This window comes from uncultured Ligilactobacillus sp. (genome assembly GCF_948826705.1).
Taxonomy (GTDB): domain Bacteria; phylum Bacillota; class Bacilli; order Lactobacillales; family Lactobacillaceae; genus Ligilactobacillus.
In genome coordinates this window covers 1-55292 of sequence record NZ_CAQLEL010000103.1, presented here as the reverse complement: position 1 = coordinate 55292, position 55292 = coordinate 1, and the positions used below count along the sequence as shown (strand labels likewise).

General features: G+C 39.8%; 48 protein-coding genes and 1 tRNA gene. 37 read left to right on the top strand and 12 right to left on the bottom strand.

Annotation, left to right across the window (positions count from 1 at the left end):
* The first annotated feature begins 164 nt into the window (after positions 1 to 164).
* Both Q9Q35_RS07110 and Q9Q35_RS07105 read left to right on the top strand, forming a co-directional pair.
* Positions 165 to 1085 carry a DMT family transporter gene (locus tag Q9Q35_RS07110; RefSeq protein ID WP_304652760.1) on the top strand — a complete coding sequence of 307 codons (921 nt, stop codon included), beginning with the start codon at positions 165 to 167 and terminating at the stop codon, positions 1083 to 1085.
* Positions 1086 to 1395: 310 nt separating this feature from the next.
* Positions 1396 to 1818: a hypothetical protein gene (locus Q9Q35_RS07105; protein WP_304652759.1), complete on the top strand. Its 423-nt coding sequence runs from the start codon at positions 1396 to 1398 to the stop codon at positions 1816 to 1818.
* 80 nt (positions 1819 to 1898) lie between these two features.
* Here the strand turns inward: Q9Q35_RS07105 and Q9Q35_RS07100 are convergent, their stop codons facing one another.
* Together Q9Q35_RS07100 and Q9Q35_RS07095 are read right to left on the bottom strand one after the other, a co-directional pair.
* Positions 1899 to 2516 (bottom strand): hypothetical protein, encoded by a 618-nt coding sequence (locus Q9Q35_RS07100; protein ID WP_304652758.1) that lies wholly within the window; start codon positions 2514 to 2516, stop codon positions 1899 to 1901.
* A gap of 32 nt (positions 2517 to 2548) precedes the next feature.
* On the bottom strand, positions 2549 to 3172 hold the full coding sequence (locus Q9Q35_RS07095) for a hypothetical protein (RefSeq protein ID WP_304652757.1): 624 nt from the start codon (positions 3170 to 3172) through the stop codon (positions 2549 to 2551).
* A gap of 174 nt (positions 3173 to 3346) precedes the next feature.
* Between Q9Q35_RS07095 and dnaB the strand changes: the two genes are divergently transcribed.
* Positions 3347 to 4735, top strand: a complete 1389-nt coding sequence (gene dnaB, locus Q9Q35_RS07090; RefSeq protein WP_304652756.1) for a replicative DNA helicase — start codon at positions 3347 to 3349, stop codon at positions 4733 to 4735.
* A 67-nt stretch (positions 4736 to 4802) separates the two neighbouring features.
* Positions 4803 to 6680 (top strand): asparagine synthase (glutamine-hydrolyzing), encoded by a 1878-nt coding sequence (gene asnB / locus Q9Q35_RS07085; protein ID WP_304652755.1) that lies wholly within the window; start codon positions 4803 to 4805, stop codon positions 6678 to 6680.
* A gap of 470 nt (positions 6681 to 7150) precedes the next feature.
* Here asnB and Q9Q35_RS07080 read toward each other — a convergent pair whose 3' ends face one another.
* The 3 genes from Q9Q35_RS07080 to thrC all read right to left on the bottom strand — a co-directional run bounded on the left by Q9Q35_RS07080 (position 7151) and on the right by thrC (position 11478).
* A complete protein-coding gene (locus Q9Q35_RS07080) occupies positions 7151 to 8005 on the bottom strand; it encodes an Rgg/GadR/MutR family transcriptional regulator (protein ID WP_304652754.1) in 855 nt (284 codons plus the stop codon).
* A 597-nt stretch (positions 8006 to 8602) separates the two neighbouring features.
* Positions 8603 to 9961 carry an aspartate kinase gene (locus Q9Q35_RS07075; RefSeq protein ID WP_304652753.1) on the bottom strand — a complete coding sequence of 453 codons (1359 nt, stop codon included), beginning with the start codon at positions 9959 to 9961 and terminating at the stop codon, positions 8603 to 8605.
* 23 nt (positions 9962 to 9984) lie between these two features.
* A complete protein-coding gene (gene thrC, locus Q9Q35_RS07070) occupies positions 9985 to 11478 on the bottom strand; it encodes a threonine synthase (RefSeq protein WP_304652752.1) in 1494 nt (497 codons plus the stop codon).
* Between the two features lie 171 nt (positions 11479 to 11649).
* Between thrC and Q9Q35_RS07065 the strand changes: the two genes are divergently transcribed.
* The 3 genes from Q9Q35_RS07065 (at position 11650) to Q9Q35_RS07055 (ending at position 15185) form a co-directional block, all read left to right on the top strand.
* Positions 11650 to 12933, top strand: a complete 1284-nt coding sequence (locus Q9Q35_RS07065; protein WP_304652751.1) for a homoserine dehydrogenase — start codon at positions 11650 to 11652, stop codon at positions 12931 to 12933.
* 3 nt (positions 12934 to 12936) lie between these two features.
* Positions 12937 to 13809 (top strand): homoserine kinase, encoded by an 873-nt coding sequence (gene thrB, locus Q9Q35_RS07060; protein ID WP_304652750.1) that lies wholly within the window; start codon positions 12937 to 12939, stop codon positions 13807 to 13809.
* Between the two features lie 161 nt (positions 13810 to 13970).
* A complete protein-coding gene (locus Q9Q35_RS07055; RefSeq protein WP_304652749.1) occupies positions 13971 to 15185 on the top strand; it encodes an MFS transporter in 1215 nt (404 codons plus the stop codon).
* A 130-nt stretch (positions 15186 to 15315) separates the two neighbouring features.
* Here Q9Q35_RS07055 and Q9Q35_RS07050 read toward each other — a convergent pair whose 3' ends face one another.
* Positions 15316 to 16410, bottom strand: coding sequence for an ATP-binding protein (locus Q9Q35_RS07050; protein ID WP_304652748.1), 1095 nt, complete (start codon positions 16408 to 16410; stop codon positions 15316 to 15318).
* A gap of 639 nt (positions 16411 to 17049) precedes the next feature.
* Between Q9Q35_RS07050 and Q9Q35_RS07045 the strand changes: the two genes are divergently transcribed.
* The 13 genes from Q9Q35_RS07045 to Q9Q35_RS06985 all read left to right on the top strand — a co-directional run bounded on the left by Q9Q35_RS07045 (position 17050) and on the right by Q9Q35_RS06985 (position 28709).
* Positions 17050 to 18597 (top strand): UDP-N-acetylmuramoyl-L-alanyl-D-glutamate--2,6-diaminopimelate ligase, encoded by a 1548-nt coding sequence (locus Q9Q35_RS07045; RefSeq protein ID WP_304652747.1) that lies wholly within the window; start codon positions 17050 to 17052, stop codon positions 18595 to 18597.
* On the top strand, positions 18597 to 19853 hold the full coding sequence (locus Q9Q35_RS07040) for a carboxylate--amine ligase (RefSeq protein ID WP_304652746.1): 1257 nt from the start codon (positions 18597 to 18599) through the stop codon (positions 19851 to 19853). The genes Q9Q35_RS07045 and Q9Q35_RS07040 overlap by 1 nt, the downstream gene beginning before the upstream one ends.
* 6 nt (positions 19854 to 19859) lie before the next feature.
* On the top strand, positions 19860 to 20573 hold the full coding sequence (locus Q9Q35_RS07035) for an aspartate/glutamate racemase family protein (protein ID WP_304652745.1): 714 nt from the start codon (positions 19860 to 19862) through the stop codon (positions 20571 to 20573).
* Positions 20574 to 20855: 282 nt separating this feature from the next.
* Positions 20856 to 21149 carry an uberolysin/carnocyclin family circular bacteriocin gene (locus tag Q9Q35_RS07030; protein ID WP_304652744.1) on the top strand — a complete coding sequence of 98 codons (294 nt, stop codon included), beginning with the start codon at positions 20856 to 20858 and terminating at the stop codon, positions 21147 to 21149.
* A 63-nt stretch (positions 21150 to 21212) separates the two neighbouring features.
* Complete coding sequence (locus Q9Q35_RS07025; RefSeq protein ID WP_304652743.1) at positions 21213 to 22331, top strand: hypothetical protein; 1119 nt, start codon at positions 21213 to 21215, stop codon at positions 22329 to 22331.
* A complete protein-coding gene (locus Q9Q35_RS07020) occupies positions 22328 to 22738 on the top strand; it encodes a hypothetical protein (RefSeq protein WP_304652742.1) in 411 nt (136 codons plus the stop codon). The genes Q9Q35_RS07025 and Q9Q35_RS07020 overlap by 4 nt, the downstream gene beginning before the upstream one ends.
* Before the next feature lie 82 nt (positions 22739 to 22820).
* Complete coding sequence (locus Q9Q35_RS07015) at positions 22821 to 23417, top strand: ATP-binding cassette domain-containing protein (RefSeq protein WP_304652741.1); 597 nt, start codon at positions 22821 to 22823, stop codon at positions 23415 to 23417.
* Entirely contained in the window at positions 23414 to 23902 is a 489-nt protein-coding gene (locus Q9Q35_RS07010) for a hypothetical protein (RefSeq protein WP_304652740.1), read from the top strand. The genes Q9Q35_RS07015 and Q9Q35_RS07010 overlap by 4 nt, the downstream gene beginning before the upstream one ends.
* Before the next feature lie 138 nt (positions 23903 to 24040).
* Positions 24041 to 25351, top strand: coding sequence for a GHKL domain-containing protein (locus Q9Q35_RS07005; RefSeq protein WP_304652739.1), 1311 nt, complete (start codon positions 24041 to 24043; stop codon positions 25349 to 25351).
* A 2-nt stretch (positions 25352 to 25353) separates the two neighbouring features.
* Positions 25354 to 26109: a LytTR family DNA-binding domain-containing protein gene (locus Q9Q35_RS07000; RefSeq protein WP_304652738.1), complete on the top strand. Its 756-nt coding sequence runs from the start codon at positions 25354 to 25356 to the stop codon at positions 26107 to 26109.
* A gap of 547 nt (positions 26110 to 26656) precedes the next feature.
* Positions 26657 to 26935 (top strand): hypothetical protein, encoded by a 279-nt coding sequence (locus Q9Q35_RS06995; RefSeq protein WP_304652737.1) that lies wholly within the window; start codon positions 26657 to 26659, stop codon positions 26933 to 26935.
* A 72-nt stretch (positions 26936 to 27007) separates the two neighbouring features.
* Positions 27008 to 27946 (top strand): ferrochelatase, encoded by a 939-nt coding sequence (hemH, locus tag Q9Q35_RS06990; RefSeq protein ID WP_304652736.1) that lies wholly within the window; start codon positions 27008 to 27010, stop codon positions 27944 to 27946.
* Between the two features lie 115 nt (positions 27947 to 28061).
* A complete protein-coding gene (locus Q9Q35_RS06985; protein WP_304652735.1) occupies positions 28062 to 28709 on the top strand; it encodes a hypothetical protein in 648 nt (215 codons plus the stop codon).
* Between the two features lie 195 nt (positions 28710 to 28904).
* Here the strand turns inward: Q9Q35_RS06985 and pepF are convergent, their stop codons facing one another.
* Positions 28905 to 30710 carry an oligoendopeptidase F gene (pepF, locus tag Q9Q35_RS06980; RefSeq protein ID WP_304652734.1) on the bottom strand — a complete coding sequence of 602 codons (1806 nt, stop codon included), beginning with the start codon at positions 30708 to 30710 and terminating at the stop codon, positions 28905 to 28907.
* A 162-nt stretch (positions 30711 to 30872) separates the two neighbouring features.
* Here pepF and Q9Q35_RS06975 point away from each other — a divergent pair, with 162 nt between their 5' ends.
* Positions 30873 to 31700: a homoserine O-succinyltransferase gene (locus Q9Q35_RS06975; protein WP_304652733.1), complete on the top strand. Its 828-nt coding sequence runs from the start codon at positions 30873 to 30875 to the stop codon at positions 31698 to 31700.
* A 13-nt stretch (positions 31701 to 31713) separates the two neighbouring features.
* Complete coding sequence (gene cysK, locus Q9Q35_RS06970; RefSeq protein ID WP_304652732.1) at positions 31714 to 32637, top strand: cysteine synthase A; 924 nt, start codon at positions 31714 to 31716, stop codon at positions 32635 to 32637.
* Positions 32638 to 32786: 149 nt separating this feature from the next.
* Here the strand turns inward: cysK and Q9Q35_RS06965 are convergent, their stop codons facing one another.
* Positions 32787 to 33674 carry a LysR family transcriptional regulator gene (locus Q9Q35_RS06965; RefSeq protein ID WP_304652731.1) on the bottom strand — a complete coding sequence of 296 codons (888 nt, stop codon included), beginning with the start codon at positions 33672 to 33674 and terminating at the stop codon, positions 32787 to 32789.
* Between the two features lie 170 nt (positions 33675 to 33844).
* On the opposite strand from Q9Q35_RS06965, the gene Q9Q35_RS06960 reads away from it, so the two are divergent.
* The 11 genes from Q9Q35_RS06960 to Q9Q35_RS06910 all read left to right on the top strand — a co-directional run bounded on the left by Q9Q35_RS06960 (position 33845) and on the right by Q9Q35_RS06910 (position 46944).
* Entirely contained in the window at positions 33845 to 34909 is a 1065-nt protein-coding gene (locus Q9Q35_RS06960) for a hypothetical protein (protein WP_304652730.1), read from the top strand.
* Between the two features lie 163 nt (positions 34910 to 35072).
* Positions 35073 to 36218: an ATP-binding protein gene (locus Q9Q35_RS06955; RefSeq protein ID WP_304652729.1), complete on the top strand. Its 1146-nt coding sequence runs from the start codon at positions 35073 to 35075 to the stop codon at positions 36216 to 36218.
* A 205-nt stretch (positions 36219 to 36423) separates the two neighbouring features.
* Complete coding sequence (locus Q9Q35_RS06950) at positions 36424 to 37773, top strand: NCS2 family permease (RefSeq protein WP_304652728.1); 1350 nt, start codon at positions 36424 to 36426, stop codon at positions 37771 to 37773.
* A gap of 178 nt (positions 37774 to 37951) precedes the next feature.
* Positions 37952 to 38671, top strand: coding sequence for a MerR family transcriptional regulator (locus Q9Q35_RS06945; protein ID WP_304652727.1), 720 nt, complete (start codon positions 37952 to 37954; stop codon positions 38669 to 38671).
* A 39-nt stretch (positions 38672 to 38710) separates the two neighbouring features.
* On the top strand, positions 38711 to 39010 hold the full coding sequence (locus Q9Q35_RS06940) for a hypothetical protein (RefSeq protein ID WP_304652726.1): 300 nt from the start codon (positions 38711 to 38713) through the stop codon (positions 39008 to 39010).
* Between the two features lie 192 nt (positions 39011 to 39202).
* On the top strand, positions 39203 to 40501 hold the full coding sequence (locus Q9Q35_RS06935; RefSeq protein WP_004049597.1) for an adenylosuccinate synthase: 1299 nt from the start codon (positions 39203 to 39205) through the stop codon (positions 40499 to 40501).
* Positions 40502 to 40658: 157 nt separating this feature from the next.
* Entirely contained in the window at positions 40659 to 41924 is a 1266-nt protein-coding gene (locus tag Q9Q35_RS06930) for a glycosyltransferase family 2 protein (protein ID WP_304652725.1), read from the top strand.
* A gap of 191 nt (positions 41925 to 42115) precedes the next feature.
* Positions 42116 to 44377, top strand: a complete 2262-nt coding sequence (pflB, locus tag Q9Q35_RS06925) for a formate C-acetyltransferase (RefSeq protein WP_076149682.1) — start codon at positions 42116 to 42118, stop codon at positions 44375 to 44377.
* A gap of 39 nt (positions 44378 to 44416) precedes the next feature.
* Positions 44417 to 45247 (top strand): pyruvate formate-lyase-activating protein, encoded by an 831-nt coding sequence (gene pflA / locus Q9Q35_RS06920; RefSeq protein ID WP_304652724.1) that lies wholly within the window; start codon positions 44417 to 44419, stop codon positions 45245 to 45247.
* A 162-nt stretch (positions 45248 to 45409) separates the two neighbouring features.
* Complete coding sequence (locus tag Q9Q35_RS06915; RefSeq protein WP_304652723.1) at positions 45410 to 45910, top strand: hypothetical protein; 501 nt, start codon at positions 45410 to 45412, stop codon at positions 45908 to 45910.
* A gap of 887 nt (positions 45911 to 46797) precedes the next feature.
* On the top strand, positions 46798 to 46944 hold the full coding sequence (locus Q9Q35_RS06910) for a hypothetical protein (protein ID WP_010690143.1): 147 nt from the start codon (positions 46798 to 46800) through the stop codon (positions 46942 to 46944).
* Between the two features lie 47 nt (positions 46945 to 46991).
* On the opposite strand, the gene Q9Q35_RS06905 is transcribed toward Q9Q35_RS06910, so the two are convergent.
* Positions 46992 to 47501 carry an acyl-CoA thioesterase gene (locus Q9Q35_RS06905; RefSeq protein WP_304652761.1) on the bottom strand — a complete coding sequence of 170 codons (510 nt, stop codon included), beginning with the start codon at positions 47499 to 47501 and terminating at the stop codon, positions 46992 to 46994.
* A gap of 102 nt (positions 47502 to 47603) precedes the next feature.
* A complete protein-coding gene (locus Q9Q35_RS06900) occupies positions 47604 to 50267 on the bottom strand; it encodes an HAD-IC family P-type ATPase (protein ID WP_304652722.1) in 2664 nt (887 codons plus the stop codon).
* A 990-nt stretch (positions 50268 to 51257) separates the two neighbouring features.
* Here Q9Q35_RS06900 and Q9Q35_RS06895 point away from each other — a divergent pair.
* Positions 51258 to 52499 carry a NupC/NupG family nucleoside CNT transporter gene (locus tag Q9Q35_RS06895; protein ID WP_076149674.1) on the top strand — a complete coding sequence of 414 codons (1242 nt, stop codon included), beginning with the start codon at positions 51258 to 51260 and terminating at the stop codon, positions 52497 to 52499.
* Positions 52500 to 52549: 50 nt separating this feature from the next.
* Here Q9Q35_RS06895 and Q9Q35_RS06890 read toward each other — a convergent pair whose 3' ends face one another.
* Positions 52550 to 52921, bottom strand: a complete 372-nt coding sequence (locus tag Q9Q35_RS06890; RefSeq protein ID WP_304652721.1) for a DUF1304 domain-containing protein — start codon at positions 52919 to 52921, stop codon at positions 52550 to 52552.
* A gap of 191 nt (positions 52922 to 53112) precedes the next feature.
* On the opposite strand from Q9Q35_RS06890, the gene Q9Q35_RS06885 reads away from it, so the two are divergent.
* From Q9Q35_RS06885 to Q9Q35_RS06875, 3 genes are all read left to right on the top strand, one after another.
* Positions 53113 to 53937 carry a pyridoxamine kinase gene (locus Q9Q35_RS06885; RefSeq protein ID WP_304652720.1) on the top strand — a complete coding sequence of 275 codons (825 nt, stop codon included), beginning with the start codon at positions 53113 to 53115 and terminating at the stop codon, positions 53935 to 53937.
* An 18-nt stretch (positions 53938 to 53955) separates the two neighbouring features.
* On the top strand, positions 53956 to 54522 hold the full coding sequence (locus tag Q9Q35_RS06880) for an ECF transporter S component (protein ID WP_304652719.1): 567 nt from the start codon (positions 53956 to 53958) through the stop codon (positions 54520 to 54522).
* A 133-nt stretch (positions 54523 to 54655) separates the two neighbouring features.
* Positions 54656 to 54728: transfer RNA gene (locus Q9Q35_RS06875), tRNA-Lys, on the top strand.
* Between the two features lie 34 nt (positions 54729 to 54762).
* On the opposite strand, the gene Q9Q35_RS06870 is transcribed toward Q9Q35_RS06875, so the two are convergent.
* On the bottom strand, positions 54763 to 55292 hold a 530-nt coding region (locus Q9Q35_RS06870; protein ID WP_304652718.1), incomplete at its 5' end, for a helix-turn-helix domain-containing protein.

Below are 55292 nucleotides of genomic sequence, written 5' to 3'. Positions count from 1 at the left end.
GGTAAAAACGTATAACAGATCAATATTTAGCGACTCATACATAAAAGATACCTCCCCATTATTTTTAGATATAACGAATAATCATAAGGGTATTATATATCGTTAATTCCACAGAGTAAAAGATAATGATACGCTGGGGGAGTAGAAAAATAAGGAGGAAAATCATGGGTAAAAATTATCTTTTAGGTGTATCACTTTGCCTGATCGCAGTTTTATCATGGGGTGCTATGTTTCCAATCATGGGACCAGCTTTAAAGATCATGGATCCCTTCAACTTTACTTTATTTAGATATGGGATCGTTGCTGTTATTTTTGCGATCATTTTATTTTTGAAAGAAGGACCACGGGCATTCTTACCAGAAAAACACTTTTTGAAATTATGGTTCCTAGGGACATCAGCCTTTGCTGGTTTTAGTTTTTTAGTCTTTTTAGGACAAAAATTAGCAGGTTCTTCAGGAGCATTGATCGCCTCGGTCATGATGGCAGTTCAGCCACTATTAGGTGTGATCGTTGGCTGGATCTATCGTGGGACTAAACCGGGAAAATTTGTTTTTATGTCAATGTTAGTTGCTGCGATAGGTGTTTTTTTAGTAGTAACTAAAGGTGATCCAGCTAATTTATTAGGTGGTCAAAATACGTTATTAGCAACGATTTTGATCCTACTAGGTGCACTATGTTGGGTGATCTATACGACTGGCGGGGCTGATTTCAAGGAATGGTCGATCTTACGCTATTCAACGCTAACAACAATTTATGGCGTGATCTCAGTCAGCATTATTTTGACATTAGCGATAAGTTTAGGTTGGCTAGAAGCACCAACTGTAACACAGGTTCAAGGTGTAAGTGGCGCACTTGTATATATGATCACTTTAGCTGGTGTGATCGCAGTCTTTGCGTGGAATTTAGGGAATCGATTGATCGGTGCTTTAAATGGGATCTTATTCATGAACCTAGTGCCTGTAACCGCCTTTGTGATAACTATCTTGCGTGGATACCAAATCACAAGTTATGAAGTAGTAGGTTGCTTATTGACGATCAGTGCCTTAGTTGCAAATAATTTGTACAATCGTTACAGACTGAAATGATATTTACTAAAACACCCATGAACCGCTCTATAATTGAGGTCCCTGGGTGTTTTTATGTATGTAATGTGATCAGTTATTTTTTATCTTTAGGAAATAGTTTAGTAATAATTAATTACAAAAAACAAAACATAAATTACAATACATATAATTTTTTATTTGAGCATTTCAATTCGAAGTGATAGGATCACTTTGGAGGTGAATGGAATAGGCTTACTAAGGCTACAGTAAGAAATATTAGCATTAATGATGAATCATTATACCTTTTTGAAGTCTCCCTATGTGGACAAAATGGCATTGGAGTTGGATCGATATGAAAAAATCTAGTATATCTTTATTAATAGTGTTTGCTATGGTTACTGTCACTAATGGATGCTCTAAAAACAATACTGTTCAGGTAACAAATGGTTCAAAAAGTGGAAAAATTTTTAAAAGTAGATCAGAAGATGAGGAGGGAAAGCGTGAAATAAAAGATTTTTATGCTAGACAAGGGCTAGAAGTTGATGTAAGTGGCTTTAATGACGGTTATCAAGTAACTCTTAGTAATAGTTCTTTATTAGAAAATTTACGAAATAACGATAGTAACGGATATATCCGCAATGTACTTATACCGATTTCAAAAAATATTAGCCAAGTTAGTGGTAAAAAAATTTATTTCCGAGCTGGGGACCCCAATAATGTATTATTGGCGATATGTAAAGAAGGTGATGTTGAGTATAGTTTATATGGAAAATAGTGATGTTATTGTTCTATATTCTGATATAAGTGCACTGTCGTATAGGACGATAGAGAAGTACTTGGATAGTATTATGGAATTTACTCTTCATGAAGTAATGTAATTTTAGAGTAATTGATTTTTTTCTTACATATAGAATCAAGTTGTTTATGGAAAGCGGTTTTGTTACTAATATCTCTGTATCGGATAACACTAGGTAGGATAAAATAGCGTTTAGGAGCATATGGTATTTTTCCTTTTGTTACTAGTAAATAACAATCTTTGAAGCTAATAGCTATCAGATCACTATCGAAAGACGGAGAAAATAGGCCTGCCGTGATATAAGCTGTAGGATACTGTTTGCGTATCTTCTTTAATTTAAAATGATCAGTACTTTTTGTCAAAGTGATAAACACTTTCGGAGAGAAAATCCTTAATTCTTTCCAAAAAAGTAGAGGATAATAAAATATTAGAAGAAAAACTATGATTGCGATAAAAAAAGCTCCTGAATAAGAGATAGAAACAGTGAACGGGATACGAAATAGTAATAAGATTAAAACACGCAGAATTGTAGGTGCTAAGAGATATACAGCTAACAAAACTAAGAGAACCATGCCAAATTTTGCAAATATACGAAATCTGTTAGGTGATATTTGTGCTTTCCAAAGATATTTATAAATGCGATACCAATCGTGTTTGGTAAGTTGAGTGACAAACATATCGTTTTCTCCTTTATGATTTAATTAACTAACTATTCTTCATGAAGTAATTTGACGTCAGAATAATTTACTATCCGTTCGCAGACAGGCTCAAGTTGCTTAGAAAAAGTTATTGTATGTTTTATGTCTTTATATCTGATGATGCCAAATGATATAAAATGGCGCTTAGGATCATAGGGCAGTTTGCCTTTTGCCACTAGTAAATAGCAGTCTTCAAAGTTGATAACGATCCACTTACTATTAAAAGGTGGCTCAAACATACCCTGATTGGGAGTGATATAAGCTGTCGGATATCGTTTGCGTATTTTCTTTAGTTTAGCAAGTGAAGTTCCTTGCTTCAAAGTGATAAACACTTTTGGAGAAAATCTTCGTGATTCTGCCCAAAAGAGCAAGGGGTAGTAGAATATCAAAAGTGAGCTCACAGTTATTATCAAAAAAATCTCGTAATAAGAAAGATAATAAGTTAGTGGAGCACGAAGTAGCAATAAAAATAAAACACGAAGGACTATAGGGAAAAGGACCCATACTGCTAATAAAATTCGCAAAATGGCAACAGTTTTTACACATATGCGTATTTTTTGAGGCAATAATTGTGCTTGCCAAAGATATTTGTAGATCCGATACCAGTCACGCTTGGTAAGTCGAGTGATAAACAAAGAAACTTCCCCCTTTAACTTTTACTATAGTGTAGAACTGATTGTGATATAAAACAAGGCAAGGTTTTAAATTTTTGGGGTCAGTGATATATAGGTGACAATAGATTCGACCAGCCTATTTTTTGTGTTATAATTTCAAGTTGTACACTTAAATTACAGAAAGGATGAAGCTGGTTGGATAATGAACTTTTAAATGACAGTTTGCCCCCGCAAAATATTGAAGCGGAACAGGCTGTTTTAGGGGCAGTCTTTTTGAGCCCTGATGCTTTAGCCGATGCAATGGAATTTGTGGAAGCTAAAGATTTTTACCGGCGTGCCCACCAATTGTTGTTCCAAGCAATGATCGATCTAAACGACGATGGAGAAGCGATCGATGTTTTAACGGTCAATAACCGCCTTGAGATGAACAACCAACTCGATGATGTCGGTGGGGTCGCCTACATTGCTGAATTGGCTTCATCCGTGCCGACAGCAGCCAATGTGGGGTATTATGCCAAATTGGTGGCAGAAAAAGCTGTTCTACGCCGGGTGATCGCAGCGGCAACCAATATCATCACTCAAGCAAAAGAACAAGATGAACCTGTTTCTGATCTCTTAGAATCGGCAGAACGTCAGATCATGGAAGTGGCGGAAAACCGCACCCAAAGTGGCTTTAAAGAGATCAGTAAAGTTTTGACTGATTCTTTAGATGAGATCGATAAATTGTCACAACAAGATGAAGATATCACAGGGCTTGCAACTGGCTACAAAGATTTCGACCACATGACAGCTGGGCTGCAGCCGGATAATTTGATCATCTTGGCTGCCCGCCCGGCTGTGGGTAAGACGGCCTTTGCCTTGAATATCGCGCAAAATATCGGGACTTCGACCGATAAGACGATCGCATTATTTTCTTTAGAAATGAGTGCAGAATCGCTGGTCAACCGGATGTTATGTGCGGAAGGGTCGATCAGTGCTAATCACTTGCGTACAGGGCAATTAGATGAGCAAGAATGGGCTAATCTGATCGTGGCAGTCGGAGCACTTTCAAAAACGAGTATTTATATTGACGACACACCAGGGATCAAGATGTCTGAGATCCGGGCAAAGAGTCGCCGTTTAGCAAAAGAAAAGGGTAACTTAGGCTTGATCGTGATCGATTATCTACAGCTGATCGAAGGTTCTAACAAAGAAAGTCGGCAACAAGAAGTGTCTGAGATCTCGCGTCAGTTAAAGAAATTATCAAAAGAGCTCTCAGTTCCGATCATCGCCTTATCTCAGCTCTCACGTGGGGTCGAACAGCGCCAAGATAAGCGGCCAGTGTTGTCCGATATCCGTGAATCTGGATCGATCGAGCAAGATGCCGATATCGTAGCATTCCTTTATCGAGATGACTACTATGAGCGAGCTGATGGGGATGATGATGACACCGATAATGCTGGTCAACCGGAAAATCAAGATGTCGGTGAAGTTGAATTGATCATCGAAAAGAACCGTGCCGGTGCGCGTGGGACTGTTAAGCTTTTATTTATCAAATCATATAATAAGTTTGCCAATATTGCCTATACGCCAGAACTACAGTAAATTTTGACAATTGGTGTAATAAAGGGTAATCTAAGGCAGTAAACAGAGTAAAAGGAGAACAAACATTATGTGTGGTTTTGTTGGGTATGTAAACCAAACTGATATTCCAGATAACACAATTGAAAAAATGGCGGATCGTATCCGTCACCGTGGTCCAGACGATGAAGCATATTTTGCAGATGAAGGGGCTGCAATGGGGTTCCGTCGCCTTTCGATCATCGACTTGGCTCATGGAAAACAACCAATGTATAACAGTGATGAAACTAAAGTCTTGACCTTCAATGGTGAAATTTACAACTATCGCGAAATTCGTGAAGAGTTGAAAGCTTTAGGTTACGAATTTAGAACAGATGTTGACTCAGAAGTTTTGATCCACGGCTATGATGCATGGGGCCCTAAATTATTAGATAAACTACGCGGGATGTATGCTTTTGTGATCTATGACCGCAAGACTAAGGAAGTCTTTGGTGCGCGTGACCACTTTGGTATCAAGCCAATGTATTACTATGATGATGGGCAAAGTTTCTTATGGGCATCTGAGATCAAAGCTTTCTTAGACCATCCAAAATTTGTAAAAGAGTTCAATGAAAAACTTTTACCGATTCATTTGAGTTTTGAATTCATCCCTTCTAAGGAAACGATGTTCAAAAATGTCTATAAGCTTTTGCCAGGTCATTACTTTATCCACAAAGATGGCAAGACTAAGATCCATCAATACTACAAATTCAACTACGATCACATCGATGAAAATCAAACGATCGAAGGCGATGCTAAGAAGATCCAAGGCTTAGTCGACAACTCAGTTAAAGCTCACATGGTCGCAGACGTTGAAGTTGGTAGTTTCTTATCCAGTGGTGTCGATTCAAGTTATGTTTTGAATGAAGCTGCTAAGTTAAAACCGATCAAGTCATTTTCACTTGGTTTCAACAATTCCAAATATAGTGAATTAGATTGGTCTTCTCGCTTTGCTAAAAAGATCGGTCAAGAAAATACGCGGATCACGATGGATGGTGATGATTACTTCGATATCTTGCCAACGATCATGTACTACATGGACGAACCGCTCTCTAACCCATCAGCAATGCAACTTTACTACCTTTCCAAAGGGACTAGAGAACAAGTCAAAGTTGCACTTTCTGGTGAAGGGGCTGACGAATTCTTCGGTGGGTACAACACTTACTTAGAAGCTCGTCCATTTGAAAAATATCAAAAATATGTTCCAGCTGGTTTGCGGAGCGCACTTTCTAAGATGGTGATCAACTTACCTCGTTTCCATGGACAACGTTTCTTGGTCCGAGGGGCACAACCATTAAGTGAACGCTACTACCGGGTAAACTATGTCTTTAACTATCATGATCGGGATAAGATCTTGAAGAACAAGGACTTAAATGTTGACTCTGGTGCTTACACCAAGCACATTTTTGATGACGTTAAAGATAAAGATGAAATGACACAAATGCAATACTTTGATATCAACACCTGGTTGCCATTTGATATCTTGCATAAGGCTGACCGGATGAGTATGTGTAACTCACTTGAAGTTCGGACACCATTAGTTGATAAAGAAGTGGCTGCTTTTGCTGCTACAATGCCGATCAAAACGCGTATCCGTGGTGATGAGACCAAGGTATCCTTGCGAACAGCAGCTGCAGCTGAACTACCAAAAGATGTGGCAAATAAGGAAAAACTTGGCTTCCCATCCCCAATTGCTAGTTGGATCAAAGAAGACAAGTTCAGAAAACGAATCGAAGAAGCCTTTACTTCAGATGTAGCTAAGAAATTCTTCGAACCAGAAGCCTTACTTGAGATCTTACAAGAACATATCAACGGTAAGTCTTCAATGCAAAAGATCTTTACTATCTACACCTTTATCTTATGGTATCAAGTGTACTTCCCAGAAGACACGACAGCAAATACTGTAAGCAAGGTCAAGATCACCAAATAACCTTTTTCCCCAGTTGAATGACTGGGGTTTTTATCAATTACTAAATTTATCTGACGAATGTGTGATATCTTAGCTCAAGCAGCATTGATGAGCTTAGCCTTAAATATCCGATCATGTCTCAAAAATGGCACACCTGTATCTTTTTTGAAGAAAAAGCAGATAAATAAAGTTTTAGCGACTATAATCAAGATGTTAGCAAGTACTATATTGCTAATTAGGGAATATCTTAGGGAGATAAATGAGCATTTGGCTGAGACATTTGTTGAGTAGCTTACAAGAAATGGTGACATTGCTGGTCCTAGGTCGGGCAGTACACCCATCCAGCAGATCGTCCGAACTCAGGCTGTGTTTGTTTTTAGTGCACTATGAGATAAGTGGTGGATCAGAGATCTTTACGATTTTTGATCCACTATTTGTGTGGTGGATCAAATAAGCAGGTAGCCTTCCTTGCGATAGGAGGCTACCTGCTTTTAGTTAGTTATCTGTAAAATAGTTTGTTCAAATTTTTCAGCTAAATTAGGCATATCAAGAAATTTAGCGGTCGCAATGCATTTAGTCAATGGACGGCGCCAAGTATTAGCTGGTTGATGAAGTAATAATTTCTTGAGATTGGTAAAAAATTTGAATAACAACTTTTCGTAGACCATATTTTCAGTCAGGTCATAATTTTCGAGTAACGTGAGATAATGTGAAGCATTGACGTAATTTTGGTGCTGAATAAAATAAAAAATAATATCACAGATCAAATTGAAACTTTTCTGAGTATACGGTGTAGTATTATTGCCAAATTTAGCTAGATTACGTTCGATCTTGGCCAAAAATGGTTCGAGTTCAGCGGGGGAAAGTGCTGGTAAGATCAATTGGAAGAACTTAAATTCATAGTCGGTCCAAGAAAAAGCTTGGATCAAATATGTGTATAAAGTATTGTCACTTAAGGTATATGGTTGTGACTTAAGTTGACGGATCACTAGATCTAAGGCACCTAAAATATGGGTGTAAAAATCATTGTGCTTTGGCTGGGCGAGTGATTGCGCTTGGCGATAGCAAAGGATCAGCCCCTCATGATCCTTTGCTCGCGCAGCTAGGACGACTTTGAGAAAGAACGTATCTTCTTTAGAAGTATTATAGCCACTAGCGATATATTCTAGCTCAGAAAATGAAACATGGAGCTGATCGAGTAAAGCAAGTAAGTGTTGGCTATAGATATCGGTCTTTCCAGAAATAAAACGATTGTAGCTTGAACGCGACATATTATCGCCGATCAGGTCAGAGACCTTGATGTTCTTGTTGGTTCTAAGCTCTGAAATAACTTTATGATATTCCATTGCTTTAAAGCGCTATATAGCGAATATGGAATTATGCAAGTTGCATAATTTAGAAAGAAATATAGCTTTCCTTTCATAATTTTGTGCAATAACTACGGGAAAAGTAACCCATCTTCCACATTTTACCTTTCTAAGATGGTTTGTAGCACAGTTATGGGGGAGTTTGCTTTCCCTAATAGTATTAGTTTTATCTTTTAATATATAGTACTTTCTCAGGAGAACGTTTACAAGAAAAGTACCTAATCTGACACAAAAGTACCTTTTTAGCACAAAAACCAGTCAAAAAACTAAAGATAGATTAGAATATAACTATAGATCAGCTAATATATATCTGTAAGAGAGAAACACAAAATCCATAAAAGAGACACTTTATTACAGAAACGCATCCACCCAATATAGCTCCTGTATAGTATATTGCTGATTTTTGATGGATCAGACTTTGATTCATTATTTAGATTTAAGACTTAGTATATGAGTTGCAATCTGATACGCTATATAGCTTAAGATCCCACCCAGGTCTTAAGCTATATTGTGTGTGTCTTACATAGATAAAATAAACCTCACTAAAATGTTTAGTGAGGTCATTAGTCGTGCTTATTACTTCTGATCAAAAAAAGCATCGTAAATGTATTTGACAGCTTTATCAGCATCAGCGCTCTTAGTCCCAAGCATGATCGAAACTTCAGATGAGCCCTGATTGATCATGTGGATGTTGATATTGTGATCTGAAATAGCAAGGATCACATCTTTCATGATCCCGATACGATTGATCATCCCTTCGCCAACGACCATGATCAAAGCATAATCATCGATCCAGCGTAATTCATCTGGTTGGATCACAGCGCGAATATCACGTGATACGGCTTCTTTTTTAGCTTCAGTCAACTGACTGTTATCAAAAATAATAGTCAGATCATCGATCCCAGAAGGCATGTGTTCATAGGATATCCCGTATTTATAGAGGATATTTAAAATTTTTAGTGTAAAGCCGGCCTCTTTGTTCAACAGGAATTTGTGCAAGTATAGTGCGGAAAAATGTTTAGCACTTGAGATCCCGGTGATCGGGGTGATCGGAGTAAATTCTTGATACGGAATGATCATCGTGCCGGGACGGTCAGGATGGTTAGTATTTTTAACGTTGATCTTGACCCTTCCTTCGATCGCAGGGACGATCGCTTCATCGTGGAAGACTGAAAAACCGGCATATGAGAGTTCTCGCATCTCACGGTAAGTCATTTTGGTGACTGCGTATGGATCATGGACTAATTTAGGGTTAGCTGCGTAGATCGCATCCACATCGGTAAAGTTTTCGTAGAGCTCAGCGTTTAACCCGCGGGCAACGATCGCACCGGTGATATCTGATCCGCCCCGTGAAAAAGTAGCGATCTCACCTTCTCTTGTTACCCCAAAAAACCCGGGAAATATCAATTTCTCATCCGTATAGTCTAGCCGAGCTAAGTTCTCATAAGTTACGGGCAAGACCGTGGCGTCGTTAGGCTCAGAGCTGACTAATAAACCAACTTTGCGAGGATCGATGAAACGAGCTTTGATCCCGATATGGTTCAAGATCAAGGTCAACAGGCGAGCATTGAAATATTCTCCGTGTGCTTTAAAAGCTGCTAAAAGGTATTCGGCACTGGGATAGGTCCTCTCCTGGAGCTGTTGTAATTCTTTTTTGAGCCAAGTGAGTTTCTCAGTTGGTAACTCAAAAGTTTGGGCGATCTCTTGGTAGCGCTCAAAGATCTTGGCTTGGATCTTTTTAGTATCTAGATAATTTAAAAATTGTTCAGCATAAGTGATCAATAGGTCGGTCACTTTGATGTCATCGCTAAAACGCTTGCCTGGGGCCGAAGTGATCACCGCCTGACGCTCTGGTTGAGCGGTCACGATGGCGATAACTTTCTTGAACTGTTCTCCATTAGCTAAAGAACTTCCACCAAATTTAACAACTTTCATAACAAAAAACCTCTATATCTTATCTAATTTTTTTCAATGAGTTTTAACACCAGTTTTTTCATATCTTTAGGATCACAAGTCAGATCGTGTAAGAGTGGTGCAGTAAAGAGTTCCGCGATCGTTTGTGGATAAGGCTGTGCGATCACTTGTTGTAACTGTTCTAGTGCGGCTGTTCCAGTGGCTTCTTGGCGCTTATCTAAAGCATCTAAGACAGCCTCAGGGAATTTATACGGGCTAGCAGTGGCAACGACGATCATCGGGGTGAGATCACCTGTTTTCAACTGGTATTGGCGTGCGACAAACGAGCCGACTGCGGTATGTGGATCGAGTGGATAAGTTTCTTTTTCAAAGACACGTTTGATCTCGGATGCAGTCTGGTCGATCGTGGCAAAATCAGCAAAGAATTCATTTTGTAATTTAGCGATCAGCTCAGCATCAAGCGCATAAACGCCCCTAGTACTGAGTTGATCCATCAATTGCGCAGTTTTAGTTGCATCTTGGTCTAATGTATAGAATAATAAGCGCTCTAAGTTGCTTGAAACTAAAATATCCATCGAAGGCGAAGTCGTCACGTGGAATGGACGTTTGCGGTCATAGATCCCACTAGCAAAAAAGTCAGTTAAGACATTGTTTTCATTTGAAGCACAGAGCAATTTTTTGATCGGTAACCCGAGTTTTTTAGCGTACCACCCAGCTAAAATATCGCCAAAATTCCCTGTTGGAACACTGAAGTTGACCGCTTGACCGGCAGTGATCTTACCGGCTTTGAGCATTTGACCATAAGCATAGAAGTAATAGACCATTTGAGGGAATAGGCGCCCGATATTGATCGAGTTAGCTGAGGAGAATTGATAGCCCTGCTGACGTAGCGCAAGTACCATATTAGGATCATCAAAGATCTCTTTGACCTTGGTCTGAGCATCATCGAAGTTTCCCGTGATCGCCACAACATGGGTATTGGCACCGGTCTGGGAACGCATTTGCTTTTCTTGGATCTCACTGACCCCGTCTTTAGGATAAAAAACAATGATCTGGGTATCTTTAACATCGGCAAATCCTGCCATAGCAGCTTTGCCAGTGTCACCTGAAGTCGCAGTCAAGATCACGGTCTTTAGGGCAGTTTGATTTTTTTGTGCTGCTAATTGCAGTAAATGAGGCAATAATTGCAACGCGAGATCTTTAAAAGCGATCGTTGGACCATGGAATAATTCCAAATAGGCAAGATCATCGGTGAATTTGACGGGCGTGATCTGTGGTGAAGTAAAATTATCCCCGTAAGCTTTGGCAATACATTCCTGTAATTCGGTAGCAGTATAATCACTAAAGAATGGTCGTAATATCTTAAAAGCCAACTCTTGATAAGTTAATTTTGGTAGATCCATTAATTCCAAGTTGAGTTTAGGTAAATGATCTGGGACAAAGAGACCGCCATCGGGACTCAAACCTTGTAAGACAGCTTGTGAGGCTGAAAATGAAGTCGCATGATAGTCACGCGTGCTACGGTATGAAATTGCCATAATCTCACGATCCTTTCGAGTAAATTTGAGTTCATACTACCAAAGTAAGGTTAAAATAACAAGTAAAAATTATTAGTTAAATTAAATTAGGTGTTTAAAATCTTTTGAGCGAAATTTGAATATGTTAATATTAAGGAAATATAACTTTTTTAGACACGGAGGAATGCGCGCATGAAGACGATCGATATTGGGATCTTAGGTTTAGGAACGGTAGGTAGCGGGGTCGTAAAGATCTTACAGGATAATGCACAAAAGATCACGGACATCACGGGTTGCAAGTTAAATGTCAAAACGGTGGTCGTACGTGATGTGACCGCTAAGCGCAATGTGGATCTGACGGGGATCGAATTGACCGATGATCTTACCAAGTTAGTGACCGATGATGATATCAAGATCGTCGTTGAAGTGATGGGGACAGTCGAGACCGCGCGTGGCTATATCAAGCAACTGCTCAATGCCAAAAAACATGTGGTAACAGCTAACAAAGATCTGATCGCGCAACATGGTCCCGAGCTATCCGAGCTTGCCAAACAAAATCACTGTGATCTCTTTTATGAAGCTAGCGTTGCTGGGGGGATCCCGATCTTGCGTACGATCGTCAATTCGTTTGCGGCCGATCAAGTAGAGTCGGTCTTAGGGATCGTCAATGGGACGACGAATTTTATTTTGACCCAGATGACACAAAATGGACTCTCGTATGCGCAAGCTTTAAAACTTGCGCAAAAAAAAGGCTTTGCGGAAGCTGACCCAACTAATGATGTCAAAGGTAAGGATGCTGCCTATAAGATGATCATTTTGACGCAGTTTGCTTTTGGCAAAGATATCACCGTTGATGATGTGAAACTCGAAGGGATCGATGGCGTGCAGCTTGCTGATATCAATGAGGCTGCCCAGCTAGGCTATACGATCAAATTGCTAGGGATCGCTAAGCTCATCGATGATAAATTAGATGTCTCAGTTGGACCGGTGCTCGTTCCTAGTTCACGTCCGTTGGCAGCGATCCAAAATGAAAATAATGCTGTCTTAGTGACTGGAAAAGCTGTCGGTGAGACGATGTTTTATGGTCCAGGTGCTGGTGAATTGCCGACCGCTAATAGTGTTTTGAGCGACATCATCGCAGTCACCAAAGATATCGTCTTAGAGACTACTGGTAGTCGCTTTAACGGCTATGTCAAAAACGTCGCTTTGGCCCCAGCAAGTGATGTGATCTACCCATACTATCTTTCCTTAGTGCTCCCAGATAAACCGGGTCAAATGTTGAAGTTGACTGAGATCATGGCAAAACAAAAGGCTAGCTTCAATGTGATCAAACAGACCGGCGAAAGCAAGGGCACAGCGCGGATCTTACTTGTGACTCATGCGATGAGTGAAGCTCAGCTGAATGCGATCAAAGCAGAACTAAAAGAAATGCCAGAGATGCAGTTACTAGCTGCGTATAAAGTATTGGAGGATTAGCGTATGCAAAAGATCATTGTACCTGCTAGCAGTGCTAATTTGGGCCCTGGCTTTGATTCCTTAGGGCTAGCCGTTGATCGTTATTTGACATTAGAGGTGTTGGAAAAAACACCTAACTGGCAGATCGAACATGACCTTGGCCCTGAAGTTTCGCATGATGAAACGAATTTGGTCATCAAATCAGCTTTGACCCTAGATCAAGATCTCATACCGCACAGGATAAAAATGACCTCTAAGATCCCCTTGGCACGTGGGCTCGGCAGTAGTTCAGCGGCGATCGTGGCAGGATTGAAATTAGCTCAAGTTTTATCTGCCAAACAGTTTTTAGCTCAAGAATTACTTGAGGTAGCTACTAAGATCGAAGGTCATCCCGACAATGTGGCACCAGCGTTATTTGGGGGGCTGACGATCTCACTGATGGTAAATGGGCGTCCGCAAACGATCAAGGCTTCATTTCCTGAGATCGGGCTGTTAGCATATATTCCTGATTTTGAATTAGAAACTAAGGTCAGTCGAAGCGTCTTACCAAAACAATTAGAATATGCGACCGCAGTACGTTCGGGAAGTGTGGGCAATGCCTTAGTGGCAGCCTTATTGACTGACGATCTAGAGCTAGTGGCTGAATTGATCGAACAAGATGGCTATCATGAGCCGTACCGTGAAAAATTAGTCCCACATTTAAAAGTTTTACGTGAATTAGGCCATAAAGTAGGTGCTAAGGGTACGTATTTGAGTGGGGCTGGTCCCACCGTAATGACACTGATCGAGCCTGAAAAGATGGAGCTATTCATCAAGGAAGCCAGAGAATACGGCTTGACTGGTGAGTTTGCCCAATTAGGAGTCGATCAAAAGGGTGCCCGTAGCGAAGAAATTTAAATAGTTTGTTAAAACAGATCTAAAACTAGGAAGAATAGTTTTAGGTCTGTTTTTTATTAAAAAATATATAACTAAATTAAAAAAAGTTTGACGAAGATGTAAAAAGGGGCTACTATCTGTATAACTTTGTGTTGTCTTAAGTTAGTTAAGGGGGAAAATGTATGGTATCACAGTTACGAAGCTTAAATGTCAATGTTCGTGTGCGCTTACTGACATCGTTTCTATCTCGTTTTTTTGGCAATATGGTCTATCCTTTCATGTCGATCTATTTAACGCTGTATTTTTCAGACCAAACAGCAGGGACGATGTTACTTATCATCACCAGTGCAGCGATCGTAATGGGATTTTTGAGTGGCTATTTAGCCGATATATTTGGTAAGAAAAAAATCATCATTTGGGCTCAGCTCTGCCAAACAAGCGCTTTAGCTGTTATGGCACTCTTCAATTCACCAATATTTATCATCCCTAGTGTGACATTTATGATGATGCTACTGCAAAATACTGCAACAGCTCTTTTAAATCCAGCAGCCGAAGCGATGATCATTGATGATAGTACGCCAAAAAATCGTTCATTCATCTATGCAGTCGATTATTGGGCGATGAATTTGTCGATCATGTTTGGCTCGATGATCGGCGGGATGTTTTTTAATGAATATCGCTTTGAATTATTTACGCTGCTATCCTTATCATCACTTGTGGTACTTTACATCATGGCACGTTATTTGACTGATGATGCACCCAGCTTAACAGGAAAAAATAACGTAAAGCAGTTGCTTTTAATGTATGGCAAAGTTTTACAAAACAGGCAGTTTGTGATCTATTGTGTGGCCCAACTGCTAGTCATGTCACTGGACGCACAGGTGATAAATTACGTTAGTGTGCGTTTAGCCAAGTCATTTCAGGTGATAGTTTTAGGCCACGAATTTACTGGGATCCAAATGGCAGGACTGATCCGTACGGAAAATACACTGATCGTAGTCTTGATGACCTTGATCGTACCTAGTTTGACTAAAAGGTTAGGTGAGAAGCACTTGTTGCTCTTAGGCTTAGTGATGTATATTCCGGCTTTCTTCTTTATTATTGGTTCTAATAATTTCTATACTTTAGTATCAGCTGTATTTGTAGCTTCGATCGGTGAAGTTTTCATCATTCCGTTGAGCAAGACGATGCTGGCAGAGTTATCAACGCAAGAATTACGTGGAACGTATATGGCACTAAACGGCTTTATTTATCGGGGGACCGCTTTGTTAGGGGCGTTAGGTGTTATGCTCGCTTCGACTTTTTCTCCTTATCACCTAGCCTGCTTTTGGGTCGGGCTTGCCAGTATAGGCTTTGGGTGTTATCTATATTTGTTGCCAAAGATAAAATTAAATTAGAAAGAGTGTGAACTAAAGCGGTAGTGCCGTACAGTTAATGGTAACTCAAACATAATACACTTTTTGCTTTGGGGTTGAGTTTTTTAGTGAATGCGTTTCCACTAAAAAAAGAGACAGTCACAGCCTCCTTTTAAGCGTAAAATTTTAAGTTTTCAAGGATATATTCTTTGAAATATGGCAAGGTAAATTCAAGCATTCCACGCGCAGGGCTTTTGATCACTTGTGCATCTAAAAGACGCTTGCGATACATTGAAAGATAGTTTTTAGGTTTGTCCAGTTTTTGTTGGAGATAGGCGGTCGTGACGACCTGGGTCGGAGCTTTTGCCATAGCGATCACAAAGCTATGATCGACTGGTGAGAGCTCTTGTAAGACCTTGTAGTAGACATTTCTGCCTAAAGTTGCAAGATACTCACCTTGGATCTGTTCTAGTGTTGCCAAAGTTATCTTTTTATCGGCAATTTCCCACAATAAATATCCCAATAGTTGAAAAGAATAAGCATATCCCTTAGTTTTTTTGACCATTGCGATCAAAACATCCTCACTAATAGTGATACCTTTTTTAGCGAAGGTATCTTGGTAGCTGTGTTTGATCGAAAGTAGATCTAAATTAGAAAGCTCCATCCGCGCACTGCGAAGTAGAAAGGTCAAAACATCATCATTTTGTAATTCGGAAAGCTTATTGGGCAAACCAGTCATGATCAAGGATATTCGGTAGTTTTCGCGGATCAATAGCTGATATAACGAGATGAAATTTTTGACTTCGGGTGTTGGATCGACTTCATCAATGGTGACTAACAGTGAAATGTTTTTAGCTTGCAGTTTATCTAAAATATTTTCGAGTAATATCTGGTAGTTTGTTTCAGTGAGCTCTTGTGGATGATACTCGAATTGGATCCCAAAAGCTGACAACTTGATGCCTTCGATCTTATCGAGTAACCTTTTGATCTCAGGTGAACTTTTTTGGCAGATAGAATCGATCAAAGTTTGTAAAATATTATAATTAGTTGTTAGATTTACCACTAACCAATTTTTTTTAGCACTCATTTTATTACCAACATCAGTCAAAAGTGAAGTTTTGCCAACTCCTCGGACTCCGTAGATCAGAGTTGTCTGATAGGGACTATTGGGGTTTTGAAGTTCGGTCGATAATTTAGTGACGGCATGGGCACGGTCTAAAAAAATATTAGGAACTTTACCGAAACTGGGATTGAATGGATTATTCATAAATTATTCTCCTTTATACTCGTTTATACTTCTGATTTGATTTTATACCCCTTTATACTTGTAAACAATAAACTTAGCTTTAATTTACCTTAAAGATAGGATAAAATAACACTTGGAAGACTGGCATGAATTTTAGATAGATATATCAAACTAAAGATAGTAGTGCTGTGGCTTCGCTCAGATGGGATTTTGTCCACATTGAGCATTGGCGTGTTACCAAAATCTGAGGCTAGCGGATAGCTACGAATAGCCAACGATGCAAAGAACGCATCATTGTCTCTTCTAGGCTATCCGAACGCCTCACTCGATTTTGTCCGCACTGAGCAATGTCGTGCTACCCAATGCAGAGCCTAGTGAATAAGAACACCCCAACTCCGAGGCAAAAGACGCCTCAAAGTTGAGCTATCCTTATTCATACGGCTCAAAGCGCATTTGTCCGCACTGAGTAATTGTCGTGCTCCAGACCGCAACTCCTAGGAAATAACAATACTTCGCTCATGAGGCAAGACCTGCCTCATAAGTGAGCTACCGTTATTTCTACGGAGTAGACCGCGGTCTTGCGCACTGAGTTCTATATATATTGTATTTTTTTTTGAAAACGTGAGATAATCAATAAGATATAAAAATGAGTATGAGGAGATGCAGTCAGGCGTGCTAGCTGTACCAGAGATAAAAAAATTATTACAAGAACACCAATTGTTGCAATCACTTGTGATCGCACCTAAAGCAGAAATGTTTACCGAAATTACATACGATTCCCGTAAAGCTGGAGCCCAAACGCTATTTATCTGCAAGGGTAATTTTAGACCTGAGTATTTAGCTAGTGCCAAAAAAGCTGGGGCAACAGGTTATGTGGCGGATCAATATTACCCAGAAGGCGATGGGATGACCGCGATCATCGTTTCTGATGTTCAAAAAGCAATGGCCTTGTTGGGGGCCGCTTTTTACAATTATCCCCAAAATGAATTGTTCATCATCGCTTATACGGGGACAAAGGGTAAAACGACCTCGTCTTACTTTGCTCGCGGGATCTTAGAACAAGCGACCGGCGATCGGACCGCCTTATTTTCCACGATCGACCGGATCTTAGGACCAGAACCAGACCAACGTTTTAAATCCGACTTGACCACCCCAGAGTCTTTGGATCTATTCCACGATATGCGTCAAGCGATCAATAACGGGATGAATCATTTAGTCATGGAAGTCTCTTCTCAAGCTTATAAGAAGAGCCGTGTCTATGGCTTGAAATATGATATCGGCCTGTTTTTAAATATTTCACCTGATCATATCGGTAAAAATGAACATCCGACTTTTGAAGACTATCTGTTCTGCAAAGAACAACTACTTTTGAACTCTAGGACTTGTGTGATAAATGCTGAAACAGCACATTTGTTGGATGTTTATCAAACGGCTAAGGCGAGCGTAGGGACTGAAAATATCTATCTTTATGCCCGAAAAGATGCTCAACTGAGTTTTGATGTGCCTGTTGATTTTGAGATCGCTAATGACTTTGAAGATCTTAAACAAAGTGAATTTAAATTGAGTGCTAAAACTAAAAAAGCGCAGTCCTTGGCGATCGACGGTACTTATGCGATCGCTTTAGCGGGTGATTACAATGAAGGCAATGCGGCTAGTGCGATCATCGCTTCAGCTTTAGCCGGAGCACGTAAAGCGGTCGCTAAAGAAGCTTTACCGCTTGTCAAAGTTCCTGGTCGAATGGAAATGCTCACATCTAAAGCCCACGGGACAGTTTACATTGATTACGCCCATAATTATGCAAGCTTGAGTGCGTTGCTCAAATTCTTGCGACAACAGACCCATGCCGGTAAGATCAGAGTCGTAGTCGGAAGTACTGGTGATAAAGGTATCTCACGGCGCGAGGGCTTTGGGAAAGCATTGAGCGAAGAAGCTGATGTTGCTTATTTGACGACTGATGATCCTGGATTTGAAGATCCAATGCAGATCGCCCAAGAGATCGATGCTCATATAGATCATGAGCGTGTTGAAGTCGTTTTTGAACTTGATCGTAAAAAAGCGACCCGTTTGGCGATCGAAGCTAGCACAGCTACGGATGTTGTCGTTTTAGCAGGCCGTGGTGAAGATAAATATCTAAAAGTAAAAGGTGAAGAGATTTTATATCCGACCGACGTTGAATTGGCACAAGAGATTTTGGAGGAATTAGAGTAATGGCAATTGAGACAGCAGATTTTACCCCGATCCTTTTGGGGAGCGATTTTAATGTGTATGGCATGGCGCGTTCATTTTATGAAATGTTCCATAAACCGGTCAAAGCATTTGCGCAACGAGAATTAGCTCCAACGCGCTTTACAAAGATCGTGGATCTCGAATTGATCGATGGCTTTGCTGAAGATCCAGTCTGGATCGAAGAGATGTTAAAGATCAAAGAACGTTATCGTGACCATGCAGAACCAGTCATCTTGATCGGCTGTGGCGACGGGTATGCAGAGCTCATCGTTCGTCATAAAAAAGAATTAGAGGATGTCTTTGTCTGTCCATATATCGATGTTGATATGTTACATCAGTTGAACAACAAGGAAAACTTTTATAAGGTCTGTGAAAAATATGATCTCCCTTATCCTAAGACTCAAATTATAACCAAGGAAATGCACGATAGCGGTGAAAAGATCGAGCAACCATTTGACTATCCAGTAGCTTTAAAACCAGCTAATAGTATTGCGTGGTTAGACGTTAAATTCGAAGGACGTAAAAAGGCCTTTCGGATCCGATCACGTGAAGAATTTGACCGGATCGTCGATTTAGCCTACACTAATGGCTATACGGGTGATTTTATCTTACAAGATTTCATCCCAGGTGATGATAGTAACATGCGGGTCTTGAATGCCTATGTTGATCAAGATCACAAGGTCAAGATGATGTGTTTAGGTCATCCATTATTGGAAGATCCAGCTCCTTCTGCGATCGGTAACTATGTAGCGATCATGCCAGAATACAACCAAGAGATCTATGATACGATCCAAAAATTCTTAGAAGAGATCAAGTTTACCGGTTATGCTAATTTTGATATGAAATACGATGTGCGTGACGGCAAATACAAACTCTTTGAGATCAACTTGCGCCAAGGTCGCAGTAGTTTCTTTGTGACCTTGAATGGTTATAACTTAGCGCAGTGGGTCGTACGCGATTACGTGACGGGCGATCTTAAAGATGCAAAAACACTTTACTGCAATGAACATAACGACCATGCTGCTTTATGGTTGGGCGTTCCAGTGAAGACTTTCAAAAAATATGCACGTGAAAATGAAGCAAAGAAACGTGCTTTAGAGTTGATCAAAGAAAATCGTTATGGAACAACATATGAATATTCTGAAGATATGAATCCTAAGCGGTGGTTATTGATCAAGTGGATGAACCACAATTATGTAAAGAATTTTGCCCGTTATTTTGCAGAAAATAAAGGATAAGATACGATGAAAAACTTTTTTACAATTATCGGCGGTATGGGAACGATGGCGACCGAAAGCTATATCCACCAGTTGAATTTACGCACTAAAGCACATAAAGACCAAGATTATTACAACTACACCTTGGTCAATCATGCGACAGTGCCAGATCGAACGGCATATATTTTGGATAATACTAAGCCCGACCCTTTACCAGAATTGATCGAAGATTTTAAGCAATATGCGACGCTTGGACCAGACTTTTTTACTTTGCCATGTAATACGGCGCACTATTTTTATGATGAGCTTGCTAAAGCTGTCGATGTGCCGATCTTGCATATGCCTAAAGAAACAGTCGCTGAGATCAAAAAGCGCTATCCAAAAGCTAAAAAAGTCGGCTTAGTCGCAACTCAAGGCACGATCCGTGATCAGATCTACGATAAAGAGATCTTAGCTGCTGGTTATGACTTAGCCAAGCCAAGTCCAGCCGTCCAAAAGATGACCGACGAATTGATCTATGATGATATCAAAGAACAAGACGTGGTCGATGGTAAATTATTCCATGATCTAGTAGCACAAATGATCCAAGAAACAAGCTGTGATGTGGTGATCTTAGGCTGTACTGAGTTATCACTTGCCCAAGAACGCGAACCGATCACTGACTTACCACTTGTGGATAGCCAATCTACTTTGGTCGACCGTACGATCGAATGGGCCGATAAGACACAAAAGCAAAAATGATCAGCGTGAGCCGATGTGGTAAGCGCCATATAAATAACGAGGGCATCACTATGATGTGCATTTTGCATCATAGTGATGCCCTCGTTATTTACTAGGTGTCAATTTGAACACATGTTTCAGAAGCGTATTTGCTAAAACTTGATCCACTTGCTTTTTAGCATGAAATAACGTTAATTTGGCAAAACGTTACGTTAAAAAATAATGTCCCTGTGGTAGGGTCAGTTGGGCTAAAATCGACTTATCAGCTGATAGATCAAATAAATATTACAAGAGGTGTTAGTTATGCAATTAGTAGATCAAAATAAGAAGCGTGTGACAGGTATTTTTTTGGGTACAGTATTGGTGGTAGGTCTTTTCTACTTTGGCAGTTTGATGCTTGATTTTTCACACTTGGCTGTGCAGTTTGGCATCTCTACCACGGCAGCGGAAAAGATCATTAATATTGCAAGTGGTGCTGGTTCTATTTGGGCGATCATTGCGGTAGTTGGTGGTAGTGCCGGCTGGGGGGCAGCACTATTAGCAGCTGCTAAAGTTTTGATCAAACGTTATGGAAAAAAGGCAGCTGTTAGTTGGTAAAGCGTAAATGGTCAAAAGCACGCTTCGTTTATGTAAGTGTGCTTTTTTAGTGAGGTGTAGGTGATGTTAAGGTCAGTCGTAAAGATGTGGGACGCACGCTATAAAATCGCACATCAAGAATTATCATATCTGTATTTTTGTTTGTTGATCCTTTTAGGATGTGGGACGGCGTTTATCGTGACCTTGTTTGAAGAATTTTATGTAAAATGTTTAATTACTGTTACTGTCGTGTATTTATTCAGTGGTAACAATTTACAAGTGGGACTCAAGTTGAGTAAGCAGATGCCAGATATATTCAAACAAAACTATCGCATGTATTTTAAATATCGCTGGTTGATCCATTTAGCGTTGAATCCACTATTAGTAGCCTATGGTACCTTTATTCTCACGTATAGCGGATGGAGCTTACTTAGCTCAAAGCCAGCTTTTGTCTTGGAGATATATCTTATCGCTTTAGAATTATTTTTGCTGTTGTTTGCATTTGCCACTACTCTTTTGCGTTATTTGCTAAAACTTGGAGCCTACTTATTGCTCGTGGGGGCGATATATCTCGGAGAATTAGGACACTTAAATTTAACTAAGCTGATTTTTTTAGTAGTGCTATTTGTGGCACTATACCTGATATTTGATCAGGAAAAACTCGCGCAAAAGAGAGGTAGCCTTTTTGAGACTAGGTATTTGAACCTAAATTATTTAGCGGGGGCGTTACGCTATGAATTAGTGACTAAATTGTTCGAAACAGTAGTGTTAGTGCTTTATGGGTGGCTTGCCCTTAAATTTAAATTTAAATTTGAATTTTCGCTCATTCCTTTAGTTGTGACCTTTGTTTTGTTTGAAAATCTAGTTTATCTTCAAATGATATTTCTAAAAAGTAAGCATTTTAAAGCACGAGCCCTTTTTTTGCAAGGTAGTCAAAAATTGGGTACAAGGCTAGTGTATGGTAACTTATTCTATCGTGATCTCTATTATCTCCTGATTTTTTTGGTTACTGTAGGCTGTTCGCTCTATTATGATTTCTTTGATCTAACTCAAGTTTTATTGGCAACTGTGTATCTTAGCGTGGCATTATTATATTTTACTTACCTTGAAAAAATAGTCAGTGTTACGAAAGAAAAAAGGCCAAATTTTTATGAAGAGTATCTAGGGCTTGTTTTGCTGGTTTTATTGGTGGTCGTGAAATGAGATCAAAGTTGACTGAATTGATAAAATTTCAACTAGTTGCCTTGGGCAGTATAGTATTTCTGATAATAGGCATGTACTATCTCTTTTTTTATAACTTAGATGAACCCCTTATCTCAAAAGTGCCAATTTTAGGGGTCGAACATACGATCAGTTTGTTTTTGCATAACATGTGGGTCTATTTTGTGACAGTGGGTTTATTTTTTGTTGCCCCACTGCCGATCTTGTATAACTGGGGAATGTTGTGTTTTACGATCGCCTACAACATCAGTGCTTTTGGGATCGGGCAGACGCTACGTTTGTTATGGCCTCATGGGATCGTTGAAGTGCCAACTATCTTGTTATATCAGTATTTAGCGCTCAAAATGATGTTTTTGTTATATCGGACCCATAGTTTTTTTTGGTTTTGAGTTTTGTCAGGTACAACTATCGCTGGTATTTATTATGTGGCTTATTAGTGCTTTTAGGTGCAATTTTAGAAGGGATGGTCGGATGATGATCGCATTAAGAGATGTTTCAAAAGAGTTAGGTGAATTTAGTTGTTCTAAAGTCAATTATGTGTTTGCCAATAGTTTGTATCAACTAAATGGTGAAAATGGGAGTGGTAAATCAGTCTTATTAAAAATAATTGCAGGATTTGATCGAAAAATTACTGGTAAAGTTGAAAATGATCAGATCAAAAAGCCGATCTTATTTTTGACGGATACAGGGATCGGGCTACCCTATCTAAATGTGCGCGACAATATAAATTTAAGCGCCAAAATTTTAGGTGTGGATATCAGTGAAGAGATGTTTTTCCCGCTATTTCAAGCTGATAAATATTTAGAGACTGACTATACTAAGAGTTCACTGGGAAATCAAAATAAAGTTGGGGCAGCACTTTTATTTTCTGAGACCGAATATGGCTTGATCGTGATCGATGAAACACTAAATGGGATCGATCGCCAAAGTACTGAGCTTATCCTAGAGCGTCTAGACGAATTGCAGGCTAAACAGCGTTGCCCGATCATCGTTGTTTCACATGCAATAACACTTGAGCACGCAAAACAGGTCAATATTTACGAGATCATTGGAGGAAAAAAATTATGAGTAAAGCAGAAAAATTACCCTTCGGAACTAAATTAGTCATCTTTTCATTAGTTCCACTATCGCAGATCTTACTGTATTTTGCCACGGCTGAGCAACTACAAAATAAAGAGTTGATGACATTAAAGGATAGTCTACATTTGAGTGCGACTCAATTGACGGTTTTTCAGATCGTGATCGTTTTGAGTTATTCGCTGATCTCTTTTGGTTTGATGTATTTAGTTGGCAACTTTATTCTCAATTTTTCAAATAAGAAAAATAGTGAGGCGTTGTTTATCTCACTTGTCTTGGCGATCGGGATCGCTAATAGTTTAGCACTGATCGTGGTGAATTTATTTGGCATGTTGTTGCCTTGGCTGCCAGCACTTTGTCAAGTTGTCATTGTGACTTTTAGTTACTATAAACTTTCGGGTAAAGATAAAAGCGGTAGCCTATTTTTATTAGGCTTGATGTTGGTCTTTAATTTAGGTCCAGTATTATTTTTGTGATCAAGCTTAGCATGATATAATGACGGCAAATAGTGTTAGTCAGATCTAGGAAAGGAAATGAGAACTCATGTTATTATTTGGTACAGTTGTTCCATTGACAAATATCAATTCGTGGCTGATCCGTTTTTGGTATAGATAATGGTCGTAGATTTTACAATTGCATTTGGCACTTATTTGTGGGATTACTTTTTTACTTTGATGATGTTTTTGCTTTTTATCCAAAAAGTCGATCTAAAAAGTATCGGTCTAGTTGGTGTGAGTTCGGCGATCCTTGCAGGAATAACTAATTTTATTGGACTTGAGATCATGGGTTTTATCGTTCTTTTTGGATGCTTAGTCCTAGCTAGCAAGAAAACTGTTGTAGCTCAAACAGCAAAGATCTATCTGCTCATGGCTAGCATTTTGACGATTTTTTTGACCGACCTTGGTGGTGTTTTGGTCTTAACGATCAGGTCGTTATTTGACTTTTCGGATCTAAGTGTGCTCGCGGGAGCATTTTTGATGTCGTTAGTCTTAAATATTGGTGTTTGTTTGTTGATAGTCCGCTATCGTGATCTGCTTACCGACTTTTTTGCTGAACCGTTATTTTATAGGATAACTTATCGCGTGGTTTTGATCATCTTTTGGTGCATATGTCTTTTGCACATAGTGACTGATAGCTTGCAGATCACGCTACAGATCAGTTTTTGGCTCATTTTGATAACACTTGGAATAGGAAGTTTAGCCGGCTATAGTTACTATGTGACGATCATCAAGTTGAAAAATGAGATGTTGTTAGAGCAACGATCTAAGCAGGAAAAACTATTCAAGAATTATCTAAGTGAGATCAGTAGTGCTTATCAAGAGATGGCGAATTTCCGCCATGATTACCGCAATCTTTTGTTGACGCTAAAATTAAAGATCGAAGCGACCGGCGATAAAGAGTTAAATAAATATTTTCAAAATGTGGTCGCATATTCGGAAAATGAATTGGGCAATGTCTTTGAACATCGACTTTTAGCTCCAGTAACGCGGATAAAAAATACTGCACTTCGCAGTGTGATCGTTGCCAAATTGGTCAAAGCTTCTAAGCAACAGATCGCAGTAGAACTTGATATTTTAGCTGACGTTGAGCTTTTGCCTAAACTTGAGCTAGTCGTTTCGCGGATCATTTCGATCTTGTTGGATAATGCGATCGAAGCTAGTGCTACAGTAAAAGCCCCCAAGATCACAGTAGGGCTTGAGGCATATGGTGAAGGTAGCGTGGATATCATTGTCACTAATAGGGTGACTACCGATACAATGCAGATAAATAAGTGGTTTTCGCCAGGATATACGACTAAAACAAATGAATTCAAACACGGACGCGGTCTGGGGATCGTCAGGGAATTAGTCAGCAATAATGAAGCACTTTCGTTGCGGGTGAGTTGTGAAAATAAAAAGGTGAAATTTGTTCTGGGGGTGAGTTGACTTTGTTAAAAGTTATCTTGATCGATGATGATGTTGTTCAAAGTAAGATGCTGGCAGATACTTTAGAACGCTACCTAAAATTTGAACAGTTAGATGCTATGATCGCTTTGGTGACTACAAGTCCAGCACAGGTGTTGGAGTATGTAAAAAATGATCCAAGCGCCAGTTATCTTTTTCTCATTGATATCGAACTTAAACCCGGGAAATATTTAGGAATTGAATTAGCCAGAAAATTACGGCAACTTTTACCTTATGAAAATATTGTCTTTTTGACCGCACATGCTGAATTTAGTCTGACGGTCCTAGGACATCGGATCAAACCATTGGATTATATTGTTAAAAATAGCGACATGGAAGTGATGTTGTGTTCGTTGCGGAAGGATATTTTATTTGCTTTGAAGCAAAATGAGTATGTTACACCAGAAGGAAAAGAAGTTTTCACTTATAGGCTTGGGCAACGCTATTATAAGATCGACGTTGCCGATATTTTATTTTTTGAATCAATGCCCAATCAAGCCAATACCGTTGTTTTGCACGCCAAAAATCAAGTGATCGAGTTCAATGGTTCACTAAAAGCGATCGAAAATAATAAGTTAGCTAATTTTTTTCGGTGTCACAAGAGTTATCTAATAAATTTAGATAATATTCACACCTTTGATAGAAAACGAGCGCTCGTTTATTTTGATGCTAAAGCAACGATCGGGTGTAAAGTTTCCTTCCGCAAAGCGCGTGAGTTAGTAAAAATACTAAAAAAGTGATCATATCAAAAAGTCGTTAGACAAGGGGGTAGTCTTGTTTAACGACTTTTTGGCAATTATTAGTTAGAGAGTGAGATCGATGAAGCTATGTGACACGTGGACAGGGGCAGCCTAAAAAAGTTAAGCAGGATGTTAAGACTACTTACCACAATGTCAATAGATCGAGCTATAAGCTAAGGTGGGCGCAACCACAAAAAGCTAACAGCACCGATTCATCACCTCTTTTATTATGGATAGTTGAGGTTCTCTCAACGTAATTAAGTATATACCCAAGTATTTTGTGAAAAACTATTGATTTTTTGGCAAAATATGCATATGTGAGCTAGGCGGTGTTTTGCGCAAAGAAAATTTTTTATAAACTTGTAAAAAATTTAAATTTACTCAAATATTACGAATATAGTAAAATTATTTTCTGTTGATATCGTTATTATTTGGGGGTTTTGCCTGGGGGTATTTTAAAATTTGATAACAACCATTACTAAGGTGTTGCTACTGGTAATGTTCGGCGTTATGATTACAATATATTTTAAACAAAGGGGAAATCAAAGTGTCCAAAAAATGGTATGAGGCGCTAGACCAAGAAGATGTCATCTTTTTGCATCAGTTAGCGCAAGCAGATTTTAAGTTGTCAAAGTTGTCAGATGAGACGGGGATGTCGTATTTTGTGCTCAAAAAGCGGATGCAAAAGCTAAAATTAGCTTTATCCCAAAAATCGCCTGGGGATAGCGATTTTAAGTCATATTTGGATTTTCTAGTCGAACAGCGGATCTTACCGCAGTTGATCGCAAAGGTTTTATATCAAAAGCACCTAGAAGGCTTAGACTAGCTAAATTGCTCATGCTACTAGGATATGGTATTTTTAGAAGTGTAGTAAATTAAAAATGTTAGAGGCTATGTGATGAAAAAAGGAATCTTACTGATCAACTTAGGAACACCCAAAAGTCCAACAGCTAAGCATCTACGACCGTACTTGCGGCGTTTTTTAGGTGATAAACGGGTGATCACGACCCCAGATGTGATCTGGAAGCCGATCTTGGAGTTGATGATCTTACCACGGCGACCTAAATTTTCGGCTCAGATGTATAAAAAGATCTGGTCAGCTGAATACGGCTCACCCTTGGCATATTACACTAAGCGACAGGCTGAATTATTGCAGGCTCTAGTACCAGATACGGTGGTAAAGTATGCATTTAGTTATAGCAAGCCAGATATTTCGCAGGTTTTAGCTGAATTTGAAGCCCAAAAAGTGACTGATCTATGTATTATTGCGCTATATCCGCAATATTCGACGACAACAGTGGGCTCAGTCAGTGACGATGTGATGCGGTTTTATCACAAGCGGACTTATGTACCGAACCTCAAGTTTGTGACCTCTTTTTATGAAAATGAGACGTATTTGAAGCTGATCGCTGATAAGATCAAGGAGTATTGGAATAAAAAAGCATATGATAAGTTGATCATCTCATATCATGGGATCCCAGAAAGTTATGTGAAAAAGGGCGATCCTTACCAAGCGCAGTGTGAAGAAACGACCGCTAAGCTTCAAGCGATGTTGCCGGATATCGAGATCTTGCATACATACCAGTCTAAATTCGGTCCGGCTAAATGGCTTGAGCCAGCGACTGATGAAACCATCAAGGATTTACCAAAGCAGGGGTGCAAAAAACTATTGGTGATCTCACCATCGTTTGTGGCTGATTGTTTAGAGACGTTATACGAACTAGAACTCGAAAATCGGGACTATTTTGAACAAGCGGGTGGAGAGTGCTATGATGTTGTTCCTTGTTTAAATGCTGATCCTGAATTTATCGAGCTTTTAAAGGATCTGAGTGAATAGGACTCGGGGTGAGTTCTATTTATTTTTTGAACTATTTTAGGCTATCCTAAAAATATATTTCGTTTATCTTTAAAGTGTGCTATGATCGAGATGGAAAAATAGAAAGGGTGGTTTTATGAAAGTTAAAGATTTTGTTGCAACTTTTTTGACAGATCAAAATATCCATGGGATGGCAGTCAATTTGATCGGTAATCTAGGTCTAACTTTGCGCCGAGCGCAGACGCGTTATCCAGAGTACAGCAATCTCTTTAGAGACAAGCGTCTTTGGACCGGAAAGCGCGAAGTGACGCGGTGTATGAGTTATCCTGTGGCTAAGTTAAGTGACGGTCTTTACGTTACGGCTACAAATGGAGTACCAAATGAAGAGCTGGTCAAACTATTTAAAGCTAAATTACTGCAATTAAAAACAGAATTAGAAGCATTACCAGAACAAAAGCCAGAGCGTCCACTGTTTACAGGGATCAATGCTTTGTTTAAGCAACCAACGATCTTTGTGAATGCCAAAAATGAATTGCAGTTGCTGTTAGAAGATAAATTCCAAGCACCAGAAAAAGTTCCTTTAGCTCGCTTTGATTTCTTTAGTTTGGGCATCTTCTCTTATAAAGATGTCGCTTATTATGAAATGGTCGCTGATGATGGAAAAGCGCTCGAAGACCATGATCTAACGGTGATGTTGGGAAACTTATTAGTGTTTATGACGATTTCGGGGATCACCCAAGCCGATTATGCAACAATGAGTGCTTTTAGCATGTCAAACGCCTAAAAAAGCAACAGATCTTTGCCAGACAACCTGTTTGTCGTTAAAGATCTGTTGCTTTTTTACTTTTTACAAATGGAGAAGATCTCCATTTAGCCTTTAAAACATATTGAGATGCGTGATCGAGTTAATGCCTTATGAATAATGATAGAGGCCTTGCATTATTCATAAGGTACTGACCGTATTGTTTCACATGAAACTTTAGTTGTTTTCCAGTTGCTCCGTCAAAACTTTGATCTTTTCGACGGTCTCATCCAAAAAGGAGATCGTATTTTCAAGCGGAGCAGCAGTTGAAATGTCTACACCAGCGACTTTGGCAGCCTCGACGGGTGTTTTTTGGTCACCGAGTTTTAAGAACTCGAGCCAAGCTTCAACTTGCGCCTTTGGATCGACCAATAATTTCAAATAAGCTTGAGTTGCGATCGTTAAGCCAGCTGAGTAAGTATACGAGTACAAGCCCATATAGTAGTGTGATTGACGCATCCAAGTTAGAGCAGCGCGCTCATCGATCACGACTGCATCGCCCCAGAAGCGCTTGAGAACTTTTTGCTTGAGTTCGCAGAGTTTAGCCCCATCAAATGAACCACCGGCATCGATGATTTGATAGACCTCACGTTGGAATGCTGCTTCAAGTAAATGAGTCACAAAATTATGATAGAACGTATTGGTCAACATCTTAGTGTAAGCAAAGCGTTGCATTCGCGGATCAGACGTACTTTGTTTTAAAGAATGTGTCAGCAATAATTCATTAAAGGTCGATGGCGCTTCGATCAAATACATCGAAGGGTCGCTACCTAAGATGGAATTATTTTGGGCGGTGAGCAGTGCTTGGCCAGCGTGACCGAGCTCATGGATAAGCGTATAAACGTCGGCTAACTCATCTGTCCAAGACATCAAAATGTAAGGATGCACACCATATGGATCGGTCTCAAAGCCACCAGTTTCCTTACCAGCGTTGACAGCAAAATCGACCCAACGTTCATCAAATGAGCGCATGACCATTTTAGAATAGTTGTCACCTAAAAGAAAGACAGCCTTTTTAATGTAATCTGGTGCCTCTTTTAAGCTGACTTTAGGTGCAAATTCAGGATCAAGATCGATTTGTAGATCAGCAAAGTTCATTTGTTTTAAACCATGTGTTTTCCCGATGAGTTTAGCATATTTTTGCATGACTGGTCCGAGTTTATCTAAGATCAGATCGATCTGACGGTCAAACATTTCATGAGTGACTTCTTGGTCAGCTAACAGATAGTCAAAGACCGAATCAAATCCGCGCAAGGTCGCCAAGGTTTTTTCTTTAGCGACTTGGGTGTAGTAAGTAGCTGCCACTGTATCTTGATATTTTTTTAGTGTTTTAGAGAATGATTCGAAGGCTTTTTGGCGTACTTTATAATTAGGATGGTATTGATAGGTATTTTCATACAAGACAAATGACATAGGATATGTCGTTTCATCGACCACAAAATCTTCAAAGTCCATATCAGCCGCACGTGTTGTCGTGTAGATCCCTTCAGGTGCGTTTAGCGTTGGACCTAATAGGGCAAGAGCAGCTTCGGTCTTAGGATCGAGGAGATGCTTTTGCTTTGCCTTCAAATGCCGAATGACCGAGGCAAAGCGTGGTTCTTTGGTAGCTACTTCGTCTAAAGTTGCAGCCGAATTTTGACTGACTTGAATATCAAAAAAAGCTAGTTTAGCGTTCTTAAAGGCTAAAGTTTGTTCAGCTTGCTTCAATAAATGATCGTAGTGTGGATCAGTCATATCGCTTGCTTGATGTAAGAATGCATAATGCTCGATCAAAGATGCTTTTTGTTCGATCTTTTCGAGCGCTGTTAAACCGGCTAAGATCTGATCAGTAGTCGTCAAGTGACCATCAAAATCAGCCACAAGATCAGTTACAAGTTGCTTTAAAGCTGTTAGATCTGCAACCCAAGCTTCATCGTTTGGATAAAGTGGGGTCAGATCCCACGTGAGTTCTGAAGCGACGTCTTTTCGATTTGGTAATGCCATTGGCAAAGCCCCCCTTAAAATAAATGGTTTTGCAAAATTATAGCATAAAACATGAAGCTTATAGTAGCATAATTGTCTTTTGTAGATGGCTAGTGTATAATTTAGCTTACAGAATACAAGTAAATCACTTGGCTGTAATTATCCAGAAAGGAAGGTATAGTCATGCGTACGCCTGAAAATGTCTTGAAGATCGGTGTATTGAATTTGATGCACGATAAATTAGACACCAAAAGACGGTTTGAACGGGTCTTGGAGAATTCAGCTCAGCCAGTTGAGTTGACCTTTTTTTATCCTAAAGATCATTACCAAGATCGCCCAGTTCCAGCTCAAGTAGCGCAGATCGCGCACCCACTTGAGTTAGCTGAAGTTGAAAAACTCGATGCTTTTATCGTGACTGGTGCTCCGATCGAAAAACTAGATTTTGCAGAGATCACATACATCAGTGAATTGCAGGAACTCTTTAATTGTTTAGCTCAAAATAAGATCGAGCAGTTGTACGTCTGTTGGGGCGCCATGGCTGCAGTCAATTATTTTTACGGTGTGGATAAGCATTTATTGCCACAAAAATTATTTGGGATCTATCGACAAGAAGTCTTACGTGATTCTAAATTATTAGCACAAGTCGCACCGGGCTTTTTAGCTCCACATGCGCGGTATGCTGATATTGATCTTACACGGGCAAAACAAGTACCTGAGTTAGAGATCACCGCCGTCTCGCAGGCTGGAGAGGCTTTCTTACTTGAAGCACCGACAAGACATCAGACATTTTTATTTTCACATTTGGAGTATGGCAGAGATGCTTTACAAAAAGAATACGCACGCGAATTAGCGGCTGATCCAAGTGCCAAAGATTCACTGGCTCGTCCCCAAAATTATTATGTTGATGGGCGACCACAGTTTTTATGGGAAACGTTACAAAAGCAATTTTTTGCTAACTGGTTACACCAAGTAGCTAGGACACGCAAAGCTAAAGAACTTATCAAAAATTAACGGGGGTCTTGATATGAGTAAAGTTTATGATTCGATTTTAGATACTATCGGTAACACACCGATCGTCAAGTTGAACAATGTTGTTCCTGCTGGGGCAGCTGATGTTTATGTCAAGCTTGAATTTTTCAATCCTGCTGGTTCAGTCAAAGACCGGGTAGCCTTGGCGATGATCCAAGCGGCTGAAGAAGCCGGAAAGCTGACTAAAGGTGGCACGATCATCGAACCAACTTCAGGCAATACCGGCATCGGGTTAGCTGCAGTCGCGGCGGCTAAAGGTTATCGGTTATTGATCACGATGCCAGAAACGATGAGTATCGAACGGCGCAAATTGATGCAAGGTTATGGGGCTGAATTGATCTTGACCCCAGGTGAAGAAGGCATGGGTGGTGCGATCAAACTCGCTAAACAGCTAGCTGAGAAGAACGGTTATTTCTTACCGATGCAATTCGATAATCCTGCCAATGCTTTGATCCACGAACAAACGACTGGTCAAGAGATCTTACAAGCTTTTGGAGCTAAATTACCTGATGCCTTTGTTGCAGGGGTCGGCACAGGTGGAACTTTGACTGGTGTTGGGCGTGCTTTGCGGGCTAAGAAAGCTGATATTCAACTATACGCCCTTGAACCAAGTGAATCCCCAGTTTTAAAAGAAGGCAAGAAGGGCAAGCACAAGATCCAAGGTATTTCAGCTGGCTTTGTGCCTTCGATCTTGGATACTAAACTTTACAATGATATTTTGGAAGTTCCAAGCCAAAAAGCACTTGAGATGGCACGAAAAGTTGGTGAAAAAGAGGGTTTCTTACCAGGTATCTCAGCTGGTGCCAATATTTATGGTGCGATCGAAGTGGCTAAAAAATTGGGTGCTGGCAAGCGTGTCTTGACTGTTGCCCCAGATAATGGCGAACGTTATCTTTCAACTGAATTGTTTGAAGGCTAATTATTGAAAAATTTAGTGTGAGTATTTTTATGCTGTTGCTCAAGTACTTGCATTAAGGAATTTAAAACGATAAAACATACCTGATCGAATTTTAAGGGATTTGATCAGGTATGTTTTATTTTAGTCCAGTCAATTTTTGCAGTTATGTATTACTTTAGTTTTTTGATGAGTGAGGAAAGAGGGTATTTTCGATTTGAGATCATAGATATTTCATAGTGCTTAGGTAAAGATAGTTTTTTTGATGTTAAATTAGTTTTGGAAATTTGCTCGTAATGCTTAGCAAGAAATTTAGGCAGAATAGTAGTTAAGTTAGTATGAGGACGGCTAATTAAATAATTTATAAAGTCAAAACAATTGACTTTATAAATTTCTGGGACAGGAAGATCTGCTTTTTGAAAGACGTATTTAATTTGTGGAATAAGAAAACTGTATTCGGGATGAAGGAGAAACTTCACTTTTCTCAATTCTTTAGCAGTTAGTGACTGATCATTAGGTGACATGATGTAGGTATTGTTTTGAGAATACACGACATAGTAAGGTTCTGAGTAGAGTGTATATTTTTCATGATCAGTAGTAAGTTTATTTTCAAAAAAATCATTTATGAAGATGATATCTAAGCTACCATAGTTAAATTTTTTTATTAATTCATCCATATCGTTAGTCAGGGTAAGTTGATGTCGATCAAAGAGCAATTCGCTAAAAAATCCAGGATAAAGTAAAGTTGCGATGTTACTTGCACCAATATTGAGATTGCTGAATTGTGTATTTAGATCGATACCCTTGACACTATAAAGAGAGTCAAAGTCATGTAAAACTTTGATAGCTTGTTGATAAAAATTTTGACCGTTTGATGTCAATACAACTCCACGAGAAGAACGTACAAACAAACTAACTTGAAAGTGTTCTTCCAGTTGATGGATCTTTTTACTGATAGCTGGTTGAGATAGAGATAGAATTTCACTACTCTTGCTGATACTTTTTGTTTTAGCAACAGTGATGAATACATATAGCAAGTCAACATTTAATGAATTGTACATATCCTATTGCCCCTTCCCGTTATAGCTAAATTATAAAGCTTGTGAATTAATGTTTGTTATAACGTTTTATTATATCGAAGTATTATATATTGTTAATTCCATATATTCAAACAAAATGATAATCTAGCTACAACAAGATATTTTAATTTGTTTGAAATGGGGACTTTTAAATGAATAATGTAATTGAAAAGTATCATTGCAAAGATATTTCATCTAAAAAAATCACTAAGGATAAATGGTTTATTGGGTCAGCATTACGATCTGTAAACTATACAGAGTTGAGTAATGGATACTATTATTACAAGCAACCAACTATCTGGACTAGAATGCTATCGGTAGATCCTGTTAATCCGTATTGGGAAGTACATAATGAGACGGAAAATTTTCTGTTAATAAATAAATCAAATGATGAGATAGTTTACTTTTTACAAAGTGTTTTAGACTCCTATGTAAAAACAAAATCAGGTGAATGTATCAAATTATATTCTTTTGGAAAAGGGAGATCAGGCTTTTTTGATAAAAATATCCAAGAAATCGAGTTAGAAGTGCCTTTTCATATCAATAAACAAAGAGTTGGAAATTACAGAAAACTATTTGCACTAATTGGAGATAGGTTTTATCCAGCGATCGATTGTACTGAATTTCAAATCAATGAACGGGTATATTTTGAAATCAATATTAATTTATCGTACTTGGAAATGCTTTGTGATCAATTGGATTGTATATTTTATGGCAAGAGATATTTAGAGATCGTTGATTCATTTGGTATAGGAAGTGAGCAATTGATATCTGACCAAAGGATCATTAGATTGATCTCTTTAGTGGAAACGGTGAAGTTTATTGAAAAGTATCGAATCACTGTTGCGTCAAATTACCTAGGTCATACTGTGAAAAAAATATATAAACTTCTAGCTGTACAAATATTTTTGCTAAAGCTAGACATTGATATGTTAAAAAAATGCTTGAAAGGTGCAACTGTCGAAGCGATCGATAAAGAATTGGTCAAGTTGCAGAAGATAGATACTGACTTGCTGAAAAAATATGATCCTTTTACTTTATCTGATAGGTACGGAATTACAAAAGAAATTCAAGATGCTCTGAATAATTCTAGGGAATATGTAAGACATTACAGTAAAAAAACAATAAAGTATTTTACCGATATCCCTTTTTGCGGTGATATTACTGGTGAAAAAGATTTTATTGAAACAATTTATAAAATTCAGAAGGGTAAGTAATGATAAAGTAGTGAATGATTTAATATGAGAAAAGATACTAGAGACGAAAGTTCTTTTTTACATGGAATATATTGGGGTGATCACAAAAGATTGCTAAACCCGGGAAATATAATATTCAAAATGTATGGATCAAGGATCATGTAATTTAGAATAGGGGGCAAGTATGAATTTTACTAAAGAAAATACCGTGTTTTTACCGAAACAGTTGGTGGATAAGCATATGTTGATCACAGGGCAGACTGGTAGTGGAAAAACGTGTACAGCTCGATCACTGATCTACCAACTTCAAAAAGAAAATGAAACTGTAATTATCTTAGATCCAACGGGTGAATATACCAAACTCCCTAACATGGTCGTATACACCTTGGGAGAAAATGCTTTTATTGATCCAGGTAGCCTTGAAGTAGATCAATTATTAAAGGTTTTAGATATCAAAACATCTAACTTGTTAACTAATAAAGTAGAACAAGCGATCGAATCATTGAAAATACAAGAAAATATTGTGGGGAGAAAAGAAATTTATTTGAAGCTCGGGTTACCAATTGATGATCATCAAAATAAAGTGGAAAAGCTAAAACCATGGATGAATCGATACCCGTTTAATTTATTAGCTAAACAATCAATTGAAGAGTTTGTGGTTCCTAAAAAAGATGATACAGCTGATTATACATTAGTAGGCCAAGTATATGATCGCGAAAGGATCAATCAGTGTTGGGATGACTTTATGATACTAGATCAACGAATTCGTGGACAGCGTTTTCTAGAAGTGTTTGGTACTAAAAATCAGACAGGAAGATCTAAATATGATATAGATTATATTCTGTCTTTATTTTTAGAAAAACGGAGCATGAGACGTTCGTTGGTGTTGGATCTATCAAGACTTAAAAAGTATGGTAACTCACAGAAATATTTAATGTCGTTGATCCTAAAAAAGATCTTGGCTAAGCGAATGTCTGCAAGATCCAAATTCAAAGTTAGCCTATTTATTGATGAAGCACATAGGTATTTACCTCAAAATGAATTTGATATGTCAGAGAATGGTTTTTTTCAGCTATTACGCGAAGGTAGAAAATATGGAGTAAGTTTAGTTTTGGCCACTCAATCACCCTTAGATATTTTACCAAAGTTATTATCGCAAGTTTCAAATTTTGTTATACATAGGACAAGTATTTTGGACGAGTTAGAATATTTGAATATTGAAGTTCCATTTGAAATATTGAACAAATTAGATGTGGGTCAAGCGGTGATATACTTGTATCCAAAATTTTATCAAAAAGTAAATATCAGCTTACCTGGGGAGTGTGGATAGAATGTCTGGAAAAAACCGATCGATATTTTTTAAACTATATCATTGCAGGAACAACATTTAATAATATTGTTATTTATCCGAAGTAGGAGTTTTTTTACCTTAAAATTGATATAATTTGATTAAAACACGAACTATTTAGGGGTTGATTTTTACGATCATACGTGTAATACTTATCAAAGTAAAAACAAATCAGAGGTGAAAGAAATTGGATAATGGTCAAACAACAGCCACTAAAGCAGGCTGGCTCGAAAGAACCTTCCATTTTAAAGAATTAAAAACTAATACTAAACGGGAGACCGTTGCTGGCTTGACTACATTCGTATCGATGGCATATATTTTGTTCGTCAATGCTAATATCTTAGGTGCTGCAGGGATGGATAAGGGTGCTGTCTTTACAGCGACTGCGCTCTCAGCGATCATTGGTTGTACCTTGATGGCATTTTTAGCTAACTATCCGATCGGGATCGCTCCTGGTCTAGGGGATAATGCGTTTTTCACTTATTCCGTTGTTTTGACGATGGGGATCTCGTGGCAGACTGCAATGGCTGGAGTCGTGGTGGCTTCCGTTATCTTTACGTTACTTTCATTATTCAAGATCCGTGAGATCGTTATCGATGCGATCCCACATGATCTTAAACTCGCAATGGCAGCCGGGATCGGCATCTTTATCGCTTTTGTTGGTTTAAAGGGTGGCGGGATCGTCGTTGCCAGCAAATCTTCGTTAGTTGAATTGGGATCGTTGACGGTTCCAACTACTTGGTTAACGATCTTTGGTTTCTTTGTGACTGCTTTATTGATGGCACGCCGCGTCCCAGGTTCGATCTTTATTGGGATCTTAGCAACGACACTTTTAGGTCTAGTAACGGGCTTGATCCCGATGCCAGACAAGATCGTTTCTTCGATCCCAAGTTTGGCACCAACTTTTGGGGTCGGTCTAGCAAACTTAGGTAATATCAATACCCCACAGATGCTAGCGGTGATCATCGTTTTATTACTGGTGACTTTCTTTGATACAGCAGGTACATTAGTCGGACTGGCACAACAAGCTGGCCTGATGAAAAATGATAAGATGCCTCGGATCGGTCGTGCTTTGATGGCTGACTCATTTTCAATGTTAGCTGGTTCTGTGATGGGGACCACCCCAACAGCAGCTTATGTCGAATCTTCTGCTGGGATCGCAGTCGGGGGCCGGACTGGTTTTACTTCATTAGTGATCGCGGGTATGTTTGGTCTGAGTCTATTCTTCTCGCCATTATTGAGTGTGGTGACGACTGAAGTTACAGCCCCTGCCTTGATCATCGTTGGTTCTTTGATGGCGCAATCGATGCGCTTTATCAACTGGGAAAAATTCGAGATCGCTTTACCAGCGTTCTTAACGATCATCGCAATGCCGTTGACATCTAACATCTCATACGGGATCGCATTTGGTTTCTTAGTTTATCCGATCACGATGATCGCAGCTGGTCGTCGAAAAGAATTAAATCCAGTGGTCATCGTCTTATTCTTCATCTTCATTGCAATGCTATATGTGCTAAATATCTTGCCACACAATTAAACCACAGTGCGAAGAAAAGTGGTCTATGCCGTACGGATAAAGACCCTATCATGATGTATCTTGCATCGTGATAGGGTCTTTTGTTGCATTTGGATTTGATATAGGTCATACTCTTTTCTTTTTACTTGCTGATGACGTAACGTTATCATTTATAGTGAAGTTAGAAAGGAGGCAAATAATGTATACAAGTGGACAATTAGCAAAACAGTGTCATGTTACTTTGCGGACGGTGCAATATTATGAACGGCAAGGATTATTGATCGCTAGTCGCACTGAGGCTGATCGACGCTTATATGCCAAAGATCAAGTCACACGTTTAGAACTGATCTTGGCCTATAAGGAATTAGGTTTTACGCTAAAAGATATCAAAGGTCTATTAGATACACCGGAAAATTATAAAATTTTACAGTTGTTAGTGGCCCAACATCAAGAACAAAATGCTAAGGAATTAGAAATGGCTAAAAGACGCGCCGTAAAGTTGGACTATTTAGCAGAACAACTAGAAAAATTTCAAGTTTTCCCGGGAAATTTTACGAAAGGAATTGAATTTGAAATGGAAAAGACAAAGAAATTACATCAATTACACTGGCTAATGATCGGAATTGGACTTGTGATCGACTTGATCTTGTGGGGCAGTATCATCTACGTCTTCTTAACACATGGATCATGGTGGTTAGTAGCGGGAGCCTTAGTGATCTCAGTAGGACTCACAACAGCTTTAGTACGCTATGTTTGGCAGCATACGGCGTATATATGCCCTAACTGCCAACATCAATTTCGTCCAGGGCTCAAAGCGTATTTTTGGTCTGCTCACACTCCGAGTACACGAAAGCTAACATGTCCAAATTGTAAACAGAAAAACTTTTGCATCGAAGTCTATGCCGATAAACAAGCTTAATTTTTAGCTTTGGTGTAAGATGAAGATGAGGTGAATGAGATGAAGTCACGCAAAGAGATCGCACGGCTGGCAAATGAATTGACACGGTCTTTAGAACAAAGTACAGATGATAAGGTCTTTTTAAAGATCGTCGCTTATGGAAAAGATGCATTGGCAGACCGGCAGATAGCCCCCCAGATCATTATGGAAAAAATGGTCATAGCGTCCTATGAGGCGGTGCTTCGGGGCAAAGGCAAGATCAAGATGAGTGCAGAAACGCTAGCGATCGTCAAACAAATGGAGAAATTATCCCGAACACGTAGCTTATTACCCTTTCGCCGCTATGATCCATGGGATTAGTTATTCGTTTTAAATCAGAATAATTTAAATTAAAAAGGCTAAAGTTCGCAATTAATAAATTTAGCCTTTTTTTAGCGAAGTAATATTCGTAATTGCTTGAAAAAAACAAGCTCGATTGTTACAATTATCAAGGTCGTTAATTTAGACTAGCAAGCAGAGTAATGCTTAGAAATATTATGAGGTGGACTGTATATGTCATCAGTAGTAGTTGTTGGTAGTCAATGGGGCGATGAAGGCAAAGGAAAGATCACTGATTTCTTGAGTAAAAATGCCGATGTTATCGCACGTTATCAAGGTGGAGACAATGCCGGTCATACGATCGCTTTTGATGGTAAGACCTATAAATTGCGCTTGATCCCATCTGGAATTTTTTATTCCGATAAGATCAGTGTCATTGGTAATGGCGTTGTTTTGAATCCTAAGTCGTTAGTTGCTGAGTTGGAATACTTGCATGAAAATGGGATCCCAACAGATAACCTTCGTGTTTCAAACCGTGCGCATGTGATCTTGCCATACCACATTGTCTTGGACAGCTTACAAGAAAGCGCCAAAAAAGACAACAAGATCGGTACGACTAATAAGGGTATCGGTCCTTGCTACATGGACAAAGCAGCTCGTATCGGTATTCGGGTCGCAGATCTATTAGAAGCAGATACATTTGCTGAAAAGCTACGTCGTAATTTGGAAGAAAAGAATCGTTTATTCCAAAAGATGTACGATTATGAAGGCGAACCGCTTGATTTTGAAACAATTTACAATGAATATTATGAATACGGTCAACGTATCAAAAAATATGTAGCTGATACATCGGTTATTTTAAATGATGCGTTGGATAACGGCGGGCATGTTTTATTTGAAGGTGCTCAAGGTGTTATGTTGGATGTGGACCATGGGACATACCCATTCGTTACATCTTCTAACCCGATCGCTGGTGGGGTCACAACTGGCTCTGGTGTTGGTCCAGAAAAGGTCAATAAAGTTGTGGGTGCCTGCAAAGCTTATACTTCACGTGTTGGTGATGGTCCATTCCCAACTGAGTTACACGATGAGATCGGTAGCTACATCCGTGAAGCAGGTCACGAATATGGTACAGTTACGAAGCGTCCACGTCGGATCGGTTGGTTCGACAGTGTCGTGATGCGTCATTCCAAGCGGGTCTCAGGTTTGACCAACTTGTGCTTGAACTGTGTGGATGTCTTGACTGGTTTAGATGAGATCAAGATCTGTACAGCTTACGAATTGAACGGTGAAAAGATCGACCGTTACCCAGCTAGCTTGAAAGAATTGGCACAATGCAAGCCAGTTTATGAAACAATGCCAGGCTGGAAAGAAGATATCACAGGGGCTAAGACTTTAGCTGATCTACCTGAAAATGCACGTAACTATGTCAAACGCATTGAAGAATTAGTTGGCGTGGAAGTTTCGACCTTCTCTGTTGGTCCAGATCGTGATCAAACAAACGTCTTAAAAGATATTTGGGAAGAAATTTAAATAAATTAGAAAGAGGCTGATAGTTATTTATGACTATCAGCCTCTTTTTAAGTAAAAAGATTAAAAAACATCTACTTTTATTTAAAATAAATTAGCTATATCATTTAGAGTTAATCGTGTGGTAAAATCTATATGGGTTTTTAACAAAAAGCACTAAATGGAGGGATCGGTCATCGATGAATTGATCTTTAGTGTCTCTTTTGTTGGAATAGGTATCTATTTGGTGTGGGTGCTGATTTTAATTTTATTTGGGCAAGATCAAGAGCTGAAACAAACTCAGCTAAAAGAGCCCATTTGGCAACTGATCATCTTGGTCCCGGCGCTAAACGAAGCGCCAGTCATCAGGCAGACGATCACCAATTTTGTGGAACAGACCGCAAATTTACCACAAGTTAAGATGGTGATCATTGATGATGCCTCAAGTGATCAGACGGCTCAAGTCGTTAATGAAACGTTGCAACAGTTGGCATGTGGGAGCAAAGTCCAGCTATTGCGACGATATTTGCCAGAAGCGCAACAAGGTAAAGGAGAGGCGCTCAATTGGGCGTATCAACAACTCGTTGAGCCACTAGCCCCGAGTTTGCGTAAGCAGGTGATCTGTGGTGTTTTAGACGCTGACGCTTATATGGACGAAGCTGCTTATCTGCGGGTCATGGAACATTTTGCACTTGTTCCAGAATTATCGCTGTTACAAACACGTGTAGCTATGTTTAAGGAGCAAAATTGGCTACAAAAACTACAAGATATCGAGTTTGTCATCATCAATAATTGGATCCAAAACATTCGGAATCGGTTAGGTAATGCGGCAGCTTCGGGGAACGGCCAATTTATCCGAGTCAGTGCAGTAAGTGGGTATCATCCATGGGGCAATGCCTTGCTAGAAGACTTTGAGTTTAGTACGCGCTTTTTACTGCAAGCTAAAGCGACCCATTACGCTTCTGAGATCGTGGTCTATCAAGAAGCGCTCGCTCAAGTTCGTCCTTTTATCCGCCAGCGTGCTCGTTGGACGCAGGGAGGATTAGATTGCTTAGTGGGATATTGGCCTAAGATCTTGTTAAGTAAAGCTTTAGGAACTAAGGCAAAAATGGAGATGACGTTTTACCTGTTGATACCATTTATCTCGCTAGTAACGGGGCTAGCGAATCTGCTAGTCTTGGCCTTTGTCAGCTGGTTTATTTTGCTATATTGGCCGATCGTAGTGAGCTTATTATTTATCAATAGTTGTTTTAATTTCTATATTCTAAGTGTTTATGAACACAAGACACAGCGCTTAGGAATTATCAAGAAGCTTTTCTTTATGGTCATCATGTTGGGGTATAATTACCTTTTTTATTTTGCGATCATTTTAGCTTTTTATAAGAAAGTTCGGCGCCAGACTAAGTGGGTCAAAACGACGCATGTTGGTATGGGCGAAAAAGCTTAATGTTTCATTATATTTAAGTAAAAAAATGGAAATAACATTTTTTTAAAAAAGTACAAAAATAATGGATTATGACTTGTTTTTATGCGCGATTTTAGATAATATAAGGATGAAAACGTTAACAAACGTTTTTTAGTACGTGCTAGGTTATATTATTTAGGTCAGACGAATTTTTTACACAGGGAGGAATATAGATGCTCAAAGACAACAGCAAAGAAACAGTAACAACTGCTTGGAACGGTTTTAAGGGCGGGGACTGGCAAGACGAGATCGATGTACGTGATTTCATCAACCGTAACTACACACCTTATGATGGTGATCAATCATTCCTTGAAGAAGCAACAGAAGCGACCACAAAATTAAACGACATGTTAGTTGACATCAAGTTGAAAGAACGTGCTGCTGGCGGTGTTTTAGATGCTGACACCAAAGTTGTTTCTACGATCACTTCACATAAACCAGGCTATTTAGATAAAGACTTAGAAAAGATCGTTGGTTTGCAAACAGATAAGCCAATGAAAAAAGCTTTGATGCCTTATGGTGGTATTCGGATGGCTAAAGTTGCTTTGGCTGCTTACGGGATGGAACTTGATCCGGAAACAGAACGGATCTTCACCGACTTGCATAAGACACACAACCAAGGCGTTTTTGATGCATACAATGACGAAATTAAGCGTGCACGCCACAACAAGATCGTGACAGGGTTACCTGACTCATACGGTCGTGGTCGGATCATCGCTGACTTCCCTCGTGTTGCTCTTTACGGGATCGATCGCTTGATCGCAGCTAAGAAAGATGACTTAGCTAACTATGGCGACGGTCAAATGACAGATGAAGTTATTCGCTTACGTGAAGAAGTTTCTGAACAAATTCGCGCTTTACAAGACATGAAGAAAATGGCTGCTTCTTACGGCTATGACATTTCTTATCCTGCTACAAATGCTCGTGAAGCTATCCAATGGTTGTACTTTGGCTATTTAGCTTCTATCAAGCAACAAAATGGGGCTGCAATGTCTATTGGCCGGATCGACTCATTTATCGATATCTATATCAAACGTGATATGGATAATGGTTTATTGACCGAAAAAGAAGCCCAAGAATTGATCGATCAATTTACAATGAAACTCCGGATGGTGACATTCATTCGGACCCCAGAATACAACTCCTTGTTCTCTGGTAACCCAATTTGGGCAACGTTATCGATCGCTGGGATGGGTATGGATGGCCGTCATCACGTTACAAAGACAGCTTTCCGTTTCTTGCACACCTTGCATAACATGGGTGCTGCACCAGAACCAAACATCACCTTATTATGGTCAGAACGCTTGCCAGAAGGCTTCAAGAACTATGCAGCTAGTGTATCGATCGCAAGTTCAACGATCCAATACGAAAACGATGAATTGATGATGGAAACATGGGGAACAGACTACTACGGCATTGCTTGCTGTGTGTCTGCTCAACCGATCGCTGATGGTGTTCAATTCTTCGGGGCTCGTGCTAACTTGGCTAAGACCGTTCTTTATGCGATCAACGGTGGGGTCGATGAATTGACCAAGATGCAATGTGGTCCAGCTTATGCACCGATCACTTCAGAATACATTGATTATGATGAATTCTTGAAGAAATTCGATGATATGTTGGAATGGGTCGCTGATGTTTACGTAAATGCTTTGAATGTGATCCATTACATGCATGATAAGTATTACTATGAATCAGCGCAACTTGCTTTGAAGGATACTCGCTTAGATCGTACATTTGCGACAGGTATCTCTGGTTTAGCAGTTGCTGCCGACTCCATTTCAGCTATCAAGTACGGTAAAGTTAAAGTTATCCGTGATGAAAACGGTGTGGCAGTTGACTTCAAGACTGAAAAAGACTTCCCACGTTATGGTAACAACGATGATCGCGCTGACGAGATCGCTGCATGGTTGGTAAGACAACTTTACACCAAGATGAACAAACATCACCTCTACCGTGATGCTAAGTTATCAACATCTGTTTTGACGATCACCTCTAATGTTGTTTACGGTAAGAATACTGGGACAACACCTAATGGCCGTCAAGCAGGCGAACCATTCTCACCAGGTGCTAATCCAGCTTACGGTGCTGAAACACACGGGGCATTGGCATCCTTACTTTCCGTAGCTAAATTACCATATCGCTACGCAACAGACGGGATCTCCAATACTTTTGCTGTAACACCATCAACACTTGGTCACGATGAAAAATTAGAAGAAAAGACCTTGGTAAACATGATCAGTGGTTACATGAAGAATGAAGGTCACCACTTAAATATCAACGTCTTCAACCGTGATACTTTACTTGATGCTCAAAAACATCCAGAAGAATATCCAACGTTGACTGTGCGTGTTTCTGGTTACTGTGTATACTTCGCTGATCTGACCAAGGAACAACAAGATGACGTTATTTCAAGAACATTCCATACTTCAATGTAGTTAAGAGCACAACAGTCAATTAGTAAAGGCGGCGTAATAATGAAAGCTAATCCATATATCAATCCAGTTCCAACTAAAGACGGTCAGGTTTTAGGCTACGTGCATTCCCTTGAAACTTTTGGCGCAGTCGATGGACCAGGGATCAGGTTTGTGGCTTTCATGCAGGGATGCAATATGCGTTGTAAGTTTTGCCACAATCCAGATACTTGGAAGAAAAATGTTGGGACGCAAATGACCGCCAGTGAACTTTTAGAAAAAGCTTTACCATACCGAGCATTTTGGGGCGAAGATGGTGGGATCACCCTCTCAGGGGGCGAGATCTTATTGCAACCAGAATTTGCTTTGGAAGTATTCAAGAAATGTAAAGAACAGGGTGTAAGCACCTGTTTGGACACATGTGGGGCGCCATTTACGCGTCGTGAACCATGGTTTAGCTTGTTCAATGAGTTACTGGAATATACCGACATTTTATTGGTGGACATCAAGCATATCAACTCCGATGAGCATAAACGCTTGACCGGTTACCCAAACGAGAACATCCTTGATTTGTGTGAGTATCTATCTGAGCTCGGTAAACCAGTTTGGATCAGACACGTTTTGGTCCCGGGGATCACCGATAATGATAAGTATTTAAAGGAGCTCGGCGAATATATCAAGACGTTGAAAAATGTCGAAAAAGTCGAAGTCTTGCCTTATCACACTATGGGAGTTCGCAAGTATAAGGAAATGGGGATCAAGTATCGCTTGGAAGGTGTTGAACCGCCAACGGCTGATCGGATCGAAAATGCTGAAAAACTCCTTTGCGTAGCTGACTATAAAGGCTATTTAACTTGGAAGCCAGGGATAAATACAAAAGAGCAAGGGCTTTAAGTCATTGCTAGTGAGCAGAGATCCGTTATGGTCTCTGCTTTTTTGCTAGCTAAATAAGTTAAATAAATGACCACTTATGCATACTTGGACTAACGTATGATAAAATAATGTATACTAAATAATGTATACTAAGGAAAAGAATTGTAAAAAGAGGTGTTTGAAATGTCACATTCAGGACTTAAATTATCTGCGCTGACCAAGGTAGGACTTGTCTTTTTAGTCGTTGCTCTCTCAGTGGCTGGTGTCTATCTTACTACGCAAAGTGTAGCAACGCCCCTCCCAGCTGAGGTGCCAGTTGAAGGAAAAGCCTTTCTCAATGCAGTTACGATCATTGGGGCAGCAATTGGATCTTTAGTCAGTTTTCTAGTAATATGGGGCATCGGGCGCTTAGTGATCTTAGCTAGCGACCAAGGCGATAAAGAGGCATTATTTTTAACACTGGTGATCGTTAGTTGTATTCTTAGTGTCATTTCTGCTAGTTATGTAGTGCTTACAGAATCAGTATTTGGGTCAACTTACGTGAACAATGTCTTACAGATCTTGCTCTTTGGTGTTATCTACTATCAGTTGAGTAAACAAGATAAGCGTGGGACGTTATATCTGACTGGGACTTATGCCGTTTTAGATGTGATCGCTATTGTGTTAGTAATGCTCATAAAATAAAAAACGATCCCGATTTTTGATCGTGATCAGTTAGATCTATGTAAAGCTATCAGTGTAGACTGGTAGCTTTTTTAGTTGGGGGCATAGAATGGCTAAAATGACGACGGATCAGTCACTGGCTAAGCGAGCACCACTACGATCTTATGGACGGCTTTTAAACTAAAAAATTAGCGATATGCGCAAGGAAATCATTGTCTGGTGTAATAATATATTGACCTGTTTTAGTGAGCGCACAGACGATTTTACGTGCCAGGATCAACGGTGGTTGATAGGGGATGATAGGTGACTTCCCAAATGCTACATACAATGTGGGAATAGTCGTTTTAGCAACACCATGTAGTACTATCCCCTAAAGCAAAAACAGTAATTATTTTTGACTATCCATGCAAACTTCCACCTCAATAACTATAAATAAAAACTTATGTATATCAAAAGCTAAATTGATGATAACATATAGAAGAATGTAAATGATCGTGAAAGCAAGTTGGATAAGGGTTTATAACGGACTATAAGAAAAAACGTATTATTGTTGTCGTTAAAGCTTTTAATGAATATTTGCGAGTGAAAATGAATAAAAAAGAAGTCCAAAATTTTTTTATGGAGAAGTTTGCTTGTTCTAGCACGGATAGTCATGATAGTTAAAAAAATTGAACAATATTAATGCTTTATTTTTTTGTGATGGCGCGCTAGAATATAAAAGTAACGAAAATAAATGAACACGTGTTTGCTAGTTGATGGTAAATGTTCACAGCAGATCAAAGGTGAGATGTGGGCCTGTTGTGAGTGTTCGATGTACGGTAAAAGAAGCGGGTCGCTTCGGATCTTGAAGAAAGGAAGACTATATCCCTTTGATGGTCAATGTTTACATGATATAGTGCGGGACTGGTATGATGATCTCATCTAAGACGTCAACTGAAGAGTTGATCAGGACAGTTATGAACGAAAGAGCTTGCAGTTATGAAGAAGCGATCAAGTTATTATTGAACTTGGCGCAAGGTGCGGTCGATAGTGGTTCTTTAACGAACAAAAAATGATATTCAAAAAAGCACGCTTTGAATCTCAAGGCGTGCTTTTTTGATATTTAGCTTTGCCACGGAAAGTCTAAGCTCAATGAGGCTTGGAGTTTCTTTTGCTCGGCTATTTTTTGACGCCGACAAGCTTTGCGTTTTTGAAAGTCAGCGCAGAGGCGTTTTTCTTCTGGTGTTTCAGCACTCAGTTCGGGTAAAGTGACCTTTTTATCTAGAACAACAAAGGTCAAAAAGGCAGTCATCCCTAAGAAACGTTCACCGGTATCGAGATGCTCGCCGATGACCTTGACGAAAACTTCGAGCGATCGTTTACCATGTCCAGTCACGTAGCTTTCGATGCATAGTGAATCATTTAGCACAAAAGGCTCGATAAAGTTGGCTTGGTCAAGGGCAGCTGTGACGCATTGTGAGCGGGCAAAACGACTAGCAGAGATCGAGGCGGTTCCGTCGAGTAGAGCCAATAGTGCACCACCGTAGACAGTTTCATGTTCGTTGAGATCGCTAGCTAGGACGCGATGACTGGTTACGGCAAGTGTTTGCCGACATGAGATCGTTTCAGACATGTAGACACCTTCTTTTTTAGCTTTATTGTAACATAGGTGTTTGAGAGCTAGTGCAAAAAGCATGTGATCTTCTCATTATCTGTACGAAGTTACACGCTTAAATTAGTTTCTAGCTTTAGCTAAGCGGAGTTTAAAGTATTTATCTAATTCAGTCACAGCTAACACGCTAAAACCGCAGACGATCGTCAAGATCCATTCACCTAACTGCATGCCAGTCGTGCTAAAGGCATCTTGCATGAATGGTAAGTAGGTCAAGCCCATCTGCAACAAGATCATGAGTAAGATGATCGAGAATGCCTTTTTATTTGTAAATGAAGCACTGGAGAAGGCCGATTCTTCGGTGCGGATGTTGAACAAGTAGAAGATCTTGCTAAAGACGATGATGTTGACCATCGCCGTGCTTGCCAGCGCTACTGAGGCACCCGTAGCGATCAGCAGCTCATAAGCACCTGATCCGACTAAGGCGATCAACAACGAAACGTAGCCTAACTGAAACATTTCACGCCCTGAGATCAAGCGACTATTGCTCTTACGTGGTGGACGTTTCATCAAGTCACTTGCACCTGGTTCAAAGATGAACGCAAATTGGATCGTGATCGCAGAGACTAAATTGATCCAAAGTAGTTGGGTCGCTTGTAAAGGCATCTCTTGGTTGAAGAGGATCGTCAAGAAGATGATCAACCCTTCAGCAAATGAGGTCGGCAATAAGAAGAGGATACTCTTTTTGATATTGTCGTAGATCCGGCGCCCTTCTTTGATCGCAGTAGCTAAAGTTGCAAAGTTATCATCAGTTAAGATCATATCTGAAGCTTCTTTAGCAGCATCAGTTCCTTTGATACCCATGGAAACACCAATGTCGGCTTTTTTCAGCGCGGGGGCATCATTGACACCGTCACCAGTCATCGCCGTAACTTTGCCACTTTGTTGTAAAGCTTCGATGATCTCGAGCTTGTTTTCCGGCGTTGTACGGGCAAAGATCTGATTTTTAACGGCTGCTTCACATTTTTGTTTAGCAGTTAGTTGATCCCACTCTACCCCAGTGATCGTGTGTAATTCACCAGCAGCTAAGCCTAATTGACGTCCGATCGCAGCAGCAGTCAATGGAGCGTCACCGGTGATCATCTTGACTTCGACTTTGGCTTTGTTCATCTCACGTAAAGCTGCGATAACTTCTGGGCGTGGTGGGTCGATGATCCCGGTCAATCCGAGGAAGGTAAAGCCAGTTTCGAGATGATCGTGTTCTAGGTTTGTAACTTGGTCAGCGTCTTTGATCACACCTAAAGCCACGACCCGTTTGCCTTGGTTAGCTAAATGATCGGCTTTTGCTTGCCAAAATGAACGTTCAAAGTTTGGATCTTGTTGTTGTGCAAAGTTGAACAACTTATCTGGTGCGCCTTTTAGATAGATCTTTTTAGAGCCATTTGAAAGCTGTACAAGGCTTGCCATGTAACGGTGAAACGAATCAAAAGGCAAGAGATCTAATTTTTCCAGTTGAGCACTTTCTTTATTTGGCATCAATTTGTGATAAGCGGTCAAAAAAGCCCCGTCAGTTGGTTCACCATTGATCGTCCAAGTATCATCAACTTGGGTCAAAGTCGTATCGTTGGCAAAATAACCAGCTAAGAGAAGTTCTTTTAGCTTAGCTTCACGTTCAGTAGTCGCTTCACCATTGATAAATAACGTCCCAGTTGGAGCATAACCACTACCACTGACTGAAAAATGACGTTCATCAAGATAAATATCTGTCACGGTCATTTCATTTTTAGTCAATGTCCCAGTCTTATCAGTTGCGATCACATCGACTGCACCTAATGTTTCGGCCGAAGGTAAGGATTTAACGATCGCATTTTTATTTTTAGCGAGGTCAGAAACACCTAAAGCTAAGATCACCGAAGTTGTAGCTGGCAGACCTTCAGGGACCGAACCAACGATCATCGTTACGATCGCTAAAGTCAAGACGGGTAGAGAATAGCTTTCAAAGATAAAACCTAAGATAAACAGTAAGACGGCTGCCCCTAAAACGCAAAGTGAAACAGTTTTACCTAAAGCGTTGATCTCTTTGACTAATGGGGTCGGACGTGTTTTGGCGCTAGCAACTGCAGTCGAGATCTTTCCTAATTCGGTTCTTTCACCGGTCGCTACGACCACACCTAAACCAGAGCCGTTGACGACTGTAGTGGAAGAAAAGGCCATGTTTGCTTGTTCAGCCAAGGGCAAGTCAGCTGTTTCTAAGACAGAAGCGTGTTTAGTTACTGCATCAGCTTCACCCGTCAAAGCGGACTCTTGGATCCTAAGGTCAGCGGTCTTTATCAAGCGTAGATCGGCTGGAACTTGGTCACCGGCTTCAAGAAAGACGACATCGCCACAAACTAATTTGGTCGCATCGACGTCTTGACGGATCCCATCACGGTAGACGGTAGCATTAGTTGCTAATAAGTCTTTGATCTTAGCTAAAGCATCAGCAGCATTGGCCTCTTGATAGTAACCGATCACAGCATTGGCGATGATCACGACACTGATCACGAGTGCATCGGTATAATGACCTAGAAAAAGCGTCAATAATGTCGCAAATAACAAGATATAGATGATCATGTTATTGAACTGGCGGATAAATAACAGCCAGTTTGGTGTTTTTTTAGCGATCAGGGCATTAGGTCCGTCGCTTGCTAGTCTTTTAGTTGCAGTTTTGGTTGAAAGGCCCTGTAAAGGGTCCTCTTGCTCATAATTTTGTAGTAATTCTTCTAAATTCTTCTGATAAGGTCTCACTTATTATATTTCCTTTCTGTAATTCATATCTAGCACTAATATTTGTTACCTAGTACTAACTACGATAGACAAAGAAAATTTTTTCTAAGCGTACAAAAATAGCGCGAGGCGGATAAGGGTCGTCCACTCGTGTTACCTACCTTTCTATTAGTTTAATAGTTCAAATGATTTAAGTATATTTTACTATGATAAGTGATGGGCTGGAACTGGTTACAAAGGGATTTAAAGTAAACTTAAAACAGCTTAGGTAAAGTTTAAGAGGAGTGACGCAAGGAGTAAAACGAAGTATTGATAAAAACGAAAAATATAATTGATATTGTGTTTAATATTCGTTTTGATTTCTAAAAACCCCCGTTAAATACAAAAAAGACCATAGAAGCTAGCTAGGAGTTCTATGGTCTATATTATATATAACACAGTCAAATAGACCTTTCATCGCCACCATTATGTTCTTTCACGATCTTATTTTACATTATTGGCGATCCGTTTATTTGAACTGTCGGGGTGGTTCTAAAAGGAGGATACAAGCCCTCAAGCGAAGTGCCCAAAACACTTGCTACGTCAATGTCAGACGCTAGTACGTGCGTAACATGCGAAGGCTCAACAGCCCCCTTTTCACCCTTAATTATACTAGATGTCATCCCAAAGTCAAGCGCTTTCATTTGGTGAGCGTCATTCTTTACCACTTCCGAATGTTTTGCTAGAATTAAGAGTAGTTTTAAATTATTTTTTGGTTAATATTATAATCTTTGGATAATTGTTCGGAGATGGTGTTGATCAATGTTTGCTATTTTTGTGGTTTGTTAAGTTTATTGTTTGCGATTGGTACGTATCTTTTGGGGGATTAAATTATATTTTTATTATTTTTAAAAATTAAACCATGTTAATAAAAATATTTACAAATCCCAAAGAAATAGATATACTAATTGAAGTTTTACAGTCATTTATAAATTGCTATTTATTTTATTGATAAAGAGAGGAGAAATAATCTTGTATTTAGCAATAAATGTTTTAGGTTTAGTTGTCTTTCTAGCGATCGGGGTCGTATTTTCTAAGGCCCGTAATGAGATCAACTGGCGTGGCGTTGGTACGATGGTCATCTTTAACTTGGTGATGGCTTGGTTTTTGACTAGCTTTTCAGGTGGGCGTGCGATCGTGCAAGGTGCAGCTGCTGGTTTTAACGAATTGATGAAGATCGCTTATATCGGGATCGAATTTGCTTTGCCAAGCATGGTCCAAGTCAAACAAATGGATTGGTTCGTGCAAGTATTGCTCCCGATCTTGATGGTCGTTCCATTATTTGACATCTTGACTTATATTGGGGTCTTGCCTTGGATCATCAAGTGGATCGGTCGTGGTTTATCATTTATCACAGGTCAACCTAAGTTTGAATCGTTCTTTGCGATCGAAATGATGTTTCTTGGTAATACAGAAGCTTTAGCGGTCTCATCTTTACAGCTCAAACAGATCAATGCTAAACGTAATTTGACATTAGCGATGATGTCGATGAGCTGTGTGACTGCATCGATCATTGGGGCATACACTCAAATGATGCCAGGTGAATACATCTTGACGGCGGTCCCTGTCAACGTTATCAATGCTTTGATCGTAGTAGCGATGTTAAATCCAGTCACTGTTCCAGCAGATGAGGATACGATCGCTACGATGAAGAGTTCAGCGATGGCAGAAAAAGAGATCGGTGATGTGGATGAAAATGGTAATGCTAAAAAAGAACCATTTTTCTCATTCTTGGGTGATTCCATCTTAGGTGCTGGTCGTTTGATCTTGATCATCGCCGCTAACGTGATCGCCTTTGTTGCTTTAGCAGCTTTGATCGATAAGTTGCTTGGCTTGATCAATCCTTGGTTATCATTGGAACACTTACTTGGGATCGTGATGTATCCATTTGCATGGTTGATGGGCTTACCACATGGCGAAGCTTTCCAATTTGCACAATATATGGGTACAAAATTAGTTACAAATGAATTTGTTGTTATGGGTCGTGTAACAAGTACGATCAATGACTTTGCGCCACACTACAAAGCAGTGTTGACGGTCTTTGTGACTTCCTTTGCTAACTTCTCAACGGTTGGTATGATCATCGGCTGTTTCAAAGGTATCGTCGATCGTGAAAAGAACGATCTTATCTCCAAAAACGTTGGCTACATGTTGCTTTCAGGGATCTTAGTTTCCCTCTTATCCGCAGCAATGGTCGGTTTATTCGTTTGGTAAAATAAATAGTAATAAAAATGGTCGCTTGATTTATTCAGGCGACCATTTTTTTATTTAAAGATCAAAAGTGCAAGTAAAGCTAGGATAGCTGGTGTCCCTTGAGCGAGTAAGATCTTAGGGTTCTTAGCGCTTGCCCAGCCATAGACCGCAGCGACGATAACGAAGATCACAAACATCATACTGCCCATATATTGAGTATTTTCCGGGAAAATAAAGCGACAGTTCAAAAGACCGATACCGATAAAGCCATTGTATAGTCCTTGGTTAGCCATTGCAACTCGCGCCTCGGGCATTTTGAGATACTCTTTTCTGAGGCCGAAAGTTCGATGTAATTTTTCTTCACTACCAAACATTTCCATCCCCATGATATAGAGAGCTTCTAAGGCAACGACTACGATCAAGGCGGTTGAGATAATTGACATGCAAAAAACTCCTTTAACTAAATTAATAGAAGTATTATATAATATTGTGTACAACAAATCTACAATTAAATGCAAAAGAATACTAAATGCCGTGGTTAGTAAACATTAAAGATGATATAATACATACAAGCTCTTATGTTTGAGCGCTCTAACAGATATCAGTTGCAGGTGTATGAAAAGGATGTGACAAAATGCAAGCCGATGTTTTGATCAGTCAGGATCTGTCCTGTGTGGGTCAGGTTTCCATGAGTGTAGCGCTACCCTTGCTGGCGGCTGCAAACTTGAGACCAGATGTTTTACCGACCGCACTCTTATCAACGCATACGGGAGGCTTTGGTGAAAATACCTACTTAGATCTTTCTTCTGAAATGTCACACATTCTCCAGCATTGGCAAAAATTACAGCTTAGGTTTTCAGCCGTCTATCTGGGATATTTGGGGGCTAGACCTTTAGATGTGATCTTGTCAGCTTTGTCAGTTCTCAAGACACCTGAAACGCTTTTATTAGTTGATCCAGTAATGGCTGACCATGGTAAACTTTACCGCGGTTTTGATATGGATTATGTAGCTCAGATGCGCAAACTAGTGCACCAAGCAACGATCGCAACACCAAATTTAACGGAAGCCCAACTGCTTTTAGATGAGGCTTTGACTACTTCTCCACTTGCGATCGCTGAAGCAACGCAACTACTTGTGCGTTTTGCAACTACATTCAAGTTAGAAACTGCGATCTTAACTGGGATAGACTGCGGTGACAAGATCGCCGTGATCGGTTATGAAATGGGCAAAACTTGGATCTTGACGCGTCCTAAATTGGCTGGGAACTATTTTGGGACGGGAGATCTGTTTGCCAGTGCTTTGCTGGCGGGGATCATGAAGGGTAAAGCGGTCAAGGCTGCTGCGGATCTCGCAATGGAATTTATTTTTCAAGCGATAAAGCTGACACCGACACCTAGAGATCAGCGTTTTGGCGTCGATTATGCGCGTGCATTACCATATTTGTTAGAAAAGTTATGATTTTTTGGAGGAAATACTATGTTGCGTGACCAGCAAAATACATTGCGAGCGGTCATTTTAACGGGCCTATTTGCTGCACTGATCTATATTGGCATTTGGACGTTACGGATCCCGATCCCTGCGATGGTCGGGCGGCCGTTTATCCATTTTGGTAATACATTGACAGTAACATCAATTCTTTTTTTGGGAAAACGCAATGGTATGTTGGCCGGTATCATTGGCTTGGGTGGATTTGATATCTTAAATGGATATATTGCCGTCTCATGGCTGACGATGCTTGAGGTCATAGTTGTAGCTTTGATAATTTCCGGACTTTTCAAGGCTATGGGATATGTTGACAGTCAGCGAAATATCATGATCTTAGCGATAGCTGCAGGATCGACTAAGATCGTGACTTCGTATCTAGCTTCGATCATTGAAGCGTTGATGGTCGGAACAAGCTTTAAAGCAGCTGCAGTGGCCGCCTTTTTCAGCTTACCTGCGACTGTCATCAATTCCATTTCAACGGCGATCTGCGTACCATTATTGTATTTCATGATCAAAAAGATCTACACCTTGGTGCACCAGCGCCGAGGCTCATTATAAACAACTGAACTTAGAAAATAAGATCTGCTTGGAACTGTCCAAACAGATCTTATTTTTATCCCCTAAAAATATTTTTAAAATTGTGCTTGTTTTAGCAAAGCTTCTTTGCTATAATATCTTTTGTTGGTAAATTGGGTGGTTAGCTCAGCTGGCAGAGCAACGGACTCTTAATCCGTGGGTCCAGGGTTCGATCCCCTGACCACCCATCACTTTCCCCGAGAGCATATCTCGGGGATTTTTTTATTTCTGATAATTTTGGAGTCTAAACTGCTTAGGAGTCATCCCCGTGAGGCGTTTGAAAGTTTTAGCAAAATGGGCATAGTCACTAAAACCTAATGCTTGCGGAAGCTTTTGAATATCACTGTCTGTACACAGTAACTGTTTTGCAACTGTGATCTTTTGCAAAATGATGTATTGGCGGATCGTCATCTGTAGTTCAATTTTGAAAAGGTATTTTAATTTAGCTTGACTGAGATCAAAATGGGCACAGAGTTCATCGATCCGCAACGGGGCATTTAGATTATTTTTGATATATTCACTGATCTGATCGATCAAAGGCGAGCGGATCTTTTCTTGGTGATCGGCGAGCTCTTGGGTGAAAAGTAAGAGGGCTGTGGTACAGGTCTCGATCAGTTGGGCAGTAGTGGTGCAGAGTTCGATCTCGGTAATAAAAACATTTTGTAAGTGCTTTGATTCGGAGGGTGGAAGTTGGTTCGCAATAGCTAGATGGGTGACCTTTTCTAATAAAACTATCAAATAGTCCTTTTGGG

Excerpts from the sequence above, each read along its gene's own strand:
- Q9Q35_RS07110 (WP_304652760.1), top strand. The coding sequence starts at position 165 with ATGGGTAAAAATTATCTTTTAGGTGTATCACTTTGCCTGATCGCAGTT.
- Q9Q35_RS07105 (WP_304652759.1), top strand. The coding sequence starts at position 1,396 with ATGAAAAAATCTAGTATATCTTTATTAATAGTGTTTGCTATGGTTACT.
- Q9Q35_RS07100 (WP_304652758.1), bottom strand. The coding sequence starts at position 2,516 with ATGTTTGTCACTCAACTTACCAAACACGATTGGTATCGCATTTATAAA.
- asnB (WP_304652755.1), top strand. The coding sequence starts at position 4,803 with ATGTGTGGTTTTGTTGGGTATGTAAACCAAACTGATATTCCAGATAAC.
- Q9Q35_RS07080 (WP_304652754.1), bottom strand. The coding sequence starts at position 8,005 with ATGGAATATCATAAAGTTATTTCAGAGCTTAGAACCAACAAGAACATC.
- Q9Q35_RS07075 (WP_304652753.1), bottom strand. The coding sequence starts at position 9,961 with ATGAAAGTTGTTAAATTTGGTGGAAGTTCTTTAGCTAATGGAGAACAG.
- thrC (WP_304652752.1), bottom strand. The coding sequence starts at position 11,478 with ATGGCAATTTCATACCGTAGCACGCGTGACTATCATGCGACTTCATTT.
- Q9Q35_RS07065 (WP_304652751.1), top strand. The coding sequence starts at position 11,650 with ATGAAGACGATCGATATTGGGATCTTAGGTTTAGGAACGGTAGGTAGC.
- thrB (WP_304652750.1), top strand. The coding sequence starts at position 12,937 with ATGCAAAAGATCATTGTACCTGCTAGCAGTGCTAATTTGGGCCCTGGC.
- Q9Q35_RS07055 (WP_304652749.1), top strand. The coding sequence starts at position 13,971 with ATGGTATCACAGTTACGAAGCTTAAATGTCAATGTTCGTGTGCGCTTA.
- Q9Q35_RS07050 (WP_304652748.1), bottom strand. The coding sequence starts at position 16,410 with ATGAATAATCCATTCAATCCCAGTTTCGGTAAAGTTCCTAATATTTTT.
- Q9Q35_RS07045 (WP_304652747.1), top strand. The coding sequence starts at position 17,050 with ATGCAGTCAGGCGTGCTAGCTGTACCAGAGATAAAAAAATTATTACAA.
- Q9Q35_RS07040 (WP_304652746.1), top strand. The coding sequence starts at position 18,597 with ATGGCAATTGAGACAGCAGATTTTACCCCGATCCTTTTGGGGAGCGAT.
- Q9Q35_RS07035 (WP_304652745.1), top strand. The coding sequence starts at position 19,860 with ATGAAAAACTTTTTTACAATTATCGGCGGTATGGGAACGATGGCGACC.
- Q9Q35_RS07030 (WP_304652744.1), top strand. The coding sequence starts at position 20,856 with ATGCAATTAGTAGATCAAAATAAGAAGCGTGTGACAGGTATTTTTTTG.
- Q9Q35_RS07025 (WP_304652743.1), top strand. The coding sequence starts at position 21,213 with ATGTTAAGGTCAGTCGTAAAGATGTGGGACGCACGCTATAAAATCGCA.
- Q9Q35_RS07020 (WP_304652742.1), top strand. The coding sequence starts at position 22,328 with ATGAGATCAAAGTTGACTGAATTGATAAAATTTCAACTAGTTGCCTTG.
- Q9Q35_RS07015 (WP_304652741.1), top strand. The coding sequence starts at position 22,821 with ATGATGATCGCATTAAGAGATGTTTCAAAAGAGTTAGGTGAATTTAGT.
- Q9Q35_RS07010 (WP_304652740.1), top strand. The coding sequence starts at position 23,414 with ATGAGTAAAGCAGAAAAATTACCCTTCGGAACTAAATTAGTCATCTTT.
- Q9Q35_RS07005 (WP_304652739.1), top strand. The coding sequence starts at position 24,041 with ATGGTCGTAGATTTTACAATTGCATTTGGCACTTATTTGTGGGATTAC.
- hemH (WP_304652736.1), top strand. The coding sequence starts at position 27,008 with ATGAAAAAAGGAATCTTACTGATCAACTTAGGAACACCCAAAAGTCCA.
- Q9Q35_RS06985 (WP_304652735.1), top strand. The coding sequence starts at position 28,062 with ATGAAAGTTAAAGATTTTGTTGCAACTTTTTTGACAGATCAAAATATC.
- pepF (WP_304652734.1), bottom strand. The coding sequence starts at position 30,710 with ATGGCATTACCAAATCGAAAAGACGTCGCTTCAGAACTCACGTGGGAT.
- Q9Q35_RS06975 (WP_304652733.1), top strand. The coding sequence starts at position 30,873 with ATGCGTACGCCTGAAAATGTCTTGAAGATCGGTGTATTGAATTTGATG.
- cysK (WP_304652732.1), top strand. The coding sequence starts at position 31,714 with ATGAGTAAAGTTTATGATTCGATTTTAGATACTATCGGTAACACACCG.
- Q9Q35_RS06965 (WP_304652731.1), bottom strand. The coding sequence starts at position 33,674 with ATGTACAATTCATTAAATGTTGACTTGCTATATGTATTCATCACTGTT.
- Q9Q35_RS06960 (WP_304652730.1), top strand. The coding sequence starts at position 33,845 with ATGAATAATGTAATTGAAAAGTATCATTGCAAAGATATTTCATCTAAA.
- Q9Q35_RS06955 (WP_304652729.1), top strand. The coding sequence starts at position 35,073 with ATGAATTTTACTAAAGAAAATACCGTGTTTTTACCGAAACAGTTGGTG.
- Q9Q35_RS06945 (WP_304652727.1), top strand. The coding sequence starts at position 37,952 with ATGTATACAAGTGGACAATTAGCAAAACAGTGTCATGTTACTTTGCGG.
- Q9Q35_RS06940 (WP_304652726.1), top strand. The coding sequence starts at position 38,711 with ATGAAGTCACGCAAAGAGATCGCACGGCTGGCAAATGAATTGACACGG.
- Q9Q35_RS06935 (WP_004049597.1), top strand. The coding sequence starts at position 39,203 with ATGTCATCAGTAGTAGTTGTTGGTAGTCAATGGGGCGATGAAGGCAAA.
- Q9Q35_RS06930 (WP_304652725.1), top strand. The coding sequence starts at position 40,659 with ATGGAGGGATCGGTCATCGATGAATTGATCTTTAGTGTCTCTTTTGTT.
- pflB (WP_076149682.1), top strand. The coding sequence starts at position 42,116 with ATGCTCAAAGACAACAGCAAAGAAACAGTAACAACTGCTTGGAACGGT.
- pflA (WP_304652724.1), top strand. The coding sequence starts at position 44,417 with ATGAAAGCTAATCCATATATCAATCCAGTTCCAACTAAAGACGGTCAG.
- Q9Q35_RS06915 (WP_304652723.1), top strand. The coding sequence starts at position 45,410 with ATGTCACATTCAGGACTTAAATTATCTGCGCTGACCAAGGTAGGACTT.
- Q9Q35_RS06910 (WP_010690143.1), top strand. The coding sequence starts at position 46,798 with ATGATGATCTCATCTAAGACGTCAACTGAAGAGTTGATCAGGACAGTT.
- Q9Q35_RS06905 (WP_304652761.1), bottom strand. The coding sequence starts at position 47,501 with ATGTCTGAAACGATCTCATGTCGGCAAACACTTGCCGTAACCAGTCAT.
- Q9Q35_RS06890 (WP_304652721.1), bottom strand. The coding sequence starts at position 52,921 with ATGTCAATTATCTCAACCGCCTTGATCGTAGTCGTTGCCTTAGAAGCT.
- Q9Q35_RS06885 (WP_304652720.1), top strand. The coding sequence starts at position 53,113 with ATGCAAGCCGATGTTTTGATCAGTCAGGATCTGTCCTGTGTGGGTCAG.
- Q9Q35_RS06880 (WP_304652719.1), top strand. The coding sequence starts at position 53,956 with ATGTTGCGTGACCAGCAAAATACATTGCGAGCGGTCATTTTAACGGGC.